Origin of the sequence: Janthinobacterium sp. PC23-8 (genome assembly GCF_002250505.1) — a bacterium.
Classification (GTDB): domain Bacteria; phylum Pseudomonadota; class Gammaproteobacteria; order Burkholderiales; family Burkholderiaceae_D; genus Janthinobacterium.
Map to the genome: position 1 here is coordinate 114,515 of NZ_NJGY01000002.1, position 56,731 is coordinate 171,245.

The 56,731-nt window shown below is 63.7% G+C and carries 51 protein-coding genes and 1 tRNA gene (1 of these 52 only partly in view); 29 read left to right on the forward strand and 23 right to left on the reverse strand.

The genetic code is table 11. From position 1 onward, the window contains the following. The 9 genes from mdcA to mdcH all read left to right on the forward strand — a co-directional run. Nucleotides 1-1,567, forward strand: the 3' portion of a protein-coding gene (mdcA, locus tag CD932_RS15660) for a malonate decarboxylase subunit alpha (RefSeq protein WP_094443748.1). It extends 104 nt beyond the left edge of the window; only the last 1,567 of its 1,671 coding nucleotides appear in the window; its start codon lies off the left edge, out of view; it ends in the stop codon at nt 1,565-1,567. Beyond that, nucleotides 1,567-2,427: a triphosphoribosyl-dephospho-CoA synthase gene (locus CD932_RS15665; protein WP_176461003.1), complete on the forward strand. Its 861-nt coding sequence runs from the start codon at nt 1,567-1,569 to the stop codon at nt 2,425-2,427. Before mdcA ends, CD932_RS15665 begins: the two co-directional genes overlap by 1 nt. Beyond that, nucleotides 2,414-2,722, forward strand: a complete 309-nt coding sequence (locus tag CD932_RS15670) for a malonate decarboxylase subunit delta (RefSeq protein WP_094443750.1) — start codon at nt 2,414-2,416, stop codon at nt 2,720-2,722. The genes CD932_RS15665 and CD932_RS15670 overlap by 14 nt, the downstream gene beginning before the upstream one ends. Continuing rightward, nucleotides 2,719-3,582, forward strand: coding sequence for a biotin-independent malonate decarboxylase subunit beta (locus tag CD932_RS15675; RefSeq protein ID WP_094443751.1), 864 nt, complete (start codon nt 2,719-2,721; stop codon nt 3,580-3,582). Before CD932_RS15670 ends, CD932_RS15675 begins: the two co-directional genes overlap by 4 nt. Further along, a complete protein-coding gene (gene mdcE / locus CD932_RS15680) occupies nt 3,579-4,391 on the forward strand; it encodes a biotin-independent malonate decarboxylase subunit gamma (protein WP_094443752.1) in 813 nt (270 codons plus the stop codon). Before CD932_RS15675 ends, mdcE begins: the two co-directional genes overlap by 4 nt. A gap of 61 nt (nt 4,392-4,452) precedes the next feature. Further along, nucleotides 4,453-4,860, forward strand: coding sequence for a malonate transporter subunit MadL (gene madL / locus CD932_RS15685; protein WP_094443753.1), 408 nt, complete (start codon nt 4,453-4,455; stop codon nt 4,858-4,860). Beyond that, a complete protein-coding gene (gene madM, locus CD932_RS15690; RefSeq protein ID WP_094443754.1) occupies nt 4,853-5,617 on the forward strand; it encodes a malonate transporter subunit MadM in 765 nt (254 codons plus the stop codon). Before madL ends, madM begins: the two co-directional genes overlap by 8 nt. After that, the gene (locus tag CD932_RS15695) at nt 5,617-6,216 is read left to right on the forward strand and encodes a malonate decarboxylase holo-ACP synthase (RefSeq protein WP_094443755.1); all 600 of its coding nucleotides are present in this window, start codon (nt 5,617-5,619) and stop codon (nt 6,214-6,216) included. The genes madM and CD932_RS15695 overlap by 1 nt, the downstream gene beginning before the upstream one ends. Before the next feature lie 10 nt (nt 6,217-6,226). Continuing rightward, complete coding sequence (gene mdcH, locus CD932_RS15700) at nt 6,227-7,162, forward strand: malonate decarboxylase subunit epsilon (RefSeq protein ID WP_094443756.1); 936 nt, start codon at nt 6,227-6,229, stop codon at nt 7,160-7,162. Between the two features lie 60 nt (nt 7,163-7,222). Here the strand turns inward: mdcH and CD932_RS15705 are convergent, their stop codons facing one another. Both CD932_RS15705 and CD932_RS15710 read right to left on the reverse strand, forming a co-directional pair. Then, the gene (locus tag CD932_RS15705; protein WP_176461004.1) at nt 7,223-8,890 is read right to left on the reverse strand and encodes a sensor domain-containing diguanylate cyclase; all 1,668 of its coding nucleotides are present in this window, start codon (nt 8,888-8,890) and stop codon (nt 7,223-7,225) included. A gap of 165 nt (nt 8,891-9,055) precedes the next feature. Beyond that, nucleotides 9,056-11,386 (reverse strand): TonB-dependent receptor, encoded by a 2,331-nt coding sequence (locus CD932_RS15710; protein ID WP_094443758.1) that lies wholly within the window; start codon nt 11,384-11,386, stop codon nt 9,056-9,058. Between the two features lie 260 nt (nt 11,387-11,646). Here CD932_RS15710 and CD932_RS15715 point away from each other — a divergent pair, with 260 nt between their 5' ends. From CD932_RS15715 to CD932_RS15725, 3 genes are read left to right on the forward strand one after another with little or no spacing between them, the layout of a single operon-like run. Beyond that, on the forward strand, nt 11,647-12,477 hold the full coding sequence (locus CD932_RS15715; protein ID WP_094443759.1) for an alpha/beta fold hydrolase: 831 nt from the start codon (nt 11,647-11,649) through the stop codon (nt 12,475-12,477). 14 nt (nt 12,478-12,491) lie between these two features. Further along, nucleotides 12,492-14,036, forward strand: a complete 1,545-nt coding sequence (locus CD932_RS15720; protein WP_094443760.1) for an ATP-binding protein — start codon at nt 12,492-12,494, stop codon at nt 14,034-14,036. A gap of 16 nt (nt 14,037-14,052) precedes the next feature. Continuing rightward, entirely contained in the window at nt 14,053-14,964 is a 912-nt protein-coding gene (locus CD932_RS15725; RefSeq protein ID WP_094443761.1) for a cupin-like domain-containing protein, read from the forward strand. Between the two features lie 186 nt (nt 14,965-15,150). On the opposite strand, the gene CD932_RS15730 is transcribed toward CD932_RS15725, so the two are convergent. Then, entirely contained in the window at nt 15,151-16,368 is a 1,218-nt protein-coding gene (locus CD932_RS15730) for an MFS transporter (RefSeq protein WP_094443762.1), read from the reverse strand. Between the two features lie 302 nt (nt 16,369-16,670). On the opposite strand from CD932_RS15730, the gene CD932_RS15735 reads away from it, so the two are divergent. Continuing rightward, nucleotides 16,671-17,018: a hypothetical protein gene (locus CD932_RS15735; protein WP_094443763.1), complete on the forward strand. Its 348-nt coding sequence runs from the start codon at nt 16,671-16,673 to the stop codon at nt 17,016-17,018. Nucleotides 17,019-17,022: 4 nt separating this feature from the next. Here CD932_RS15735 and CD932_RS15740 read toward each other — a convergent pair whose 3' ends face one another. Then, a complete protein-coding gene (locus tag CD932_RS15740; RefSeq protein ID WP_094443764.1) occupies nt 17,023-17,508 on the reverse strand; it encodes a DUF6328 family protein in 486 nt (161 codons plus the stop codon). A 73-nt stretch (nt 17,509-17,581) separates the two neighbouring features. After that, nucleotides 17,582-18,313, reverse strand: a complete 732-nt coding sequence (locus CD932_RS15745) for a hypothetical protein (RefSeq protein ID WP_094443765.1) — start codon at nt 18,311-18,313, stop codon at nt 17,582-17,584. A 226-nt stretch (nt 18,314-18,539) separates the two neighbouring features. Here CD932_RS15745 and CD932_RS15750 point away from each other — a divergent pair, with 226 nt between their 5' ends. Then, nucleotides 18,540-18,959 (forward strand): YidB family protein, encoded by a 420-nt coding sequence (locus CD932_RS15750; RefSeq protein ID WP_094443766.1) that lies wholly within the window; start codon nt 18,540-18,542, stop codon nt 18,957-18,959. Nucleotides 18,960-18,963: 4 nt separating this feature from the next. Here the strand turns inward: CD932_RS15750 and CD932_RS15755 are convergent, their stop codons facing one another. Further along, the gene (locus tag CD932_RS15755; protein WP_094443767.1) at nt 18,964-20,067 is read right to left on the reverse strand and encodes a LacI family DNA-binding transcriptional regulator; all 1,104 of its coding nucleotides are present in this window, start codon (nt 20,065-20,067) and stop codon (nt 18,964-18,966) included. Nucleotides 20,068-20,236: 169 nt separating this feature from the next. Next, nucleotides 20,237-22,261: an Ig-like domain-containing protein gene (locus tag CD932_RS15760; RefSeq protein WP_141213268.1), complete on the reverse strand. Its 2,025-nt coding sequence runs from the start codon at nt 22,259-22,261 to the stop codon at nt 20,237-20,239. Between the two features lie 178 nt (nt 22,262-22,439). On the opposite strand from CD932_RS15760, the gene CD932_RS15765 reads away from it, so the two are divergent. The 3 genes from CD932_RS15765 to CD932_RS29665 all read left to right on the forward strand — a co-directional run bounded on the left by CD932_RS15765 (nt 22,440) and on the right by CD932_RS29665 (nt 25,944). After that, the gene (locus CD932_RS15765) at nt 22,440-23,690 is read left to right on the forward strand and encodes an Hsp70 family protein (RefSeq protein WP_094443769.1); all 1,251 of its coding nucleotides are present in this window, start codon (nt 22,440-22,442) and stop codon (nt 23,688-23,690) included. A 35-nt stretch (nt 23,691-23,725) separates the two neighbouring features. After that, entirely contained in the window at nt 23,726-24,355 is a 630-nt protein-coding gene (locus CD932_RS15770; RefSeq protein ID WP_176461005.1) for a PolC-type DNA polymerase III, read from the forward strand. Nucleotides 24,356-24,564: 209 nt separating this feature from the next. Beyond that, nucleotides 24,565-25,944 carry a tetratricopeptide repeat protein gene (locus tag CD932_RS29665; protein ID WP_094444424.1) on the forward strand — a complete coding sequence of 460 codons (1,380 nt, stop codon included), beginning with the start codon at nt 24,565-24,567 and terminating at the stop codon, nt 25,942-25,944. A gap of 57 nt (nt 25,945-26,001) precedes the next feature. Here CD932_RS29665 and CD932_RS15780 read toward each other — a convergent pair whose 3' ends face one another. Next, nucleotides 26,002-27,789 (reverse strand): GGDEF domain-containing protein, encoded by a 1,788-nt coding sequence (locus CD932_RS15780; protein WP_094443770.1) that lies wholly within the window; start codon nt 27,787-27,789, stop codon nt 26,002-26,004. 338 nt (nt 27,790-28,127) lie between these two features. Between CD932_RS15780 and CD932_RS15785 the strand changes: the two genes are divergently transcribed. Next, the gene (locus CD932_RS15785) at nt 28,128-30,314 is read left to right on the forward strand and encodes a prolyl oligopeptidase family protein (protein WP_094443771.1); all 2,187 of its coding nucleotides are present in this window, start codon (nt 28,128-28,130) and stop codon (nt 30,312-30,314) included. A 49-nt stretch (nt 30,315-30,363) separates the two neighbouring features. On the opposite strand, the gene CD932_RS15790 is transcribed toward CD932_RS15785, so the two are convergent. From CD932_RS15790 to CD932_RS15815, 6 genes are all read right to left on the reverse strand, one after another. Then, nucleotides 30,364-31,212: an STM4011 family radical SAM protein gene (locus CD932_RS15790; protein ID WP_094443772.1), complete on the reverse strand. Its 849-nt coding sequence runs from the start codon at nt 31,210-31,212 to the stop codon at nt 30,364-30,366. Nucleotides 31,213-31,226: 14 nt separating this feature from the next. Beyond that, the gene (locus CD932_RS15795) at nt 31,227-32,603 is read right to left on the reverse strand and encodes an STM4012 family radical SAM protein (protein WP_217907301.1); all 1,377 of its coding nucleotides are present in this window, start codon (nt 32,601-32,603) and stop codon (nt 31,227-31,229) included. Beyond that, nucleotides 32,600-33,448, reverse strand: coding sequence for an STM4013/SEN3800 family hydrolase (locus CD932_RS15800; protein ID WP_094443773.1), 849 nt, complete (start codon nt 33,446-33,448; stop codon nt 32,600-32,602). The genes CD932_RS15795 and CD932_RS15800 overlap by 4 nt, the downstream gene beginning before the upstream one ends. After that, complete coding sequence (locus CD932_RS15805; protein WP_094443774.1) at nt 33,441-34,529, reverse strand: STM4014 family protein; 1,089 nt, start codon at nt 34,527-34,529, stop codon at nt 33,441-33,443. Before CD932_RS15805 ends, CD932_RS15800 begins: the two co-directional genes overlap by 8 nt. 6 nt (nt 34,530-34,535) lie before the next feature. Then, complete coding sequence (locus tag CD932_RS15810; protein ID WP_094443775.1) at nt 34,536-35,462, reverse strand: STM4015 family protein; 927 nt, start codon at nt 35,460-35,462, stop codon at nt 34,536-34,538. Nucleotides 35,463-35,553: 91 nt separating this feature from the next. After that, the gene (locus CD932_RS15815) at nt 35,554-36,129 is read right to left on the reverse strand and encodes a helix-turn-helix domain-containing protein (RefSeq protein WP_065309391.1); all 576 of its coding nucleotides are present in this window, start codon (nt 36,127-36,129) and stop codon (nt 35,554-35,556) included. 212 nt (nt 36,130-36,341) lie between these two features. On the opposite strand from CD932_RS15815, the gene kbl reads away from it, so the two are divergent. From kbl to CD932_RS15830, 3 genes are read left to right on the forward strand one after another with little or no spacing between them, the layout of a single operon-like run. Continuing rightward, entirely contained in the window at nt 36,342-37,568 is a 1,227-nt protein-coding gene (kbl, locus tag CD932_RS15820) for a glycine C-acetyltransferase (protein ID WP_094443776.1), read from the forward strand. 21 nt (nt 37,569-37,589) lie between these two features. After that, entirely contained in the window at nt 37,590-38,555 is a 966-nt protein-coding gene (locus tag CD932_RS15825; RefSeq protein ID WP_094443777.1) for an NAD-dependent epimerase/dehydratase family protein, read from the forward strand. Nucleotides 38,556-38,602: 47 nt separating this feature from the next. Next, a complete protein-coding gene (locus tag CD932_RS15830; RefSeq protein ID WP_094443778.1) occupies nt 38,603-40,003 on the forward strand; it encodes an L-serine ammonia-lyase in 1,401 nt (466 codons plus the stop codon). Nucleotides 40,004-40,009: 6 nt separating this feature from the next. Here CD932_RS15830 and CD932_RS15835 read toward each other — a convergent pair whose 3' ends face one another. Further along, nucleotides 40,010-40,750, reverse strand: coding sequence for an AAA family ATPase (locus CD932_RS15835; protein ID WP_094443779.1), 741 nt, complete (start codon nt 40,748-40,750; stop codon nt 40,010-40,012). A gap of 199 nt (nt 40,751-40,949) precedes the next feature. On the opposite strand from CD932_RS15835, the gene thrC reads away from it, so the two are divergent. From thrC to moaD, 3 genes are read left to right on the forward strand one after another with little or no spacing between them, the layout of a single operon-like run. Beyond that, a complete protein-coding gene (gene thrC, locus CD932_RS15840; RefSeq protein ID WP_094443780.1) occupies nt 40,950-42,440 on the forward strand; it encodes a threonine synthase in 1,491 nt (496 codons plus the stop codon). Next, on the forward strand, nt 42,440-43,663 hold the full coding sequence (gene glp / locus CD932_RS15845; RefSeq protein WP_094443781.1) for a gephyrin-like molybdotransferase Glp: 1,224 nt from the start codon (nt 42,440-42,442) through the stop codon (nt 43,661-43,663). The genes thrC and glp overlap by 1 nt, the downstream gene beginning before the upstream one ends. A 10-nt stretch (nt 43,664-43,673) precedes the next feature. Next, nucleotides 43,674-43,931, forward strand: a complete 258-nt coding sequence (gene moaD, locus CD932_RS15850; RefSeq protein WP_094443782.1) for a molybdopterin converting factor subunit 1 — start codon at nt 43,674-43,676, stop codon at nt 43,929-43,931. A 2-nt stretch (nt 43,932-43,933) separates the two neighbouring features. Here moaD and CD932_RS15855 read toward each other — a convergent pair whose 3' ends face one another. Continuing rightward, a complete protein-coding gene (locus tag CD932_RS15855) occupies nt 43,934-44,161 on the reverse strand; it encodes a hypothetical protein (protein ID WP_094443783.1) in 228 nt (75 codons plus the stop codon). Nucleotides 44,162-44,290: 129 nt separating this feature from the next. Here CD932_RS15855 and CD932_RS15860 point away from each other — a divergent pair, with 129 nt between their 5' ends. Together CD932_RS15860 and CD932_RS28880 are read left to right on the forward strand one after the other, a co-directional pair. Beyond that, entirely contained in the window at nt 44,291-45,538 is a 1,248-nt protein-coding gene (locus CD932_RS15860) for a TIGR03862 family flavoprotein (protein ID WP_094443784.1), read from the forward strand. Between the two features lie 88 nt (nt 45,539-45,626). Next, nucleotides 45,627-45,959, forward strand: a complete 333-nt coding sequence (locus CD932_RS28880; protein WP_176461006.1) for a hypothetical protein — start codon at nt 45,627-45,629, stop codon at nt 45,957-45,959. A gap of 41 nt (nt 45,960-46,000) precedes the next feature. On the opposite strand, the gene CD932_RS28290 is transcribed toward CD932_RS28880, so the two are convergent. The 7 genes from CD932_RS28290 to hpnC all read right to left on the reverse strand — a co-directional run bounded on the left by CD932_RS28290 (nt 46,001) and on the right by hpnC (nt 51,589). After that, the gene (locus CD932_RS28290) at nt 46,001-46,429 is read right to left on the reverse strand and encodes a hypothetical protein (RefSeq protein WP_141213269.1); all 429 of its coding nucleotides are present in this window, start codon (nt 46,427-46,429) and stop codon (nt 46,001-46,003) included. Between the two features lie 106 nt (nt 46,430-46,535). Continuing rightward, nucleotides 46,536-47,342 carry a head GIN domain-containing protein gene (locus CD932_RS15870; protein ID WP_094443785.1) on the reverse strand — a complete coding sequence of 269 codons (807 nt, stop codon included), beginning with the start codon at nt 47,340-47,342 and terminating at the stop codon, nt 46,536-46,538. An 11-nt stretch (nt 47,343-47,353) separates the two neighbouring features. After that, nucleotides 47,354-48,136: a DUF1700 domain-containing protein gene (locus CD932_RS15875; RefSeq protein ID WP_094443786.1), complete on the reverse strand. Its 783-nt coding sequence runs from the start codon at nt 48,134-48,136 to the stop codon at nt 47,354-47,356. Nucleotides 48,137-48,174: 38 nt separating this feature from the next. After that, on the reverse strand, nt 48,175-48,336 hold the full coding sequence (locus CD932_RS28885; RefSeq protein WP_176461007.1) for a hypothetical protein: 162 nt from the start codon (nt 48,334-48,336) through the stop codon (nt 48,175-48,177). Nucleotides 48,337-48,453: 117 nt separating this feature from the next. Further along, nucleotides 48,454-49,833, reverse strand: coding sequence for a hydroxysqualene dehydroxylase HpnE (gene hpnE, locus CD932_RS15880; RefSeq protein WP_254926622.1), 1,380 nt, complete (start codon nt 49,831-49,833; stop codon nt 48,454-48,456). Between the two features lie 4 nt (nt 49,834-49,837). Beyond that, complete coding sequence (gene hpnD / locus CD932_RS15885) at nt 49,838-50,671, reverse strand: presqualene diphosphate synthase HpnD (RefSeq protein ID WP_094443787.1); 834 nt, start codon at nt 50,669-50,671, stop codon at nt 49,838-49,840. Between the two features lie 45 nt (nt 50,672-50,716). Next, complete coding sequence (gene hpnC / locus CD932_RS15890; protein ID WP_094443788.1) at nt 50,717-51,589, reverse strand: squalene synthase HpnC; 873 nt, start codon at nt 51,587-51,589, stop codon at nt 50,717-50,719. A 294-nt stretch (nt 51,590-51,883) separates the two neighbouring features. On the opposite strand from hpnC, the gene CD932_RS15895 reads away from it, so the two are divergent. The 3 genes from CD932_RS15895 to CD932_RS15905 all read left to right on the forward strand — a co-directional run bounded on the left by CD932_RS15895 (nt 51,884) and on the right by CD932_RS15905 (nt 56,373). After that, nucleotides 51,884-53,044, forward strand: coding sequence for an efflux RND transporter periplasmic adaptor subunit (locus CD932_RS15895; protein WP_141213270.1), 1,161 nt, complete (start codon nt 51,884-51,886; stop codon nt 53,042-53,044). After that, complete coding sequence (locus CD932_RS15900) at nt 53,041-56,130, forward strand: efflux RND transporter permease subunit (RefSeq protein WP_094443789.1); 3,090 nt, start codon at nt 53,041-53,043, stop codon at nt 56,128-56,130. The genes CD932_RS15895 and CD932_RS15900 overlap by 4 nt, the downstream gene beginning before the upstream one ends. Before the next feature lie 160 nt (nt 56,131-56,290). Then, a tRNA-Leu gene (locus CD932_RS15905) sits at nt 56,291-56,373 on the forward strand. Nucleotides 56,374-56,731: the final 358 nt, after the last annotated feature.

A 56,731-nucleotide genomic window follows, 5' to 3' on the forward strand; every position in this document is an offset into this window, starting at 1 on the left:
GGTGCTGCAACAGGGCGATATGGTGGCCGTGCTGGAAGCCTTGCTGGCGCCCGGTGACCGGGTCGTCCTGGAAGGCAATAACCAGAAGCAGGCGGACTTCCTGGCCCGCATGCTGGCCAGGGTCGATCCGGACAAGATCAACCATCTGCACCTGATCATGCCCAGCGTCAGCCTGCCCGAGCACCTGGACCTGTTCGAACGCGGCATCGCCAGGAAACTCGATTTCTCGTTTGCCGGCACGCAAAGCCTGCGCATCGCCCAGTTCCTGCAGGATGGCCTGCTGGAAGTGGGCGCCATCCACACCTATATCGAATTGTATGCGCGCCTGTTCGTCGACCTGACGCCCAACGTCGTGATGGTGGCCGGCTATATGGCCGACCGCCAGGGCAATCTGTACACGGGCCCCAGCACCGAGGATACGCCGACCCTGGTCGAAGCGGCGGCCTTCCGCGACGGCATCGTGATCGCGCAAGTGAACCGGATCGTCGACGATGTCAGCGATTTGCCCAGGGTCGACGTGCCCGGCTCGTGGATCGACTTCGTGGTCGAAGCGGACAAGCCGTTTTTTATCGAACCCTTGTTTACCCGCGACCCGCGCGTGATCAAGCCGGTGCATGTGCTGATGGCGATGATGGCGATTCGCGGCGTGTATGAAAAACACCAGGTGCAGTCGCTCAATCACGGCATCGGCTTCAATACCGCCGCCATCGAACTGATACTGCCCACCTATGGCGAGAAGCTTGGCCTGAAGGGCAAGATCTGCCGCAACTGGGTGCTCAATCCGCATCCGACCCTGATTCCGGCCATCGAGACGGGCTGGGTCGAGAGCGTGCACTGCTTCGGCGCCGAACTGGGCATGGAAGGCTATGCGGCGGCGCGGCCCGACGTGTTCTTTACGGGCCGCGACGGTTCGATGCGCTCGAACCGCGCGCTATGCCAGCTGGCCGGCCAGTATGCGGTCGACCTGTTTATCGGCGCCACCCTGCAGATGGACGGCGTGGGCAACTCGTCCACCGTCACCAACGGCCGGCTGGCCGGCTTTGGCGGCGCGCCCAATATGGGCCACGACCCGCACGGCCGGCGCCATGCTACCCCGGCCTGGCTGGACCTGATCGAGACCGACGATCCGCTCGCGCGCGGCAGGAAGCTGGTGGTGCAGATGGTCGAAACGTTCCAGGACGGCGGCCAGCCGACCATTGTCGAATCGCTCGATGCGGTGGCCGTGGGCAAGGCCAGCGGCATGCCGCTGGCGCCCGTGATGATCTATGGCGACGACGTGACCCATGTGCTGACGGAAGAAGGCATCGCCTATCTGTACAAGGCACGCTCGCTCGACGAACGCAAGGCCATGCTGGCGGCCGTCGCCGGTGTGACGCCGATCGGCCTGCGCCACGACCCGAAAACCACGGCAAAACTGCGCAGCGACGGCCTGATCGCGCTGCCCGAGGATATCGGCGTGCAGCGCGGCGAGGCAAGCCGCTCGCTGCTGGCCGCAAAAAGCATCGCCGACCTGGTCGAATGGTCCGACGGCCTGTATCAACCGCCCGCCAAATTCAGGAGCTGGTAATGAACACAATAACGACGAAAACCACTTCATTGGCGCGCCAGGTGCTGCAGGCGCTGCTCGACGAAGTGACCCTGACGCCCAAACCCGGCCTGGTCGACCTGCGCAGCCGTGGTGCGCACCAGGACTTGAACTGGGCCTTGATGTGCCACTCGGCCTGCGCGCTGCAACCGGTATTCCAGGCCATGGCCGATGCTGGTGCGGCAATCGACGATGACGACGCCCTGCGCCAGCGCATCGGCGCCATCGGCCGCGACGGCGAGGCGGTGATGATGGCAGCCACTGGTGGCGTCAATACCCATCGCGGCGCGATCTGGGCGCTGGGCCTCCTGGCGACGGCGGCGGCGCAGCTCGACGCGCGTGGTGACTCGCTGGCACCGCAAGCCGTGGCGGCGCGGGCCGGCGCCCTGGCGCGCCTGACGGACCGTGGCGCACCTGGCGCGACCGGCAACAAGGGCGAACTGGCCTGCCGCCAGTACAGGGTAGGCGGCGCGCGCGGCCAGGCCCGGGCCGGTTTTCCGCTTGTTCTTGACGCTGGCTTGCCGGCCTTGCGTGCCGCGCGTGCGCGCGGCGACAACGAAACCACGGCGCGCCTGAACGCCTTGCTGGCGATTGTCGCCAGCCTGGACGACACCTGCGTGCTGTCGCGCGGCGGCGTGGATGCCTTGCTGGTGGTGCAAGCGGGCGCGGCAACGGTGCTGGCGGCCGGCGGCGCCGGCACCCGGGCCGGCACCCGGGCGCTGCTGGCGCTGGAAGCGGCGATGCTGGAACTGAATGTCTCGCCGGGCGGCGCGGCCGACTTGCTGGCGGCGACCCTGTTTCTCGATAGCCTGGAAGAAGGAGAGCAACATGGAAAAGCGTGACTATACCTTTCCCGCCGGGCAGCCGGCGGCAGGGCGGGCGCTGGCCGGCGTGGTCGGCTCGGGCGACCTCGAAGTGCTGCTGCAGCCGGGCAGCGCTGGCGTGACGCGCATCGTGGTCAACACCTCGGTCGACGGCAAGGGGGCAGTGTGGGATGCGCTGCTGGCGCGCGTGTTTACGGGCGAGCCGCTGCCGGCGGCCAGCATCGTCATCAACGACTGCGGCGCCACGCCGGGCGTGGTGCGCCTGCGCATCGAACAGGCTTATGAAGATATCCAGCCGGAGGGCCAGCCATGAGCAGCATCGAACAACTTTTGCAGCGCGACAGTTTTATCGAACGCGGCGCGCGCAGCCGGGCCAAAGCCCTGCTGGACGCGGGCAGCATGCGCGAACTGCTCGACCCGTTCTGCGGCCTCGCTTCGCCATGGCTGCCGCAGCAGGGCGTGACCGCCCAGGCTGACGACGGCGTGGTGGTGGCCAAGGGCCTGTTCGACGGCCAGCCGGCCGTGGTGCTGGCCATCGAAGGCGGCTACCAGGGCGGCAGCATGGGCGAAGTCGGTGGCGCAAAAATCGCCGGCGCGCTGGAACTGGCGGCGCGCGACAACCGCCATGGCGTGCCGACGCGCGCCGTGATCCTGTTCGAAACGGGCGGCGTGCGCCTGCAGGAAGCCAACCTGGGCCTGGCCGCGATTGCCGAGATCCAGGCCGCCATCGTCGACCTGCGCCGCTACCAGCCGGTGATCGGCATCACGGCCGGCACGGTCGGCTGCTACGGCGGCATGTCGATTGCGGCGGGCCTGTGCAGCTATCTGGTGGTCACGCGCGAAGCGCGGCTGGGCTTGAATGGCCCTGCCGTGATCGAGCAGGAGGCGGGCGTGGAGGAATTCGATTCGCGCAACAAACCGTTTATCTGGAGCCTGACGGGCGGCGAGCAGCGCTTTTGCACGGGCCTGGCCGACGCTTACGTCGAGGACGACACGGCGCAGATCCGCGCCACGGTGGCCGGGCTGTTCCTGCGCGGCGTACCGCGCCAGCACCGCAGCGAGCAAGCGGAGCAATTCCTGGCGCGCCTGCTTGAAATCGACGCCACCATGCAAGCCACGCCAGAGGCCGTGCGCGGCATCTATCGCAACGACAGCAAAGGAGATGCCTCATGAACCACGCGACAGACAATAGCCGCGGCGCCGTCTGGCTGGCGGCCCTGACGGGCGACGCCACGGCGCTGCCCGACTATCCGCCGTCGGTGCGGGTAGTCGACGCGCCGCTGGCAGGCGAGACGGCGCGCTATCTCGCCGTGCTGCCCGACCCCGGCAACCGTTTTACGCGCGCCCGCACGGGCGAAATCGGCCTGGTCGAAGGCTGGCAGCTGGCGCGCGCGGTGCAGCAGGCGGTGCTGGAAGACCGCGATCTGCCCGTAAAACGGCCGATTGTCGCCGTGATCGACGTCGCCAGCCAGGCCTATGGCCGGCGCGAGGAAGCCTATGGCATCCACCAGGCGCTGGCCGGCGCGGCGGGTGCGTATGCCCAAGCGCGGCTGGCCGGCCATCCCGTGATCGGCCTGATCGTCGGCAAGGCCATGTCGGGCGCTTTCCTGGCGCACGGCTACCAGGCCAACCGCCTGATCGCGCTCGACGATCCGCAGGTAATGGTGCATGCCATGGGCAAGGCCTCGGCCGCGCGCATCACCTTGCGCACGGTGGAAGCGCTCGAAGCGCTGGCAGCGACCATCGCGCCGATGGCCTATGACGTCAAGAACTACGCCACGCTGGGCCTGCTGTGGCGGACGTTGACGGTGGCGCAGCCCGATGCGCCGTCAAACGGGGACGTGGCGCAGGTGGCCGCCAGTTTGCAGGCGGCCCTCGGCGATATTCGTCTTGACCCCGAGCGGGGCCTGGCAAGCCGGCTCGGTGCGCCGCATCGCCAGGCCTCGGCGAAAGTACGGGAGGTGTTGCGGCAGCAGTGGTAAGCGTATTGGTAGCAAAAGAGAAGACAGCCTAGTCATTCCATTCCCATAAAGGAGACACACCATGATCATTTACGGAACCGCATTACTGGCCTTGTGCCATTTGCTCGGCATTTTCCTCGGCGACCTGCTCGGGCAACTGATGGGCGTGAAAACCAATGTCGGCGGGGTTGGCATCGCCATGCTGCTGCTGATCTGCGCGCGGCTGTATATGCAGCGGCGCGCATGGCTGCCGCAGATGACCGAACGCGGCGTCGAATACTGGGGCGCCATGTATATTCCGGTGGTGGTCGCCATGGCGGCCCAGCAGGATGTGGTGGCGGCGCTGCGCGGCGGGCCGGTGGCGGTGCTCGCTGCCATCGGCTCGGTGGTCATATGCGCCGGCGTCATTTCCCTGATCAACCGTGCTGAAAATCCCGCCTCGGTCGCTGCCGCCGAAGCATCCATGCCCAAGGAGCCGCGTCATGCTTGAGATCTTTGAAAAAGCCGCCATTCATAACGGCCTGGTGACCGCGTTCGCCTTTGTCGGCCTGATCATGCTGCTGTCGGTGGCGCTGTCCAGATACCTGACCATGGGCCGCGTGCACGGCTCGGCGATCGCCATTGTGATCGGCCTGGGGCTGGCCTATTGGGGCGGCGTGCATAGCGGCGGCCACAAGGGCCTGGCCGATCTGTCGCTGTTCGGCGGCATCGGCCTGATGGGCGGCGCCATGCTGCGCGACTTCGCCATCGTTGCCACGGCTTTCGAAGTGCAGGCCACCGAGGCGCGCAAGGCGGGCCTGATCGGCGTGGTGGCGCTGATGCTGGGCGTGGTGCTGCCGTTCCTGGTCGGCGCGAGCGTCGCGTATGCCTTTGGTTATTCCGACGCCGTCAGCATGACCACCATCGGCGCCGGCGCCGTCACCTATATCGTGGGCCCGGTCACGGGCGCGGCCATCGGCGCGACGTCCGACGTGATGGCGCTCAGCATCGCCGCAGGTCTTATCAAGGCCATCCTGGTGATGGTGGGCACGCCGGCTGCCGCGCGCTTCCTGCGCCTGAAAACACCGCGCTCGGCAATGGTGTTCGGCGGCCTGGCCGGCACTGTTTCCGGCGTGTCGGCCGGTCTTGCCGCCACTGACCGCCGGCTGGTGCCGTATGGCGCGCTGGTGGCGACGTTCCATACGGGCCTTGGCTGTTTGCTGGGGCCGTCGCTGCTGTTCTTTGCCGTCAAGGCGGTGGTGGCCTGATGCACGGCTACCGGGCGCATGATCTGCTTTGGGTCGATGCGGTGACGGCAGCACCGCCGTGGGCAAGCCAGGAATGGTTGCGACAAGCGCCGCTGGTCGTGCGCCGCGCCGCGACTGCTCCGTACCGTATCCCGGTAGGCATGCGGGGCCAGCTGCGCAGCGAGCGCCATGCTTGCGAGATCGAGGCGGCCAACATTTTGCGTTGCGTGACGCCGGAGATGCTGGCGGCCGTGCCGTTCGACGGTGGGGCTTGCGCTGCGCTGTCCGCCCTGCGCACGGTGGCGCCGCTGCTGGACGCCACCGGCTGGGCCTGGGGGCCGACCGGCGGCGTCGGCTTTGCGCTGGCCACAGGTTTACCCGTGCTGCGCGAAGATAGCGACCTGGACCTGGTGCTGCGTTTGCCGGCGCCACCCGATGCGGCGCAGACCGAGGCGCTGCGAACGATTGCCACCGCCGTCACCACTTGCCGGCTCGACCTGCAGATCGACACCGGCCATGGCGGTTTTGCCTGGGCCGAATGGGCCGCCGGACGCTCGAAGATCCTGTTGAAAACGAACCGGGGGCCACTGCTGACGGCCACGCCATGGGAGCCTCTATGAGCGTGATGTTATGAGCGTGTTGTATACCTTTCCCGGGCAGGGCGCCCAGCGCGCCGGCATGCTCCATGCGCTGCCGGACGACGCGGCGGTGGCTGCGACCGTGGCGCAAGCGGCCGAGACGCTGGGTAGCGATCCCCTGTTGCTCGATACAGAGTCCGCGCTCGCTTCGACGCGGGCCGCCCAACTGTGCCTGCTGATCGCCGGCGTGGCGATGGCGCGCTCGCTGGCGGCGCATGGCGCCGTGCCCGCGATGGTGGCCGGTTTTTCCATCGGCGAGTATGCGGCGGCGGTGGTGGCCGGCGCCCTCGATTTTGCCGACGCCGTGCATCTGGTGGCGCGGCGCGGCCAGCTGATGGAGCAAGCCTACCCCAGCGGCCATGGCATGGCGGCGATTATCGGTCTCGACAGCGCGCAACTCGAAGCATTGGTGGCCAAGGTCCACAGCGCTGCCACACCCGTCCATATCGCCAACCTGAACGCGCGGCGGCAGATCGCCATCGCCGGCAGCGACGCCGGGCTGCAGGCCGTGATGGCGCTGGCCTTGGCCAACGGCGCCAGCAGGGCCGAACGGCTGGCCGTCAGCGTGCCCTCGCATAGCCCGCTGTTCGATGCTGCCGCGCAGCAACTGCAGGCGGCCTTCGAGAACGTCACCGTGCGCCGGCCGCAACTGGTGTATTTGAGCAGCAGCGCGGCGCGCGCCCTGTTCGACCCGGAGCGCATCGGCGACAGCCTGGCTTTCAATATGGCGCGGCGCGTGCATTGGGTCGATACCGTGCGCCTGGCCTGGGAAAGGGGCGCGCGGCTGGCCGTGGAAATGCCACCCGGCAGCGTCCTGACGCGTTTGACGGCGCCCGAGTTTGGCGATGGCGTGGCGATGTCCTGCGATGGCAACCGCATCGAGAACATTTTGACGATGGTGAGCAAGGTGGGCGGCGGATCGCGATGATATTCGTATGCACGAGCTTGACGCCGAGCCAATGGCCCGCAGGCGGATCGTCGGCTGCCGCTACGGCATCGACGGACCAGCCGGATCGGGGAATCCGGCACTTCTGCCGAGCTGCTTGACGGTATAGCCGTTGCGCCCGGACCGTTTGGTGTCATATAACGCCGCATCCGCGTGCTGTAGCAGGACACCAAGCTGGGGCGGCGGCGGCCGCGTCACGACAAGCCCGATGCTGGTCGTGACCGCCAACTGAAGCCCGTTGTAGTCGAACGGGAATCGGATTGCCCGAAGAATGTTTTCAGCCACGCTGGCTATCGATTCTGCTGATTCGACACGCCCTATCAAAACCACGAACTCGTCGCCTGCCAGCCTGAACGCCTGGTCGGTTGATCTCAGGCTTTCTTTCAGGCGCCTGGCAAACTCCTGAAGTACCGCGTCGCCGGCAGCGTGACCATGCGTGTCGTTGATGGTCTTGAAGTGATCAATGTCCAGGAAACCGATCGCAAGCAGATGATTCGTGATATTGGCTTGCTCAGCTGCCACTTCGATTTCTTGCTCGAACTGCCGGCGATTTCCAAGGCCGGTTAACGAATCTGTCTGGCTCAGGGCTCTCAGCCGCTGCTCCGCGGCCTCTCGCTTCACCGACAAGGAATGAAATGCACGGCCCAGCGCGCCAACTTCATCTTGACGATCCAGGTCCAGCACATCGATGCTGGCTTTTTCGTGTTCAACCGCGTAAACGTGTTGGTGCAACGCTTTCAGTGGCCTGATGAGGCGTTCTATCGTTGCCCAGCCAACCGTGCCTGCCACAAAACCGATCGCGATCGTTGCGATCCAGGCGAACCGCCGTGCCCTGGCAATTCCTGCGAATGCTTCTGCTGCCGGATAGACCGAGCCCAGAACCCATTGAGGATGCTGCATCTGTTTGTAGGCCAGGATGCCAGGCACCCCTGTTTTACTTTCGGCCAAAGTCCATCCTTCCCAGCCGTCCATCGCTGACTTGGTGGCGTCAACAACCTTTCCAGCTTCCTTGTTCACGTTATGCGTCAGCCGGGATCGGTCCGGGTGATGCAAAATCATCCCTTTTCTGCTGATCGCAAACAGATATCCGGTGGAGCCTGCACCAAGACCTTTGATTTTCCCGAAAAACACAGGATCGGACAAGTCGATACTGCCGGCGAGCACCTGCTCCACGTCACCCTGACTGCCCAACAGCGGCTCGGTAATCAAGACAACTGGACGCTCGGAAAGGCGGCTCACAAACGGTTGCGAGATGACACCGCGTTTTGTCCTCAAGGTATCGATCAAATATTCCCTGTTATCGTAAGGCCCCCGTCCCACGTTAGCCGGCGTTATCAGATCAGCCTTGACCCATCCATGGGAGTCCAGGATCGCAACGTTCGAGAACGACGAGCGCAGATTCGGGTGGCGCTCCAACAGCGCCTGCAGAGACTCTTTCCTGTTACGAGCGGGTGCCTGAATTTCTTCAGCGATGATGCGGAGAACGACTTGTTTGTTGACAAGTTCGGCTTCAAGATGCGAGGCCGCACTTTTTAGCAGGCCATACTGTTGCCGGCCCGTTGTATCTATCGCATCACGGTAGGCGATCTCCAGGGCGACTGCGGCTACTAGCGTGCTCGACAGCGCGACGAGTACGACGACTGCAACAGTCAGGCGCCCCTTGAGAGACGAAGGAAGTATCGCAAAGTCAAATGAAAAGCGTTTGCCCATGTGCACGGCTGTCACTGTGTTCAGGTCAGTATCACCTATTGTATCGACAGTATGCCAAGCTTGGCCAAGCTCCGTCGCACGCTGGCAAAGCATCAGCTCGCCAAACGCGCATTTACAAAGTGCATGGCCAGGCGGGTGACCGCCATGGCACGTCGCCACAGTGCATTACAGTCGTCCCGTCAACCCCAGCTGGAACCCCCGGCCCGGCAAGGGCGCGATATATTTCAGTGGCGAATTGTGCGGCCGGGCTTCCTGGTCGAGCAGGTTGGCGGCGCTGACAAACACCTCGATCTGCTTCACGCCGGAATTGCTCAACTGGAAGGCGCGGCTCAGTTGCAAGTTCACCAGGGTGTAGCCGTCGAGCGGCACTTCCTCGCCCACGCTCCTGCCCAGGTACTTCTGCCGGTCGTAGCGGGTGCCTGACGCGCTCGCTTTCCAGCCCTGGTTTTCCCACTGCAGGTTGGCGCCGTAGCGGTTGGTCGGCATATTGGGCAGGTATTCGCCGTCGTTGTGGGCGCGCAGCGAGTCGGGCTTGTCGGCCTTATTCTTGACCAGGTCGGCGAAGGCAGAGAGGTTCAGCTTGCCGCAGGCACCCAGTTCCAGCGCCTGCGACACATCGAGCTCGAAGCCCCTGAGCGTGGTATCGGTCTGTTTCCAGTATTTCAAGGGCAGGCGGTTGGCCGTTTGCAGTCCCGAGGTGCCAAGGTAGAGGTAGTTGGCGTACTTCATCACATAAGCCGTCGCCGACGCCTTGAAGCCGTGATAGCCGAATAGCCCGGTCAGTTCGGTGTTCCTGGCACGTTCCGCCTTCAGGTTCTGGTTTCCTTCTTCCTGGGTCATGATGGAATAGTGGCGATTGCTGGCGTACAGCTCGTTGACCTCGGGCGCGCGCTGCGAGGACGAGTAGCGCAGCTTCGCGCCAAACAAGCGGCCCAGTTCGGTCGATGCGCCCACGTTATAGCTGTTCAGGCTGAAGTCGCGCTCTTCGAGCCTGGCGTTACTGGCGTTGCGCGAGGTCTTGAAAGCGCTGTTCCTGATAGCGTTGTCCACTTTTTCATGGCGCAAGCCGGCATCGAACGAGGCCCAGTCGAAGTCCAGGTTTTGCTTGACGAACAGGGCGCGGTTGGTGGTATCCACATCGGGCAGGTACCGCTGCGTGCCGCTGCCGGCGATCTGCCTGGCGCGGTAGGACAGGCCCCACAGGCCGCTCAAGGGGCCGGCGCGCCGCTGTGCCAGCAGCAGTTCGGCCTGGTTGGTGTCGAACTGGTAATCGTTCGCCGTGGCTGAGCCGAGGCGTTCTCCCGACGCATTGTTCAGCCGGGATACGCGCAGCTGCGCGCTTTCCAGCAACGCCACCGGCTCGAGCAGCTTGGCCTCCAGCGCATATTTGTCCTGCTTGATCACCACGCCGACCGGCTGCGGCTGCTCAGGATTCGCGCCGAAGGACTTGTTCTCCATCGAAAAGCCGGGTACGCCGTACTTGCTTTCCTTGGCGTCGACGCTGGCGGCGACATAGCCCTGGTCAAAAAAATAGGTCGAACCGATCGCAGCATGGTTATTGCTGGACTGGCTGTTGCCCAGCGTGCCGTGGTAGTCGGGCGTGACGTCGTTGCTGATCTTGTTCTGCACCGTTTTTGGCGTGCCTGGCACATAAGCGGGGTTGGCGGGATTGACCCAGGTCTTGCCCTGCCACACCGAGGTCGGCTTGTTGGTATAAAAGGAAAAATCGCCGTCGGCCCAGTCCGGGTTTTGCTTGATGAACTGTTCGATATACGGCTGCGAGCTTTTATTGTAGACCTGCTGTATCCGGGCCTCTTTCTGGCAACTGTCGGCGAGAAAGGTGTTCACGCCACCGTTGGCCGGGAACAGCCCGCTGTTGCAGACCGACGCCTTGCTGTTGCCGGGAATATCGTACTGGCCGATCTTCTGGAACGACAACTGCACATTGGTCGAGAAGCGCTGCTGGTCGTTGAAGTTCAGGCGCAGGCCCTGGGCGTTGGTGTCGTTGAATCCTTTGCGCAGGACCAGTTCGACTTCCTTTTCCCGCGCTTCCATCTTCCTGGAAATGAGCCCTGAATCGACGTCGACGCTGCCGCCGATGGCATTGCCGCCGAAACGCACGCTGTCGGATGATTTGTTGACGGTGGCGCTACGCACGAACAGCGGATCGAAAGGGATATTGATATCGCCGCTGAGCGCATTCATGCCGAGGATGGACTGGCCGTCTTCGAGGATCTGCACGCGGCTGCCGGACAGGCTGCGAATGACCGGCGCGCCGGCGTTCGGCCCGAAGGCGCTGTTTTGCACGCCCGAAACCTGTTCCAGCATGGCGCCCAGCGTTTTGTTCTGCGCTTGCCTGTTGTCGACAACGGCGACGCTGTCGATGGTCGTGGGCCGGTCTGCCTTGATATTGATGGTCTGCAGGGTGGTCTCGTCGGCTGCATAAGCGTGTGAAAAAGTGGACAGGATGGCGGCTGCAAGGGCGTGATGGCGCATTGATGACTCTGGATAGTGGAGGAGTGGAAACTGGATAAATGCAATTGTGTTGCACTTCGGGCGCAATGGTAGGTGATGTGCAATATTATTGCAAGATAATTGCATTTAATGATTTTCCACGCAACGGGCAACGAGCAGCAAGCCGCTGGCCGTGGCCTGCAGACCTTGCCCGCCATCACTTGCCCCATGTTAAGATGCCACCGAAGGCCTGGGCCAAGGGCCACGGCTATTTCTGACAGTCCATATAAAGCGAGACCGGCATGCGTATCGAGCAGCGCAACAATATCCGCATCAACGAAGCCGTGTCGCCTGCGGATGGCGCCAACACGGCGACCATCGTCTTCGCGCATGGTTTCGGCTGCGACCAGACCATGTGGCGCTATCTGGAGCCGATGTTCCGTGACCGCTACCGCACCGTGCTGTTCGACCTGGTCGGCTGCGGCAACTCGGATTTGTCGGCCTATGATTTCGACAGCTACACCAGTCTGCATGCGCACGCCGGCGATCTGCTGCAAGTGATCAAGGCGGTGGGCGATGGCCCGGTGATCTGCATCGGCCACTCGGTCAGTTCCATGACGGCCCTGCTGGCCTCGATCGCCGAACCGCAGCGCTTTGCCGCGCAGATCATGCTGGCGCCGTCGCCATGCTATATCGACGACCCTGACAGTAATTACCATGGCGGCTTTTCGCGCGCCGATATCGACGACCTGCTCGGCGCCATGGACAGCAATTACCTGGGCTGGGCCGGCACCATGGCGCCGGCCATCATGGGTGCGCCCGAGCAGCCGGCGCTGGGCCAGGAGCTGGCGCACAGCTTTTGCCGCACCGATCCGACTATCGCCCTGCATTTTGCACGCACCACCTTCTTGTCCGACCATAGAGCCGACCTGCCGCGCAACACCACGCCGGCGCTGATCGTGCAATGCGATGACGACTTCATCGCACCGATGCCGGTCGGCGACTACCTGCGCGCCCATCTGCCGCATAGCACCTTGCAGGTGATCGAGAACATGGGCCATTGCCCGCACATGAGCGCGCCGCAAGCCTGCCATGCGCCGATCCGCGCCTTTCTCGATGGCCTCCATCTCTGAAGCGACGCCGTACCGTGAGCTTCCTGCCTGATGTCGAAACCCTGTTCCAGCACGCCGCCTGCGGCTTGCTGCTGTGCGCCGCCGATGGCGTCATTCTCAAGGCCAATTGGACGTTTTGCGGCTGGCTGGGCTACGCCGAGCACGAACTGGTCGGCAAAAAAACGTTGTCGGACCTGCTGACCATCGGCGGGCGCGTGTTTCACCAGACTCACTGGCGCCCGCTGATGCAGCTGCAGGGCAGCGTGGCCGAGGTGCTGCTCGACGTGCGCCCGAGCCAGGGCGAAAAAATACCGATGCTGTTCAACGCCGTGCGGCGCAGGCATGGCGAGGCGCAGTACGACGAGATCGCCGTGTTTGTCGCCACCGACCGCCGCAAGTACGAACAGCATCTGCAACTGGCGCGCAGCGACGCCAGCGCCCTCAATGCGAAGCTGGCACAAGCCGACCGGCGCAAGGACGAATTCCTGGCGACCCTGGCCCATGAGCTGCGCAATCCGCTCGCGCCCATGCGCAATGTGCTTGAAGTACTGAACCTGGCGCAGCTCGACGATCCGCAACTGGACCGGGCGCGCGAGGTGCTGGGGCGCCAGCTCAGGCATATGACCCATCTGGTGGACGACCTGATGGAAGTGTCGCGCATCACCCAGGGCCGGCTGGAACTGCGCCGGCAAAGCGTGCAACTGGCGCCGGTGCTGGACATGGCGCTGCACAGCGTGGCGGCCCTGGCGGCCCAGGCCGGCCACACGGTGCGAGTAGAGCAGCCCCATGACCCCATCTGGCTCGATGCCGACGCCACGCGGCTGTCGCAGATGATTGCCAACCTGCTCACCAATGCCGTCAAGTACACGCCGGCCAACGGCCATATCTGGCTCACCGTCGCGCGCGGCGCTGAAGACGTGATCATCACCGTGCGCGATACCGGCATCGGCATCGCGCCCGAACATCTGGCGACGGTGTTCGACATGTTCTCGCAGCTCGAGCCGGCACTGTCGCGCGCGCAGGGCGGGTTGGGCATCGGCCTGGCGCTGGTGCGCGGCCTGGCGCAGCTGCATGGCGGCAGCGTCTGTGCCCGCAGCGCAGGCGTGGGGCAGGGCAGCGAATTCGAATTGCGCCTGCCGTTGCCGGCCACGCCGCCAGTGATCGCCGCGCCGCCGGCCCGGCGCCAGCCGCAGCCCGGCGAGCGCGCCGGCAAGGTGCTGGTGATCGACGACAATGCCGATGCCGCCGACACCCTGGCGATGGCGCTCGAGATGCTCGGCTATGGCGTCGGCACGGTCTACGATGGTCCGTCCGGCCTCACCCTGGCCGCCGCCTTCGAACCCGATGTGGTGCTGCTCGATATCGGCCTGCCGCACATGAATGGCTACGAGGTGGCGCGCCAGCTGCGCGAGCTGCCTTGCGGGCGCGATGCGATTCTGGTGGCGGTGACCGGCTGGGGCCAGGACAAGGATCGCCAGCTGGCATCGGAGGCGGGCTTTGACCTGCACCTGACCAAGCCGGTCGACTTCGCCGAGCTCGACACGGTATTGCAAAAGATGCTGGCCGCCAGGCCAGCCTGAATCACCTTACAACTATATGTCGCCAGATAAAACCGCATTGCAGCAACGCCTGCCGCCCCGTATTGCCATTCCAGTAACTCCAGAAGCAGCGCTCGCCAAAAAGCAGGCGCGCGAACAGAAAGACGCGCAGGTGCGCGGCGTGGCGTCCATCGCCACCATGCGCGAGGCGATCAGGCGCGCCGCGCGCACCTTGCCGGCAATCACCGAAGTGCCACGCGTAGGGCCACAGGATGCCGCCCGTTTTCGCGCGCTGGCCATGCAAGGCCTGCCTTTGCTGATGACTGGCGCGGCGAAACGCTGGCCCTTGTGCCAGCTCACGCCGCACACCCTGCGCGAGCGCTACAGCCATTTGCCGGTGCGCGCGCGCGTGGGCGACTATATCAATACCGCGTTCGCGCCCGACCGCGCCATGCAGGACATGTCGATGGTCGAATACCTGGATCTGGTGGCGCAGGGCGTGCATGATTTGCCACCCTATCTGGGCAACCTGGAACTGCGCGAACTGAACCGCCTGTGCCACTGGCCCGCGTATTTCGACAAGATCGGCCCGCCGCGCTACTGGCTGGGTCCGGCCGGCACCGTCACGCCGCTGCACTGCGACTACGACGACAATCTGTTCGCGCAAGTATGGGGCAGCAAGCGCATCATCTTGTCGCCGCCGCATCACGACGAATTTTTGTATCCGCGCGAAGCGAACGCCATTCTGTTCGGTTCGCCGTTCGACCCGGAAGCGCCCGACTACGAACGCTTTCCGCTGGCGCGCCAGGCCACCATGATCACATGCATGGTGGAACCGGGCGACATGCTGTACGTGCCGGCCGGCTGGTACCACCAGGTGCGCTCGCTGGCGTTTTCGCTGTCGTCGAACCGCTGGGCCAGGGCCGTGCCGTTTGCCTTGCGTGGCGACGCAGCCTGTACGGACTGCTGAGGATCCGGTGCACATGACGTTCCGCAGACTTGCCCATGCTCAAACCGTCCATCTGGCCAGCTGCGGCCATCCTGAGCGGGCATGCCTGGGATTTTGGCGGGGATAGGCCTGTCACGATGAACAGGACCTCAGAAGCCATCGTGGGCTGGATGACCGCCTGCAGCCTGATCCGATCCGCCTGAGCAATTACGCCGGCTGCACACCGGCCAGATTGCGGCTGCGGTTTTCCACCATTACCGAGATGCCCAGCACCACGATACCGCCGCAGGCCAGCAGGGCGCCGACCCAGCCGGTCGACTGCAGGCCCGCGCCCATGGCAATCGCCATGCCGCCGGCCCAGGCGCCGAGGGCGTTGGCGATATTGAAGGCCGAGTGGTTCAGGGCGGCTGCCACGGTCTGCGCGTCGCCGGCCACGTCCATCAGGCGGGTCTGCACGGCCGGGGCGACGGCGATGCCGGCGCCGATGGCGAACAGGTTGATCGCCGTCAGCCAGACATTGGTGGTGGTGTAGCTGAAGGCGATCAGGGCCACCACGTTCCATACCAGCACGCCGAAGATGGTCCACAGGCGCGAGCGGTCGGCCAGCCAGCCGCCGACCATATTGCCCACCGTCATGCCGATACCGATCACGGCCAGCAGGATCGAGATCACCAGCGGCGACACCTTGGTAATTTCCGTCAGGGTAGGCGTAATAAAGGTATAGACGGCAAACATGCCGCCGAAGCCGATCGCCACCATCAGCAGGGTCAGCCACACTTGCAGGCGGCGGAACACGCCCAGTTCACGGCGCGGGCTCGAGTCGCCTGCCGCCACTGTCGGCACGAATATGCGCATCATCAGCATCGTCAGCAGGCCCAGCGCGGCGACCAGCAAGAAGGCCGGGCGCCAGCCCATGGTCTGGCCGATGTAGGTGGCCAGCGGCACGCCGAAGATATTGGCCACCGTCAGGCCCATCAGCACGCGGGCGACGGCCTGGCCGCGCCGGTCCGGTTCGGCCATGGCGGCGGCGACCAGCGCCGCCACGCCAAAGAAGGCGCCGTGCGGGATGCCGGCGATAAAGCGGGCCACCACCAGCATGCCGTAGTTCGGTGCGATCGCGCTCAGGAGGTTGCCGCCGGCGAACATCAGCATCAGGCAGATCAACATCAGGCGGCGCGGCATGCGGGCGAGAAAAATCGTGATCAGCGGCGCGCCGACCACCACGCCCAGCGCATAGGCGCTGATCATATGGCTCATTTCCGGCAGGGTCGCGCCCAGGTCGTTGGCCACCACGGGCAAAATGCTCATGGAGGCGAATTCGCCGGTGCCGATCGCCAGGCCGCCGATGGCCAGGGCCAGGTCGGCATAGCCAGCGCCAAAAGGCGCATTAACGCGCGGAATGAATGAGTCTGCGGAAGCGTGCATGTTCTAAGGTTCGGTAAGGTGGAGACGGGAGGAGAGACGCGCGCCAGTGTTCAGGCTGCCCATAGCCGTTATTGTATTGGATACCGGCCGGCTCTGCAGGCGGCAGCGTAAAAATGCTGCGCTGCACACCACAGCTGGCAAGGGGGAATACGCCGTTTCGCATGCACAGCAGTATATTGCTGTCGCAATATTGAGCATTTTATGTCGCCTGGCGTGCTGCGGTGCAAGCCGGCATCAACGGTGCGACGGACCAGGCATGAAAAGGCGTATAAATATGCCAAGCTTGTTTGGGGAGGCTGGCCATGTTCGAACTCGATGTACCCTGGTGGGAGTTGGTGTCGCGCGCCGCGCTCGTGTATATCGCGCTGCTGCTGATGATGCGCATGACGGGCAAGCGGACGGTGGGGCAATTTACGCCGTTCGACCTGCTGGTGGTAATGCTGCTGAGCGAAGCGGTGTCCAATTCGCTGTCCGGTGGCGACGATTTGGTCCCGGGCGGGCTGCTGCTGGCCTTGACCTTGCTGAGCCTGAACATGCTCATTGCCGTGCTGACGTCGCGCAGTCGCAAGATCGCCGAGCTGATCCCGCTGGTCGACATGAAATGCGCGTTCCTGGAAGCGGATGGCAAGATTACCATCCTGCAAAAGTAGCTTGTCAGATCGTCGTGCGGTGCCGCAGATACAGCGGCATCCACCACCACATGGCTATGATCAGCACGGCAATGATGGCGCAGGCAACGATGCCGGCCACATGGCCGAACACTTCCGAGATCACCAGATTGGTGCCCAGCGTAAAGGCGAAGGCCAGCGCCATGGCGCCGGCCATCATGATGCGGTCGGCCACGCGCTTGAAACGCTCGCGGTCGTTCAGGGGCCGCATGACGCGGTGCTGGATGGCGGGCGCGCTCAGCAGCACCAGGCTGGTCATCGACAGAAAGAAAGTCGCCAGGAAAACGATCTTTTCTGCCTGCACGATTTTCGCAAAGCCGCCGTTGAACGGCAGGATGATCAGAAAGGCCGTCAGCATCTGCGCGCCCGGCAGCAGGATGCGCAGTTCGCTGAGCAGGTCGGACAGGTCGCCGCTGTCGCTGGCGTCCTGTTGCTCCTTCTGATCGCGCTCGGGATTGATATTATTTACCATATTGCAATCATTCAATGCTATAAAACGCCAGTCTGGCGCGGATCGGCGGGCGCGACTGTTTGCGCGCGCACGTTCAGAACCACTGCCGCCAGCGCTGCGGCGTGCGCAAGGCGTACTCGCGCAGGCGCTGCAAGGGATTCGAGACCATCGCCTGCCGGCTGTGCGTGCCGTCGTGGCCGCAGTTGCCGCAGTAGTGGCGCCGGTGTGGTTCGACGGCGAACTCGCCCAGGTCAAGGTGCGGATGGCCGCAGCGGCGGCAGTCGCTGCAGCCCAGGGGTACTGCTTCGCGCAGCGCCCGCACATAGGCCGCAACGGCCGGCGGCGTGATATTGATCTGCAAGATGGACGGGTGAAACAGGCCGGGCAGGGAAGCGCAGTCGATCGCCAGCGCCCTCGCGGTGCGCGCCAGCAGGGCGCCGCCAGCGTCGGCCCTGGCCTGCAAATGCAGCAGGCCGTCCTCGCCCAGGGTGAGGCTGCTTGCGTGATGGCTGGCAGGGTCGAATACTTCCGGATACAGCACATAGCCCATGGCTTCGCCCTGCAGCTTGCACTGCCGCCGGCCCGTTGCGGCCAGTTGCGCCAGGTCGGCCTTGACGCCCCAGTAGCATTGATGGGCGCGGCACCACTGGCGCGCCGCGCCGTTGCGAAACTTGCCGGCCTCGACCAGTTGGCATTCGACGGTGGCGTCCGTTCCCGCACCCGCCTGGAAGTGGCCGGTAATGGCTGGCGTGGTGACGGCGATATGGCCAACGGTGGCCGGCAAGGGCCAGCTGATGCCGGGCAAGGTCAGCGCGGGCATCGCCATCAGCGGCGCTCCCTGGGCGCAATCGAGCCGTCCCGGCGCTGCAAGACAAAGTCGGCGATGGTAGTAGCCATGGCGCATCCTCCGGGGAGCAGGGTAAAAAAACCATCATAGTAGGTTCTCAAGCGGCATGGCGCACGGGCAGGCAGAACGGCGCCGCCAGACACAGTACAATCATGCGTGGCAGGGGCGTTCCCTGCCTGCACACTGGACAGACAAAGGGGAAAACATGGGATTGTTCGATCAACTGGCAGGACAGGCCATCGATATGCTGGGCAGCCAGGGCGCCAGAGCGGGCGGCCAGTCTGACTTGCTGGCCAGCGTGATGGACCTGATTAACCAGCATGGCGGCTTGCAGGGGCTGCTGCAGAAATTCCAGGAAAGCGGCTTGCAGGAGCAGGTGGCCAGCTGGATCGGCACCGGCGTGAACGCTCAGGTTTCCGGCGAGCAGGTGCAGGGCGCGCTGGGCGCGGACACCATCGGCCAGATCGCGGCAAAACTGGGCATGGCACCCGAGGCGGCCTCGGGCGGCCTGGCCGCGCTGTTGCCGCAACTGATCGATCACCTGACGCCGAACGGGCAGGTGCCGGAAGGCAATGACCTGATGGCGCAGGGGTTGAATTTACTGAAGGGCAAGTTTTTCGGTTAAGCCATCAAGCCGCCGCGCGCATGGCCTGGCGCTGGCCCGGGTAGCCGGGCGCGCCCGTCAAGCGCGCCGTGCTGCCTTCGATCAGGCACGATACATAGCGCCGCCGTTCGGCCGCGCCGGGCCGGCCTTCCATCAGGGTAACGAGCATGGCGACGGCGTCGGCCGCCATTTTTTGCGTCGGCTGGCGCAAGGTGGTCACGTCGTAGCTGAGCCAGCCCGAGGCGTCGAGCGCGTCGAAGCCTGCCACCGACATGTTCAACGGCACTTGTATGCCCAGCAGGTGGCGCGCCGTGTCGAGGCAGCCGATGGCCATGATGTCGTTGCCGCAGATAACCGCGTCCGGCACCCGGCCCAGGCGGTCGATAATCTTGCGCAGGCCCTGGCCGCCGCTGGCGTAGTCATAATTACCGCTGACCACCACCGGCGCCGGCAAGCCCAGCTCCAGCAAACGCTCGACCATGCCCGACTTGCGTTCCTGCGCCGTCGTCGAGTCGCCGGGGCCGTCGATCATGGCGAACTGGCGGTGGCCGGCCTCGGCCAGGCGCGACACGAGCAGGCGGGCCGCTTCGGCCTGGTCGCACAGCACCGCGTGCACGTCATGGCCGCGCGGGCAGCGGTTGTACAGCACCAGCGGCACCTCGCGGCGGGCAAATTCGGCCAGTTGCTCGTCAGACAGCCAGGCCGCGACGATGGCGCCGTCGACCTGGTATTGCCAGACGTCGCACAGCACCTTGCCGACATCGGTCTCGCGTTCCAGTGTAAACAGCAGCAAACGTTTGCCCTGGCGCGCGATCTGCTCGCTGAGCTCGGACAGCTCCTGCGGATAATACCGGTTGGCCAGGTTGGACACGATCACCGCCACCAAGTTGGAGCGGCGCGTCGACAGGCTGCGCGCGGCCGCGTTGGGAATGTAGTCGAGCGCGGCGGCGGCCCGCATCACCTTGGCCTGGGTGGCGGGCGAAACGCTGGCGCCCGGCTGGAAGCTGCGCGACACGGCCGACTGCGACACGCCGGCCAGCAGCGCCACATCATAGGAGGTGACGCGGCGCGCGCCGCCATTCACTGTGCCACTGAAGGCGCGGCTGTCAATGATCGTCTTTTTTCGCATGGTATCCTGGCTCGCCACCTGTCTCGGGGTAGTCTTGCGGTCCTGGCCGCCACGTGACGGAGCGGCCAGGTCGGACGACGAGCATAGCGCAGAAGATTGTTTATTGGCAAGACTGATTCTTGTGAATGTGGCAAACATGTTGCGGGCAACGTGCCGGCGCCGCCGGCGTTTATTGCGCGCTGTCGCACGGACCTGTGCCATAGGGACTGGTTTGCCCCGGCGGCGGCACGCGGCGCACGCTGAAGTCCGTGGACAGGGTGGGCAGCGTCAGTTCCGTGGTCGATGTCGCTTCCGTGCCGGTGACGCTGCCGCGCACGCTCAATGCCACCTGCACCCAGGAACCATAGTTGCGCGGATAGCTGATGGTGAGCGTGGCCAGGCCCAGCGCATCGGTCTGGCCGCTGGCGCTGACGCTGAGGGGAATGCCGGGCTCGAACACACCGTTGCCGTTCAGGTCATAGGCCGTATTGAAGATGCCGTTGCGCAACACATCCTCGTTGGCGCAACTGTAGCGCGGCAGTGCCAGGCGCCAGACGCCCGTGTCGGGAAACTCCTGCTTGTCCGCTTCCCATACGAAATAGCCCTTGCCGTAGCGGCTGGGCCAGCCGGCCGCGGTGATGGCCACGCCGGGAACCGCATTGCCGGCGCTGTCGGAGACGAACACGGCGATATCCTTTTGCAGCACGCTGGGGGAATATTCGCGCACGTTGTTACCGGTGCCAAACTTGATCGACAGCGCTTTTTTTGCCACCGTCAGGCGCACCTGCGCGGTCGCGGTGGCCTCGGTGGCGCCGTCGATGCTGGCCTGGATCAGCACGCCGTCGCGTCCGCTGTCGAGCGGACCGGCCACATAGGCGGCGCGCGCCAGTCCGCTTGAGTCGGTCAGCACGCGCCCCGTTTGCCGCAAATAGCCGCCGCTGGGGTCGCTCAAAATGGTAAACAGCACCGGCGCATGCTTGACCGGATTGTTGGCGGCGCCATCGCGCACGACGGCGCTGAGGGTACTGGCGTTGTCGGTGGCGCCAAGGGTATTGGCTCCCAGCACGGCCGGATCGGCCTGCACGCCGAGCTTGCTGGCAGAGCTCAGCTGGGCGACGAATTCCAGCCGCGTTTGCGCCGTGGGGCCGCCGGCGACCGCCGCCGTAATGGTCGCCACGCCCGCGTTGGCCGAGCGCACATAGCTGGTCGGCAGCTTGCCATTGTCAAAGGCCAGGCTGGACGGCAAGGCCAGGCTGCAGGCGCTGTCCGCATACAAGGTGCCGCGCGACGTCGACAGGCTGGCGCTGCCGCTGCGCGCCACGCCGCCCGATTCATAGCGCACATCGATGGCCTGGCACGCCATCGCCGGCACTTCCTGCGGCAGTTCGGCGCCATTGGCGTCCAGGCCCACGGCGGGACTGACGCGCAGTTCGCCGCCAGCCACCGTGTAGGCGTGCGAGACCGCAGCGCCGAGGGCGCTGGCCGACACGGCGCTATTGCCCGGCGCGCCTGCGGCCAGGCGCAGCACCAGCTGGCCTTGCGCATTGCTGAGCGCCGCCGCGCCATCTTTCACCATCAGGGCCGTCGCGCCATTGCCGGCATAGCTGATGGCCGCGCCGCTGACGGGCTGGCGCGCCGAGTCGCGCACGGTCACAGTCAGGTCCGCCTGCTGGCCCGTGGTCAACAAGGACGGGCCGCTCAGTTCCACGGTGCTGCCGGTGACCGCCACCGTTGCGCTGGCGGCTTGGGCGCCGACGGTGGCCGTGACCTTGATGCTGCGATTGTGTTTGTCGCCACCGGTGCCGAGCACGGCGCGCGCCTGGCCGTTCTTGTCGGTGACGGTGTCGACGCCGCCCAGAATGCCGGAGTCGGCGGCAAAGGCGATCTTGGCGTTTGGCAACGCCAGGTTGGCCGCGTCCTTGACCAGCGCGGTGACGCTCACTTCGCTGCCGGCTGCGCCGTTTGACGCCAGTTCGGCGCTGGAAAAGACCAGCCGCACGGAACTGGCCAGGCTGGCCGGATCGGGCGTGACGGGGGTGACAGGCGTGGTGACGGGCGGAATCACCGGATCGGGCCGGGTGCCGCCGCAACCGACCGTGCTTTGCAAGGCGCAGCCACTGACGCTCTGGGGATCGGTGGAACCGCCCCCGCAGGCAGCAAGCAGTATCATCAGGAACAGGGGCAAAGCGTAGCGGCTCGGTCGGCTCGGGGTCACGGCGGTCTCCAGGAACGGTCTAGTTGCTTAACGTTAATTTCCTAAGAGTAGCTTTTGCTGACAGTAGGTCCTTGATGCAGAGCAAGCTTGCCCGCCAAGCCGGCAGCCCGCTTATTTTTCTGGTGCAAGAGGCTGCTATCTGGTAGCATAACGCCCCTTTATTCAGGGAAGGGTCGACATGGCCAACGCTTGCGGCGTCGATTTCGGTACGTCAAATTCCACGGTAGGCTGGGCGCGTCCCGGGCAGAGCACCATGCTCAGCCTGGAAGACGGCAAGACTACCCTGCCGTCGGTGGTGTTCTTCAATGCGGAAGATGAAGAAGTGAGCTTTGGCCGGGCCGCCCTGGCCGGCTACCTGGCCGGCTACGAAGGCAGGCTGATGCGCTCGCTCAAAAGCCTGCTGGGCACCAGCCTGATCGACGGCCAGACGGAAGTGGGCGGCCGCGCCATTCCGTTTCGCTTGTTGCTGTCGCAATTTATCGGTGAGGTGAAAAAGCGCGCCGAGCAGTCGGCCGGCCGCGAATTCAACTCGGCCGTGTTTGGCCGCCCCGTCTTCTTTATCGACGACAACGCCCAGGCCGACCAGCTGGCGCAGGACACCCTGGCCGAGGTGGCGCGTTCGGTCGGCTTCAAGGACGTGGCTTTCCAGTTCGAGCCGATCGCCGCCGCCTTCGATTACGAGTCGCAGATCGAGCGCGAAGAGCTGGTGCTGATCGCCGACATCGGCGGCGGCACTTCGGACTTCTCGCTGGTGCGTCTGTCGCCCGAACGCGCCAGGAAAACCGAGCGCCGCGACGATATCCTGGCCACCGGCGGCGTGCATATCGGCGGCACCGACTTCGATAAATACCTGAGTCTGTCGTCGGTGATGCCGCTGCTCGGCTATGGCAGCCGCCTGAACAACAATAGCGAAGTGCCGTCCAGCTACTATTTCAACCTGGCTACCTGGCATACCATCAACCTGGCTTATACCAAGAAGATCTGGGTGCAGCTGGCCGATGTATGCCGCGATGCGCGAGAGCAAGACAAGGTGAAACGCCTGCAAAAGCTGATCGACGAGCGCGCCGGGCACTGGCTGGCGATGAAGGTGGAAGAAGGCAAGATCGCGCTGTCCGACGCGCAGGAAGTGCAACTCGAGCTGGACCGCCTGTCGCCGGCACAAAGCCTGTTGCTCAAACGCAGCCAGTTTGACGAAGCCATCGGCCACCTGTGCGGCAGCGTGGAAGACACTGTGCTGCGCCTGCTGCGCGACGCCGGCGTGGCGCCGGAAGCGGTCGACACCGTGTTCTTCACGGGTGGCTCGAGCGGCGTCGGCCTGCTGCGTGAAAAAATCGCCGCCCTGGTGCCGTCGGCGCGCAAGGTGGAAGGTGATCTGTTCGGCAGTATTGGTGCCGGTCTGGCGCTCGACGCAGTGCGCAAGTTCGGTTAAGCTGTTCCACCGCCGCCACCGAGAAAGCCCGCCAGATGAATGTGTTTGAGCAACCGATTGTCATGATCGACTTTGAGACTACCGGTTTGTCGCCCGACATGGGCGACCGCATCACGGAAGTGGCGGCACTGCGCATCGAAGGCGGCCGGATCACCGACCGCTATGTCAGCCTGATCAATTGCAATGCGCGCATCCCGTCGTTCATCACGGGCCTGACGGGCATTACGCAAGCCATGCTTGACCGGGCGCCGCCAGTGGCCGAGGTGGTGCCGCAGTTGCTGGAATTTATCGGCAACGACGCCTTGTCGGCCCATAACGCCAGCTTCGATGAAAAATTCCTGCGCGCCGAGAGCGCCCGGCTGGACCTGGCGCCCGCGCACCGTTCGCTGGTGTGCTCCCTGAAACTGTCGCGCCGCGTGTTTCCAGGCCTGTCGAGCTACAAGCTCGGTTTGCTGTCCGGCCAGCTGGGCATCGCTTTCAAGAGCGCGGCGCACAGGGCCGAGTCCGATGCGGAAGTGGCGGCCCAGGTGCTGCTCCATATCGGCCGCCATTTGCGCAGCAATTACGGCATCGATGGCGTCGACGCCGACCTGCTGGTGGCGCTCAACAAGTTGGCCGCCGCCAAGGTGCCGCAGTTCCTGCTGAAACATCCGGCAAGGCGCTGATTCAGGCGCTAACTCAGGCGTCGACCCTGCCCCCCATCCGAAGCGGACTCATCAAAGCGATGTAATTTTATTATTGCCTTTGAGTTCGCTCAAGCCTGCCAGTTCCCCGGAATTTACAATGCAATCCATCAGCGATGTTGCCGTTGTGTGCTGCCGTGCCTGGCGGCCTGGCGGCCTGGCGTCATGGCAGGGCGAGCGAGGAGGCGCACATGGACAAACACCATACTGCCAGGGACAGCCACCAGGCCTATATCTGGTTCCGCACGGCGGCCGAGCAAGGTAACGCCTATGCGCAGTTCAACCTCGGCCTGATGTATAAAAAGGGCGAGGGCGTCAGGCAGGATGACGCGCGCGCCTTTATCTGGCTGCGCCTGGCCGCGCTGCAGGGGCTGGCGTTTGCGCAAAATCATCTGGGGGCCATGTATTACCACGGCCGCGGCGTGACGCAAAGCGATGAGGAAGCGGTACAGTGGTTTTTGCGCGCGGCGAACCAGGGCGACGCCTCGGCCCAGCAGAACCTGGGGCAGATGTACCGCAAGGGGCGCGGCGTGCTGCAAAGCGACGAGCTGGCGCTGGCCTGGTTTTACCGCGCCTCGGAGCAAGGCGTGGCCAGCGCCCAATCCTTGCTGGGCGAAGCCTATGCCCAGGGCCTGGGCGCAAAAAGGAACGATGCGCTGGCGCTGGCCTGGTTCCGCAAGGCCGCGCTGCAGGGCGACGCCCAGGCCCAGCTGAACCTGGGCCTTGCTTACCAGCGCGGCCACGGCGTGATGCAAAGCGACACCCAGGCCGTGGCCTGGTTTCGCCAGGCGGCCGCGCAAGGCCTGGCCGTGGCGCAGCGTCAGCTGGGCGTGGCCTATGGCAAAGGCGCAGGCGTGGCGCTCGATCAGCTGCGCGCCTACGCCTGGCTGCTGCGCGCGGCCGAGCAGGACGACGCCGACGCCCAGTTCAGCCTGGGCTTGATGCTGGCGCGCGGCCACGGTGTAGACCAGGACGAGGCGAGCGCCGTGGCCTGGTACCGCCGCGCCGCCCGCCAGGGCCATTGCTCGGCGCAATACAACCTGGGCGGCATGCTGGCCGGCGGGCGCGGCGTGGCGCGCAATGTGCGCGAGGCCGTCGAATGGTATGGCAAGGCGGCCGGGCAGGGCGCCGCGAACGCGCAGTTCAACCTGGGCGTGCTGTATGCCAACGGCCAGGGCGTGGCGTACGATCCGGCGCGCGCCGTGCGCTGGTACCGCAAGGCCGCCGACCAGGGCGACGCCAGTGCCCAGAACAACCTGGGCGTGATGTATGCAAACGGCCACGGCGTGCCGCAGGACGACGACATGGCCGTGCACTGGTATGCGCGCGCGGCCGAGCAGGGCCACGCCCTGGCCCAGTACAACCTGGGCAGCATGTACAACAGCGGGCGTGGCGTGCCGAAAGACCCGGTGCGCTCCTACATGTGGGTGGCGCTGGCAGCCGAGAGCGGCGACAGCACGGCCGGCGGCGCCGTCGCCGGCTACGCCCGCAAGCTGTCCACCGACGACCTGGGCAAGGCCCACGCGCTGACCCGGCAATGGAAGCGCGCGCGGGCGCCAGCGTCCGATTGAGTGGCTCCGGCAACTACCGGGTGCTGGCGGCAACAGATTTACCGATCTGGCAAGGATTCAAGCCGCATCGGGGCGCGGCAGCGCGGCCTGGCGCCGGTCCAGGAACAGGCTGTTGCCGTGGATTTTCTTGGCTTGCCGCTTCGCTTCGGCCGCCTGCGTGGCGATCTGGTGGTGGGTGTAATACTGGTGCGCCGACACCTTGATCACGCCTAACGACAAGCTGATCAATGAATAAAACACTTTTTTCCCCTGCCGGTCTTCGGTGATATAGCCGCCGCGTGCGCAGTCGTCCATGCTGTAGAACGCCAGGATGGCGGCCGCGAAGTCGTTCAGCATGGCCTCGCAGCGCGTCTCCCAGTCCTCGCTCTGGAACAGGATCATGAAATCGTCGCCGCCGATATGGCCGATGAAGTCGCGGTTCGGATCGCAATGGCTGCTGAGGATTTCCCCGGTCAGCTGGATCACGTCGTCGCCCTTGCGGTAGCCGTAGACGTCGTTGAACGGTTTGAAATGGTCGAGGTCGCAATAGCAGACCCAGAAGCGGGCAGCGCTGTGCAGCAGGCGGTCGATATGCTCGTTGATCGGCACATTGCCCGGCAATTGCGTGAGCGGATTGGCGTAGCGGGCCGCGTTGATCTGCATCTGCGTGATTTCGCGCATCAGGTCGTGCCCCGTGCCCATGCCCATATAGCGGCCGTTCTCGGTAATGATAAAGCCGTTGTACAGGTGGTGGGCGTCCGATTGCGCCATGGTGTAGCTCAGTTCCTGCAAGCTCGTTTCATGGTCGGCGATCAGGGGCTTGCTATCCATAAACACCCGGCATGATTTCTTGCCATACAGTTCGCGCTGGTAGGGGCGGGCAAAGTGGTCGATCATGTCGAAGCGGCTGATCAGGCCCAGCGGCACGCCGTCGTCCACCACGGGAATGATCATGAGCTTGGGTTCCTTCATGAAGATCTCGTAGACCTCGTTGTTGTTTTTTGCTGGCGAGATCGACGATACGCGGTGCAGCAGCTTGCGGATGCTGACGCCATTTTTTTCCAGGCTGCTGCGCTGCGGATACACGGCCACGCCGTGGCGCCCCAGCGCCTGCACCACCTCGGCCGGCAGCGTGCGCGCCGGCACGGCATGCGGCCGGCCCAGGTGGTAACCCTGGCCGAACGCCACGCCCAGATCGCGCAGCACCAGCAATTCCGCCTGCGCCTCGATGCCTTCGGCGATCACCAGCGTGCCCGATTTTTCGGCGATCTCCTGGATCGAGCGCACGAACTGCAGTTTGATGGGGTCGCTATTGATGCCCTGGATAAAATGCATGTCGATCTTCACGTACTCGGGCCGCAGTTCCGACCACAGGCGCAGGCTGGAAAATCCTTCGCCCAGGTCGTCGATGGCGATCTGGAAGCCCATGTTGCGGTAGTGTAGTACCGCTTCGCGCATCAGCTCGTAGTCATAGGTGGGCTGGTTTTCCGTCAGTTCGATGATCACGCGCTCCGGATTGATGCCGATCTGCGCGATGTATTCCAGGGTTTCGCCATGGCGCGCATTGCGCAGCAGCAAGCATTCCGGGCTAACGTTGAGAAACAGCTTGCCTGGCAGATTCAGTTCCGCAAAGCGTTCGAGCACCACCTGCCGGCACAGATGTTCCACTTCCAGCGTCAGGCCGCAGGCGCGCGCCACCTTGAACAGATTCATCGGCGCATGCAGCGGGCTGTCGGACGGACCCCGTATCAGTCCCTCGTAGCCGATGATGTCGCCGCTGGCCATCTGGATGATGGGCTGGAACAGGGCGGTCAGCTTGCGTCCGGCGAGAATGTCGTGCAATACATCGTCGGCTTCGACTGTCATGGGAAGCGGGAGGGGGGCAGGGGCTGGCGGTTTCAGATAGGCCACATTCGCAGGGAACGCTGGGTCCGGAATGGACATGGCGGAAGGCAGGGCGAATCTGTGCATGGCGGAAGGTGGTGCGTCGGTAGTGGCACGGCCACCGGACGGGCCATGATCATGTTGGCTATAGTAAATATGTTTTATGACAGCTTGATGAAATGCCCAAATAAAAGATGGAGAAAGGCCGGCATAACTGTGCATTAAAAGTTGCGATACGCGCTATGATTTAAGTTGGCGAAAGTCAACATGGCAGGCTGGCAGCCTCCCTTCTTAGACATCCAACAATGAGACATTCACCCATGCAATTACGTAGTGCAACCATCGTATTGAGTTTGCTGGCCGCCTTCGGTAGCAATGCCCTGGCGCAAACCGCTGCGCAGCAATCCTGCCCAGCGGGCAACAGCCCGGCCGTGACCTATCCGGTCACCAAGAAAGTCGATCAGCAAGACAGCTATTTCGGTACCACCATCGCCGACCCTTATCGCTGGCTGGAAGACGCCAACAGCGCCGAGACGCATGACTGGGTGGTGGAACAGAACAAGCTGACGCAATCTTTCCTGGCCACTATTCCCGAGCGCGAGGCGATCAAGCAGCGCCTGACCAAGCTGTGGAACTACGAGCGTTTCAGCACGCCGACCAGGCAGGGCGGCCGCTACTTCTACACCCGCAACGATGGCTTGCAAAACCAGGCCGTGCTGTACACGGTCAGGAAACTGACGGACGAGCCGCGCCTGCTGCTCGATCCGAACACCCTGTCGTCTGACGGTACGGTGGCGCTGGCCGGCACTTCGATCAGCCCGAACGGCAAATTCCTCGCCTACGCCACGGCCGCTTCCGGTTCCGACTGGAATGAATGGAAAGTGCGCGATATCGACACCGGCAAGGATTTGAGCGACGACATCAAATGGGCCAAGTTCTCGGGCGCCTCGTGGACCCGTGATAATACCGGTTTCTTCTACAGCCGCTACGATGCGCCGCAGGAAGCGACCAAGCTGGCCGATATCAATTACTTCCAGAAACTGTACTTCCACAAGCTGGGCACGCCGCAAAGCGCCGACGTGCTGGTATTCGACCGTCCCGACCAGAAAGAATGGGCGTTTGGCGGCAGCAAGGTCAGCGATGACGGCAACTATCTGATCATCACCGCCACCCAGGGCACGGAACGCAAGAACCGCATTTTCTACAAGGACTTGCGCCAGAAGAACGCCAAGGTCGTGGGCCTGCTGGAACAATTCGACGCCTCGTATTCGTTTATCGACAATGTCGGCCCCGTGTTCTACTTTGCCACCGACAACCAGGCACCGAAGTCGCGCGTGATCGCCATCGACATCCGCAAACCGCTGCCAGCCGACTGGAAGGAAGTCGTGCCGCAAAGCGAGCAGACCCTGGTGTCGGCCAATATCCTCAACGACCAGCTGGTGCTGGACTACCTGAAGGATGCGCAGACGCAGATCAAGATCACCGACCTGAACGGCAAGCTGGTGCGCGAAGTGGCGCTGCCGGGTATCGGTTCGGCCGGCGGCTTTGGCGGCAAGCGTCATGAAACGGAAACGTTTTACTCCTACACCAGCTTCACCACGCCGGCCACCATTTACCGCTACGACATGAAGACGGGCAAGAGCACGGTGTATCGCCAGCCGAAGGTCGATTTCGACCCGAACGCGTTCGATGTGCGCCAGCAATTCTTCACCAGCCGCGACGGCACCAAAGTACCGATGTTTATCGTGTCGAAAAAAGGCATGAAGCTCGATGGCTCGAACCCGACCTATCTGTACGGCTATGGCGGCTTCAATATTTCGCTGACCCCCGCATTCTCGGTGGCCAACCTGGCCTGGGTGGAAATGGGCGGCGTCTACGTGATGGCCAACCTGCGCGGCGGCGGCGAATACGGCGAAGCCTGGCACCAGGCCGGTACCAAGCTGAACAAGCAGAACGTGTTCGACGACTTTATCGGCGCGGCCGAATGGCTGGTGGCCAACAAGGTCACCTCGCCAGCGAAACTGGCGATCGGCGGCGGCAGCAATGGCGGCCTCCTGGTCGGTGCGGCCATGACGCAGCGTCCGGACCTGTTTGCCGCAGCGATCCCGCAAGTGGGCGTGCTCGATATGCTGCGCTTCCACAAGTTCACCGTGGGCTGGGGCTGGGTGCCGGATTACGGCTCGTCGGACGACGCCGAACAGTTCAAGGCGCTGGTCAAATATTCGCCGCTGCACAACCTGAAAGCGGGCGGCTGCTACCCGGCCACCATGATCACCACCGCCGACCATGACGACCGCGTGGTGCCGGCCCATAGCTTCAAGTTTGCCGCCGCCGCCCAGGCCGCGCAGGGCGCTGCCGCTCCCGTGCTGATCCGCATTGACAGCAAGGCCGGTCACGGCGCCGGCAAGCCGACGGCCAAGCAGATCGAGGAAGTGGCCGATCGCTGGGGTTTCCTGACCCGCGCGTTGAAGATGACGGCCGAGCCGGCCAAGGTGGCGGCGCAGTAGGGCCAGCAATGTGTCGGATTACGCGGGGCTTGCGCCCCGCTGATCCGACCTACGCTGGCGCTATCCTGGCCAGCACACCTTTCCCGAATGCCGCCTGATACGGCAAATCCTTGCGCTGCGCATAGCCGATATAGCAGTCGCACTTGAAGCGCGGGCAGCTGCGCTCCTGCAGGATATCGGCCAGCTCACTGTCGTACAGATTGCCCAGCCGCTCAGGCACAAAATGGCAGCGCGCCAGTTCGCCGTCGCCGTCGACCGACAGCGCCGTCTCGCCGGCGAAGCAGCCCTTGCCGCGCGACGGCGCCGGGCGCCGGCTTTGCGCGAACCATGGGTCGATGTCATCGAGCCAGGCCAGGTCTCCGGCAGCGTAGTAGCCTGGGCCGCGCCGGTCATAGGCGTTCAGCCACAGGTAGACGTGCTTCGGCAACGCTGCGCGCAGCGCTGCAATGGCGCCGTAGTGTTCATGCAGGGCCACCACGCCGACCGAATAACGCACGCCCATTGTGTCCAGGCGCGCGCAGCGTTCGAGAAAGCGCCTGATCGTGGTCTGGCCCGGGTGGAAGGTGCACCACAGGCCGATCTTTTCCAGGCCATCCATGCCATCGAGCCAGTTTAATGGGCCGGACAGATTGGTCTGCAGCGCCACCTGTTGCACATGGCGCAGGGCCGCCAGGTTCTGCATGGCGCTGCGGTAGTGGCGCCGCACCAGCGCTTCGCCCCACGGTGTAAACAGCACGCCGATGGGGCGCGCCTGTTGCGCCACCCAGGCCGTAAAACGCGCCACCTCGCGCGCGTCGCGGGCCAGCGCGGCGCGGCTGTCCTGCTTCTTGGCAAACGGGCAGTAGCCGCAGGCGTAGTTGCAGCTGGCCAGCGTGCCCCGGTAGAGCAGCGACAACATGGTTTGCCGCGCCGTCAGCACGCCTGGCCGCTGTCGGCCATCAGCGCGCGCACCGTGCTTGACGCCAGCCAGGGGCCGATGGTGTCGGCGTAGGAATATCCCCGGTCATTGAGGCGCAGCAGTGGGCCTTGCTGCGTGACCAGTTCCAGTGCAAACAGCTCGGCCAGTTGCGGCAGGTCCGCCAGGCAGTCGCTGCCAAAGCGGGCCGTGTAGGCGTCAAGGTCGAGACCCGGATCGGTCAGCAGCGACTGGATCACGTAGCGGCGGCGCTGGTCTTCCTCTCCCAGCAGATAGCCGTGTTCGGCCTGCGCGAAGCGCGCCTCGTCCAGCGCCAGGTAGTTGTCGATAATGCCGATGGTCTGCGTGCGCGCCACCGCGTACTGGCTCGAATAATGCAGGCGCGAGGTGTAGGAACGCGCGCCCGCGCCCAGGCCCACCATGCCGTCGTTCTGGCAGCAGTAGGACGGGCCGGCGTCGCCTGGTGCATGCGGTGCGCGGAACATGCGCATCGATACCTGCACATAGCCCCGGGCGCGCAGGTGCTCGCGCGCGGCCGCATACAGCATCAAACGGCTGTCGCCGTCGCGCGCCAGCATGATGGGGTTGAGGCTGCCGGCGCCCTTGCGGTGCGCGATCTTGCCCAGGCCCGTCTGCTCGCGCACGTAGAGCGGATACAGATAGATCTCTTCGGGCTGGAACGCCAGCGCGCTGTCGATCGAGGCCAGCAGGCTGGCCACCGTCTGGCCGGCGATGCCGTAGATCAGGTCCAGATTTAAGGTCGGAAAACCCGCTTCGCGTATCAGGGCAATCGCCTGGCGCACGGTGGCGTTCTGCTGCGGGCGCGCCAGCGCGCGCATCTCGCCGGCGGCAAAGCTCTGGATGCCCAGGCTGACCCGGTCGATGCCGTGCGCGCGGCATACCGCCAGGCGTTGCGCCGTAATGGTTTCGGGCGAAGCCTCGATGCCGGCGGGTGTGGCCTGCAGGTCGATGCCAAGGATGTCGCGCGCGCCGCACAGCAGGGTGTCCAGTTGCGCCGCCGACAGATAGGTCGGCGTGCCGCCGCCGAGCGCGAAGCGGGCAAAGCGGCGCTCGCCCAGCGCGCCGTCCATGGCGCGCATCTGCACCAGCACCTGCTGCACATAGCGCTCGACCATCTCGGCGCTGGGCCGCGCCATGGCGAACAGATTGCAAAAGCCGCAGCGCATTTCGCAGAACGGGATATGGATATAGGCAAACAGGGCCGAGCGGTCCTGCTGCGCCCAGATCGGCGCCAGCGGCGTCGCTGGCAAGCTGCGGTAGGCCGCCTTGTGCGGATAGGAATAGGAATACGCCTGGTAGGGCGTATGGCGCATGCGCTGCGCCAGCGTGCCCGGCTGTTCGGATGGATTCACGGTGCGGCTCCCTGGGAATGCGGTGGTGGGGATGGAATGAAAAAATGCGCGTAGGGTACGTTCCAGACGCGGTCGTGCGCCACGCGGTGGCCCCGGTAACCGTCTTCGCCATAGGCGCTGCCGTGGTCGGAGCAGACGATGGCAAAGGTGGGCGCGCGCGCGGCGCAGGCGGCAAACAGCGGCGCCAGGGCGCCGTCCACATAGCGCAGCGCGGCTGCATGGCTGTCGAGATTATCAAAACGGCAGCCCGGCAGGTACGCGCGGTTCGGCGCATGCAGGGCCGCCACATTGATGAACAAAAAGGTGCGCCGGGCGTTTTCGGCCAGCAGCCGGGTCGCCAGCGCTACCTGTTTTTCGGTCGAATGGCGGCCGGCCACGCCCATGGCCGCGCTCCAGTGGCTTTCCTGGAACAGCGCCGGCAGCACACGGCCCAAGGCAGTCTGTTGATTGAAAAAACCCACGCCGCCGATGCAGATGGTGCGGTAGCCGCGCGCGGCAAGCGCTTCGGGAATGCTCGCTTCTGCAAAGGCAAAGGCGCGCGGTGAGGTCGTCTCGCTGCCGGCAAAGGCGCTGGCGAACAGGCGCGGGTGGCGCCCGGGCGCCGCCGGGGTGGGCAAGAAGCCGGCAAAGAAGGCCTGGTGCGCGGCATAGGTAAAGGTGGCCGGCGAGTGGCGCTGGTCCCAGCCCGTGGCCGGCAAAAAGCGCCCCAGCACCGGCAGCTCACCCGCCTCGAACAGCGCCTGCGCCACGTCATAGCGCAAGGTGTCGAGCGTGACGAAGACGATATCGTGGCTGCCCACGATGGCGTTCATGTCGGGGATGGCGAATTTACTGGACTCAGGCATGGCGGTTCAAGCTGTGCAGCTGCGCCGCATAGGTATCGCGCTCCTGCCACAACAGGCCAGGCAGCAGGTCGCCAAAGGCGTTCGCTTCGAGCACATGGGCCTGGCCGCGCCGCACAACCAGGTCGTAGCCGGCCACGCCGCTGGCAGGAAAGGCGCGCGCCGCCTGCAGCGCGGTGGCCTCCAGCACCGCCAGGTCGGCCTGGTTCAGCAAGGTGGCGACGTCACCGCGCTGGTTATCCAGGTGCAGATTGGTCATCATTTGCCTGCCCAGGCGCGCTACCCGGTGCGCCGGCTGGCCGTCAATGGCCACCACGCGCAGGTCGTAATGGCTGTCGCCGCAGCGCGGCTTGGCCAGCCAGGCCTCGGCGTACAGTTCCTGCGCGGCCAGCGCGTCGACCAGGGCGGCGATATCGGCGTCGCTTTCATGGCGCGCGATGCGCTTGACGTTGAACAGACGGGTTTCTCCGTGAATGTGCACGATGCTGGCCGAAGTCGTTGCCTGCTGGCGCCCGGTTTTATTCCTGCGGTAGGCCACCACACCCGAGCCCGACGAGCCATAGCGCGGTTTCAGATAGACCCGGTCCAGGCCATGCTGGCGCAGCAGCGACTGCAGATGGTCGTAGCCATGCACCGTCCCGAGCAGGGCGGGCGTGGGTACGCCATGTTCGGCCAGGTGGCGCTGGCAAGCCAGTTTGTCGGTCATCAGGGTAATTTCGGCCGGGGCATTGACGACATGGGCGCGGGGCCGGGCGGCGAGCTGGATGGACAGACGTTCCATTGCCTTTGCAAAACCGGCAAACCAGGCATCCATCGCCAGCAGTTCGCCATGTTCGGGGGCACGCACGGGCGCGCGGTCCAGCAACTGGCAGCCAAGGCGCAGCAGTTGCAGATGCGCCAGCGGGTCGTCGCCCGGCGGCTCGATCTTGAACCGGCAGGGCTGCCCGAACGCGGCGTCAAGCAAGGCCGGATCGGCCAGCCAGTCGCGCCATTCGAGCAGGCGCGCTGGCGGCAGGTCAAGCTGCGCGCGCGCCGCCTGCAGCAGGCGCACACGCTTGCTGCCTTTGGTGGCCAGCAACAGCATCAGGAGCTATTCGCCGACCGCGACATAGCGATAGACTTCGCCATCGTCCTCGTCGTCTTCCTGGGGATCGTCCAGCACCACTTCGAACGGCAATGCCTTGAGTTTTTCCTGGTTCGCTGCCGAGACATAGTGATGCGACAGGTCCAGGCGCGTCAAGTTGCCCAGCTGCGTGCCCTGCAGCAGCGCTTCGGCGCCGACGTCGCCCAGGGTGCCCAGCGACAGGTCCAGCGTGGTGATGGTGGCCAGCAGCGCTTCGTTGGCCAGCCAGGCGGCCAGCTCGTCGGCGATCTGCGCGTCGCGCAGACCCAGGTAGCGCAAGCTCGGCGTGGCCAGCTGCGCCAGCACCTTCCGGTATAGCGCGACGTCGCCGGAAAAACCGTAGTCGTCGGTGCCCAGCCACAGTTCCAGGTGTTCCAGCTTCGGCATGCTCGACTCGCAGAGGGCCTGGGCGATTTTCTGGTCCAGACCACCGGACTCGATGGTGAACTTGCGCAGGTTCTGGTGCGCGAACGCCTCGAGGGTCAATTCATTGCCGCCACGGATGCGCAGCTCTTCCAGTTGCGGGAAGGCGTCCAGCAGCGGCTTGTAGCTGCCTTGCACGATCCACGAGATTTCGCATTCCTCGTACGTCATGTCGCCGATAAACAGGGCGCGCAGCTTCGGCAACTGCGGCGCATGGCTGACCAGCGCGGCGATCACCGCGTCGGCGCCCGCTTCGTACGGCTCGCCCCACATGCCGATGATCAGCGCCTCCAGGGTGGACTTGTCGGCCTTTTCCAGGAAGCCGGCGATCAGCTCCGGCATCTTGCGCTCGTCATCGTATTCCAGCGACAAACGATACACCACGTCCGGTGCAGGATCGAAGGCGGTCTCCGGGTCGTACTGCACGACTTTTTTATGGTGGAAGGTGGTGGTGCTGTCGGAAATGGTCATTGCTGAGGCTCCATGAAAGGCATTGGAAATCTTGTCTGTTCCAAAATCTTAGCATGGGTGTAACAGCGTCAGTCGCACTGCTGAAAAGCAATTATCTGTGGATGACGACCAGCAAAGCCTTGCCTTCGGTCTTGCCCAGATTGCGTATCGTATGCGGCAAGTCGGCCGGATAGCGCGCCGTGCCGCCATTCTTGACTTTTTTCTTCGCCGTCCCCACTTCCAGTTCCAGGTTGCCGTGCAGCACGGTCAGATGCTCGGTGGTGCCGGGGTCGTGCGGCTGGGAGGCCAGCTCGCCGCCCGGCGCCAGGGTCACCTCATACCATTCGTATTTGCCGGCCAGTTCCATCGGCCCCAGGATGCGCAGCACATAGCCGGCATGGTCGCCGGGCAGGGTGGGGGTCTCGTGGGCGTCGGTGACGCGGATGGTCTCCACGGCTTTTTCCGCGCTCGACAGCAATTCGCCGATCTGCACGCCCAGGGCGTTGGCCAGGCGCCAGGTAATGGCGATGGTCGGGTTGGCTTTTTCGCGTTCGATCTGCGACAGCATGGACTTCGACACGCCCGCGATGCGCGACAAATCCTCCAGTGTCAGGCCGCGCGCCAGGCGCAAGCGTTGCAAGGTGGCGCCGACTTCGGGCGGGGAGTTGGTCGAAACACTGGTTTTCATCGGCAGTTGGCTTGCATAGTTCAACAGGTTTGGGTAATATCCACTATATTGAATTTTAGTTCGACATAGTGGATTTCAGGGCTGATTCAGGAAATGCGTATCAGCTGTACACTGAACCCTGAACAGCGCCCCACGGTACAGCATGCGGCGCACAGCGGTCAAGCGGCGGCTTTTCCCTATGGCGGCAACCCAACACGGACACAAGGATCATCATGAGCGAGCAAGCGAAGAACACCTTTTTCAGCGGTCTGCAACAGAACCTCGATCAACTGCGCCAGCAGGGCTTGTACAAGAGCGAGCGCGTGATCGCCTCGCGCCAGGGCGCTGAAGTGGTGTGCGACGATGGCCGCACCCTGATCAATATGTGCGCCAATAACTACCTGGGCCTGTCGGGCGACCTGCAGACCCAGCAGGCGTCGATTGCCGCCACCGAACAATACGGCTATGGCCTGTCGTCGGTGCGTTTCATTTGTGGCACGCAAACCGTGCACAAGGAACTGGAGCAGGCCATTTCCAGCTTCCTCGGCACCGAAGACACAATACTGTACGCGGCCGCCTTTGACGCCAACGGCGGCGTGTTCGAGCCGCTGTTCGATGAAAACGACGCCATTATCTCCGACGCGCTGAATCACGCTTCGATCATCGACGGCATCCGCCTGTGCAAGGCCGGCCGCTACCGCTACCTGCATAACGACATGGCCGACCTCGAAGTGCAGCTGCAGGCCGCCGTTGCCGCCGGCAAGCGCCACAAGGTGATCGTTACCGACGGCGTGTTCTCGATGGACGGCACCATCGCGCAGCTCGACAAGATCTGCGACCTGGCCGACCAATACGGCGCGCTGGTGATGATCGACGAATGCCATGCCTCCGGCTTCATGGGCGCGACGGGCCGCGGCACGCATGAACACCACCATGTGATGGGCCGCATCGACATCATCACGGGTACGTTGGGCAAGGCCCTGGGCGGCGCCATGGGCGGCTTTACGTCGGCCCGAAAGGAAGTGATCGACACCCTGCGCCAGAAGTCGCGTCCGTATCTGTTCTCGAACACCCTGGCGCCCTCGATCGCCGGCGCCTCGCTCTCAGTGCTGCAGCGCCTGGCCAAATCGACCGAACTGCGCGACCGCCTGCACGAAAATACGGCGTTTTTCCGCAGCGAGATCGAGCGCATCGGCTTTACCATCAAGCCGGGCACGCATCCGGTGGTTCCCGTGATGCTGTTCGACGCGCCGGTGGCGCAACGATTTGCCGCCCGCCTGTATGAACTGGGCGTGCTGGTGACGGGCTTTTTCTATCCGGTGGTGCCGATGGGCCAGGCGCGCGTGCGCGTGCAGCTGTCGGCCGCCCATACCCGCGAACAGCTGGTCGCCGTGCTGGCCGCTTTCGAGCAGGCCGGCAAGGAACTGGGCCTGATCCAGGCCACCACGAGCAATCAATAACAACAATACCGGGAAAACAGCATGGAACGCATTTTAGTCATCGGCGCAAACGGCCAGATCGGCAGTGAACTGGTCGGCGCCCTGGCGCGGCAGCACGGCGCGGACAACGTCATCGCCAGCGATATCGGCGCCAGCAACGTCTACGACGCCAAGCGCTATGCGCAGCTGAACGTGCTCGACAAGGACGGCCTGGCAAGCATCATCGCCAGTGAAAACATCACCCAGGTGTACCAGCTGGCGGCGATGCTGTCGGCCACCGGCGAAGCGGCGCCATTGAAGGCCTGGAGCCTGAACATGGATGGCCTGCTCAATATCCTGGAACTGGCGCGCGAGCGCGGCGCGGCGGGCAAGCCATTGCGCATCTTCTGGCCGTCGTCGATCGCCGCCTTCGGCCCGAACACGCCGCAGGTCAATACGCCGCAGATGACGGTGATGGACCCGACTTCGATGTACGGCATCAGCAAGCTGGCCGGCGAGCGCCTGTGCGAGTACTACCATGCCAAATATGGCGTCGACGTGCGCAGCATCCGCTACCCCGGCATCATCAGCTACAAGTCGCCTCCGGGCGGCGGCACCACCGATTACGCGATCGCCATCTTCCATGCGGCCCTGCGCGGCGAGCGCTATGACTGCTTCCTGAATGCGGCCACCACCTTGCCGATGATTTACATGCCCGACGCCATCCGCGCCACCATCGAACTGATGGACGCGCCGGCGGCAAGCATCAAGATCCGCTCTTCGTACAACGTGGCCGGCGTGTCGTTCAACCCCGGGCAGCTGGCCGCCGCCATCAGCGCCAAAGTGCCAGGTTTTGCCATCAGCTACGCGCCCGACAGCCGCCAGGCGATTGCCGACAGCTGGCCGCAAAGCCTGGACGACAGCACGGCGCATGCCGACTGGGGCTGGAAGGCGAAGATCGGCGTCGATGAGATGGTGGCCGACATGCTGGCCCATGTCGATGTCGGCCAGCCGGCCAAGGCGGCCTGAGTTTTAACCGTACTACCACCATAAAAATACCAGCAAAGAGACATGCCATGGATATGAGCGTATTTGACCTGTTCAAGATCGGCATCGGGCCGTCGAGTTCCCACACGGTGGGGCCGATGGTGGCGGCGCGGCGTTTTCTGCTCGATTTTCAGGTCCAATACGGTTGCCTCGATCATGTCGTCGGCGTGGAGGTGGCCCTGTATGGCTCGCTGGCGCTGACCGGCGTGGGCCATGCCACCGACAAGGCCGTGATTTTAGGGCTGATGGGCGAAACGCCGCAGGACGTCGCGCCCGACGCCGTCGACGCCAGGCTGGCGGCCGTCGAGGCGGCAGGCACGCTGCATTTGCTGGGCGCCCACGCCGTGCCGTTTGCTGCGGCGACAAGCCTGTTGTGGCACAAGAGCGAGTCCCTGCCCGAGCATCCGAACGGCATGCGCTTTACCCTGAAGCTGGTTGACGGCACGCGCGTCGACAAGGTGTATTACTCGATCGGCGGCGGCTTTATCCGCGAAGCGGGCGAAGTGCCGGCACCGGCGGCGGCCGGTGCCCAGGCGGTATTCCCGTTCGATACCATGGAGCAACTGCTGGCCCATGGCGTGGCGAGCAGCCTGTCGATTCCCGAGATGCTGCGCGCGAACGAGTGCGTGCGGCGCAGCGACGATGAATTGAACCAGGGCCTGGACCGTATCTGGCACGTGATGCGCGATTGCATTGCGCATGGCCTGCAGGCCACCGGCAAGCTGCCCGGCGGCCTGGATGTGAAACGCCGCGCGGCCAAGCTGTGGCGCCAGGCGCAGGATGCCAAGGCGTCCGACAACCGCGCCAATGACCTGCCGCACGACGCCGTGCACCTGGTCAGCCTGTATGCGATGGCCGTCAACGAAGAAAACGCGGCTGGTGGCAGGGTGGTGACGGCGCCCACCAATGGCGCGGCCGGCATCATTCCCGCCGTGCTGCGCTACTACGCCGAGGATTGCCGTCCCAGCGATCCGGTCGGCGGCGTGCGCCGTTTCATGCTGACGGCCGCGGCGATCGGCATGCTGTGCAAGCGCAATGCCTCGATCTCGGGCGCCGAAGTGGGTTGCCAGGGCGAAGTGGGGGTGGCCTGCGCGATGGCGGCGGCAGGCCTGGTGGCGGCCCTGGGCGGCACCAACGAACAGATCGAGAACGCGGCCGAAATCGGCATCGAACATCATCTGGGCATGACCTGCGACCCGATCGGCGGCCTGGTGCAGATTCCCTGCATCGAGCGCAACGGCATGGGCGCCGTGAAAGCCATCACCGCCGCCTCGCTGGCCCTGAACGGCGACGGCACGCATTTCGTCAGCCTCGACGAAGTGATCGAAACCATGCGCCAGACGGGGGCGGACATGCAGGACAAGTACAAGGAAACGTCGCTCGGCGGCCTGGCGATCCACGTCATCACCGTCAATCACGCAGCTTGCTGAACACCCTCACTCTTCCTCGAACAACTGCTCCAGCCGCCGCGGATAATTGTTCAGAAAATCGCGCGTCACCGCATAGTGTTCGGTGTCCTCATACGCCACCTCGTGAATGCCGCCGCCTGTAAACATGTAGATCTTCGCATGCGGGTAGGCCAGCAGAATCGGCGAGTGGGTGGCGATGATCAGCTGCGAATCGTCCTGCACCAGCTGGTGGATCACCGACAGCGCCGCCAGCTGGCGGCTCGGCGACAGCGCCGCCTCGGGTTCGTCGAGCAGATACAGTCCTTGTCCGCGCAGCTTGTTGAGCATGGTGGCCATGAAGGCTTCGCCGTGCGACTGCGCGTGCAGCGACTTGCCGCCGTAGCTGCCCAGGTATTCCGGCATCTCGTCCATATAGCTGGCGACGTTGAAAAAGCTCTCGGCGCGCAGGAAATAGCTGTCGTTCGGCTTCTTGTAGCTTTTGCCGAGGCGCAGGTGCTCGTGCAAGCCCGAGACCTGGTCCGATACGCCCGTGATGCGCACGCTGCGCGTGCCGCCATCCTTGCCGAAGCCCAGGCCCACGGCCAGCGCTTCGAGCATGGTTGACTTGCCGCTGCCGTTCTCGCCGACGAAAAACGTCACGTCGCGGTGAAAGTCCATTTGCACGAAGTCGCGGATGGCCGGAATGGTGAACGGATAGCGTTCGAGGTCGGCCACCGTGTCAGGCCGCAGCGCCGCGCTTTGCAGGTAGGGTTTCTTGTTGATGGTCATGGTGTCTCCCGGGGCAAGCCTATATTGGGCGGATGCAAGCGAGTGTGGCGCAAATTGCACCTCGGCGCCACTGTGGGCAAGCGGTTTCTTGACCTGAGGCCGCGTGCGATGGCGCGAGTCAGGCCGCTGGCACTATAATATCGGCTCGTATGCCATTCATTTCACCGCTCTCAGCTCAGCTCAACTGGACTCTACTCTCATGCACTATGTGTCTACCCGCGCTGACCAAGCGCCATCGCAATCGCAGCAGCCGCAGCAATTTTCCGACATTCTCCTGGGTGGCCTGGCCCCCGATGGCGGACTGTATCTTCCTGAACACTACCCGCAAGTCAGCGGTGCCGAGCTCGACGCCTGGCGCACATTGTCGTATGCCGACCTGGCATTCGAAATCCTGAAAAAGTTCGCCACCGATATCCCGCAAGCGGACTTGAAGGCGCTGACCGCGAAAACCTATACCAAGGCGGTTTACCGCAATGCCCGCGCCGGCGAAAACGCCGCCGACATCACGCCGCTGCGCGTGCTCGAAGAAAACCTCGTCAAGGGCGGTTCGACCACCCTGATCCTGCAGGCGCTGTCGAACGGCCCGACCCTGGCCTTCAAGGACATGGCGATGCAGTTGCTGGGCAATCTGTTCGAATACACGCTGGCCAAGACCGGCGCCGAACTCAATATCTTTGGCGCCACCTCCGGCGACACCGGCAGCGCCGCCGAATACGCGATGCGCGGCAAGCGGGGCATCCGCGTCTTCATGCTGTCGCCGCACAAGAAGATGAGCGCCTTCCAGACCGCGCAGATGTTCAGCCTGCAAGACCCGAACATCCACAATATCGCCGTCAAAGGCGTGTTCGACGACTGCCAGGATATGGTGAAGGCGGTCTCGAACGACCTGCCGTACAAGGCCAGGCAAAAGATCGGCACCGTCAATTCGATCAACTGGGCGCGCGTGGTGGCCCAGGTCGTGTATTACTTCCGCGGCTACCTGGCGGCGACCACCAGCAACGACCAGAAGGTGTCGTTTACGGTGCCGTCGGGTAACTTCGGCAATATCTGCGCCGGTCATATCGCCCGCATGATGGGCTTGCCGATCTCGAAACTGGTGGCCGCCACCAACGAGAATGACGTGCTCGACGAATTCTTCCGCACCGGCGTGTACCGCGTGCGCAAGTCGTCCGAAACCTACCACACCAGCAGCCCGTCGATGGATATCTCCAAGGCCTCGAACTTCGAGCGCTTTGTGTACGACCTGGTGGGCCGCGACGGCGCGCGCGTCAAAGCCCTGTTCGCCAAGGTCGACACGCATGGCGGCTTTGACCTGTCGGGCAAACCGGGCAGCGACGGCGACGAATTCAGGCAAGTTGCCAGGTACGGCTTCGAGTCGGGCAAATCGACCCACAAGGACCGCCTCGATACCATCCGCGACGTCGCCGATGACTACGGCATTACCATCGACACCCACACGGCCGACGGCATCAAGGTGGCGCGCGAACACCTGGAGGTCAACGTGCCGATGATCGTGCTCGAGACCGCCCTGGCGGCCAAGTTCAACGAAACCATCCTCGACGCGCTGGGCGTGGACGCCGAACGCCCGGCCGGCTTCGAGAACATCGAAGACCTGCCGCAAAAGTTCGCGGTGATGGATACCGATGTAGCAAAAATGCAGGCGTATATCGCCGCCCATACGGGACTGTGATGGCGGACGGTACGCAACGCAAAACCATGCTGGCGGTGGCCGAGGCGCAAGCCTTCATGGCCGCCGCCGCCAGGCCGGTGCTTGAGGTGCAACTGGTCGACACCCTGCACGCCAACGGCCGCGTGCTGGCCGTGGCGCAAACGTCCACGCTGAACGTGCCCGAGCGCGACAACACGCAGATGGATGGCTATGCCGTGCGTGCGTTTGACTGCGCCGGCGGCGCGGCCAGCTTGCCCGTGTCGCAACGCATTGCGGCCGGCCATGTGGGCCAACCCCTGCTGCCGGGGACGGCGGCGCGCATCTTTACGGGCGCCCTGATGCCGACTGGTGCCGACTGTGTGGTGATGCAGGAGCAGTGTGTCCTGAACGACGGCGTGGTCACCGTCAACCATGCGCCGCAGGCGGGCGAATGGGTGCGCCGCCAGGGCGAGGATATCCGCGCCGGCAGCGTGATCCTGGAAGCGGGCCGGCGCTTGCGCAGCCAGGAGATGGGCCTGGCTGCCTCGGTCGGGCTGGCGCGGCTGCCGGTGCTGCGCAAGTTGCGCGTGGCGCTGTTTTCCACCGGCGACGAGCTGGCCATGCCGGGCCAGCCCTTGCCACCGGGTGCGGTCTACAACTCGAACCGTTTCATGCTGCGTGGCCTGCTGGAAAACCTGGGCTGCGAGATCGACGACCTGGGCATTGTGCCCGATACGCTGGCCGCAACGCGCGCCGTGCTGCGCCAGGCGGCGCAGGGCAGCGATCTGATCGTCACCTCGGGCGGCGTGTCGGTCGGCGAGGAAGACCATATCAAGCCGGCGGTGGAAGCGGAAGGGCGGCTCAACATGTGGCAGATCGCCGTCAAGCCCGGTAAACCGCTGGCGTTTGGCGAAGTCGGGCAGGCTTTTTTTGTCGGCCTGCCCGGCAATCCGGTGTCGAGCTTTGTCACCTTCTTGCTGTTCGTGCGCCCGTTCATCCTGCGCCTGCAGGGTGTCACTGGCAATGTGGCGCCGCGCGGCTACCCGCTGCCGGCCGCTTTCGAGCGCATCAAGGCCGACCGGCGCAACGAGTTCCTGCGCGCGAAAATCAACGACGACGGCGCGCTGGAACTGTTTGCCAACCAGAGTTCGGGCGTGCTTACTTCCACCGTGTGGGGCGACGGCCTGATCGACTGCCCGCCGGGCCTGTCGATCGCGCGCGGCGACCTGCTGAGGTTTATTCCGTTTAACGAATTGTTGTACTAAGGAGCAGGGTTTGAAGATACAGTTGCGTTTTTTCGCCAGCGTGCGCGAGCTGGTCGGTGCCGGTCAGGAAGTGCTGGAGCTGCCGCAGGCCGCCATCACCGTCGGCGAGCTGCGCGCCGTGCTGGTGGCGCGCGGCGGCAACTGGGCCGAGGCGCTGGGCGAAGGCCGGCTGCTGCGCATGGCGCACCAGCAGCTGATGTGCAAGGCCGATACCCTGGTGGCCGATGGCGATGAAGTGGCGTTTTTCCCGCCCGTGACGGGCGGATAATTTTACTGGCGCGGCTTGACCGCGTCGCTGCAGCTGGCGCAGGCAATGGCCTTGCGAAAACGCCAGTATTTGGAACCGATAAAGATGGCCGAGGCGATCAGCGACCAGGCCAGCGCGCTGAGGATGTCTGCGCTGCTGGTGGTGCCCTTGCTGTATTCGACCACGGTCAGGATGATGAACAAGATGCCGCTGGCCAGCAAATAGCGGGAAATCCAGAAACCTGCGCCCATGTCACTCTCCTTTTGTATCGTCATAAAAGCGGTTGGTCACGGCAGTATGCACTAATTTGCCGCTTTGTCGCCATGCAGTGGCCAGATCTCGACTAAAATGCCGGGGTTTTCACCGCCGTCTTGCTGCCCATGCCTTCTGTTCCTCCTACTGTTTTTCGTGTCGCCGTGATCGGCGGCGGCCCCGCCGGGCTGATGGCCGCGCAGGCCGCAGCGAGCAGCGGCGCCCAGGTCGCGCTGTTCGATGCAATGCCCTCGGTCGGCCGCAAATTCCTGCTGGCCGGGCGCGGCGGCATGAATATCACGCATGCGGAATGCTACCAGAGCTTTGTCACGCGCTACGGCCGCCAGTCGCACCGACTGCGCCCCGCGCTCGACCAGTTCGGTCCGCAGCAGGTGCGCGACTGGGTGCATGGCCTGGGCATCGAGACGTTCGTGGGGTCGTCAAACCGCGTCTTTCCCACCGACATGAAGGCCGCGCCCTTGCTGCGCGCCTGGCTGCACCGGCTCAAGGAAAGCGGCGTGCAATTTCATATGCGCCACCGCTGGACGGGATGGCGGGATGGCCAGCTGGCTTTCGACACGCCCGACGGATTACGCCTGCTGGCGTTCGACGCCGTGATCCTGGCGCTCGGCGGCGGCAGCTGGGCCAGGCTCGGTTCGGACGGCGCCTGGGTGCCGCTGTTGCAGGCGCAGGGCGTGGCGGTGCAACCGTTGGTGCCGGCCAATTGCGGCTTCGATGTGGACTGGAGCGAACATTTCAGCCGCCGCCACGCGGGCGAGCCCTTGACGACTGTTGCCATCACCGCCATGGATATCGACGGCTTGAAGGTCAGGCGGCAAGGCCAGTTCGTGATCACGGCGGGCGGCGTCGAGGGCAGCCTGATCTACGCCTTGTCGGGCGCGCTGCGCGAGCAGATTGCGCGTGACGGCAGCACCACCATCTGGCTCGACCTGGCGCCCGACCACAGCGGCGAGCGGGTGTTCGACGAAGTGACGCGCCCGCGCGGCGCGCGCTCGATGTCCAGCCATCTGCAAAGCCGGCTCGGCATCAAGGGCGTGAAGTCAGGCCTGCTTCGCGAATGCATCAGCGCCGTCGATTTTGCCGACCCTGAAAAACTGGCGCGCGCCATCAAGCTGCTGCCGGTGACCCTGATTCGCCCGCGCCCCATCGACGAAGCCATCAGCAGCGCCGGTGGCGTCGCCTTTGACGGCATTGACGGCAGCATGCTGCGCGCCATGCCCGGCGTGTTCGTGGCCGGTGAAATGCTGGACTGGGAAGCACCGACGGGCGGCTATCTGCTGACGGCTTGCCTGGCAGGGGGCAAGGCGGCGGGGGAGCAGGCCGTGGCGTGGCTGAAAGCATCCCTTTCCCCCTAATATTATTGACAGTAAAAAATTTCATGAGCTCATATCGTGTCTCGCTATATCGATATCCGATATAGCGAGACACGATACAGGAGGCTGCATGGAAAATATCGATTTTTCACTTTACCTGCCATTGTCCGAGGCGACTTTCTACGTACTGGTTTGCTTGCGGGAACCGTTGCATGGTTACGCCATCATGCAGAAAGTTGACGCGCTCAGCGAAGGCAGCGTAGTGGACGTTGCTGGCGCAAGCCGGTCATCAATGGCAAGACGCCGGAAATTTTCACGGATGCGGCTTCGAAAGTGCGCAAGTCTATTATCGAGCAAAAATAGCGCTCAACAGAACCATGGAAAAACCGATGGCACCGATGGACAGACTGACCACGCAGATCACTGTCATGGCATGTTTCGGCTCAATAAATTGATTTTTTAGCCAAGTTGTCATGGTTGGTTCCTCCTGGAAATTCCTGCTTCTCATGACTTTAACAGGCCATAGTGTAGCACGCTGTAGGCAGCACCAGACAACAATGTCAGTACGAGAGAGGTGGCGAGTGCCTGATAGTGTTTGTGCCAGCTATTCCACCTCACCGCTTTGATTTTTGTCGGAAATACTGCACCACCGGCTGCAATAACTGCCGAGGCTGCCAGCAAAAAAACAAAGCCACCATTGAGCCAATGGACCGTGTTTCCTGACACCAGCGGACCTTCCGTACCTGGCACAGCGATTTCATACATGGCCAGTGCACAGAAGGCGAGGGAGCCCCAGCACAGTTGGCCATCTTTCACTGGTGCCAGCAGGTGTTTTTCGCTTTCGCTGACGGGTAATGGCAAGCGCTGCAAGACCAGCATGCCCAGAACGGGAGCAATTAACGGTATCAGTATGCTGGCGACAAACCAGCCCACAGCAGTCTCCTTCTGCGATGTCGCCAGTATAGGACTTGATACCCGTGATTTAGCCGCCTGCAAACGCGTCACTACGCGCATTATTGTGCAGGAACAGGACTTGCCATCAATGCCAGGTAATTTCCCCCGACCCCGTGCGCTGGGCGTCGCGCTGGCGCGGGTTGCCGTGCACGTGGATGTCGCCGCTGCCGCGCAGGGTCAGTCTGGCGGTGTCGCGCACAAAGACGGTGCTCTGGCCCGAGCCTTGCAGGCTGACGGTGGCCGTGTCGGACGCCAGGTGCTCGGCGTCGATATCGCCTGAGCCGCTCAGCTCGGCGTTGAGCATTCTGGTATTGCCGCTGGCGCTGATGCGGCCCGAGCCGATCATGTCCAGTGTCACCTGTTCGCTGTTGCCGCCGTTGATGTCGAGGTTGCCGCTGCCGTTGACGCTCGCTTCGACCGCTTTGTAGCGTCCCGTAAAACTGATATCGCCCGAGCCGGCCAGTTCCAGGGTGAACTTGTCGCCACTGAAACCGGTGATGCGGCTGTTGCCCGTGCCGTGCACTTCGACGCCGGTCAGCGCCGGCAGCACCAGCTCGACCTGCAGCGGCTGGCGGTGGTGGAACAGCATGCCTTTCGGGCCGATATGCAGGGTGGTGCCATCGATGGTGGTGTCGACGTTGGCCAGCAGGCGCTGCTCGCCGCTCACTTTCAGGGACGCCGTGGCGCCGCGGCGCAGGGTCAGGTCGATCGGGCCGTTCAGGTCCACATGCGTGACGGCAGCGGAAATGGGGCGGGTGTCGGCACGCACGGCGCGCCCGGCTGAACTGCTGGGGTTGCTGATGCCCTTGGCGCGCAGGGCGGTATAGGACAGGGCGATCAGCACCAGCGCCAGCAGGAACATGGACAGGCCGACTTTGAACAGGCGTTTCATGGCGCGTCTCCTTAATGACCTTTGAGCAGGGAAATATTCATCGCGATATAGCGCCGGATGCCGATCAGGGTGTAGCGGGTAACGACCAGGCTGAGCAGGAACAGCGCGATGCCACCGAGCACCATGCCCATGCCGAACAGGGTTTGCGTGGTGCGCGCGTCCTGGTCGAGGCCAGTATAGATATGGATGCCGCTGCCGGCGAGCGCTTCGGCACGTTCGATCACGCGTGACGACGGCGACGGCAATTTATCCTGTATCGCCTCGACCGGGCCGGGCAGGTGATCGATTTCGATGCCGGTGTCGCCGATGGTAATGCGGGTTTGTCGTTGGTCATCGCCTGGGCCGCCATCGTCGTCATGGATCAGCATGTAGCGCAAGGGGCCATCGAGCAGCAATTCATTGGCGCCCGACAGGCCGCTGGCGGTGATCGCGATGCCGGCCAGGTAGAAGCACAGGCCCACGGCATACAAGGTGGCCAGCAGCGCCGCATAGACGGCAGCCGGGATCACCATGAACAGATTGAAGATGGCCAGGCCCGCCAGCGAAACGAGCAGGCGCAGCAGGTTGACGGGAGTTTTCTTCTGCTCGAACGCGCGGCGCTGGGTGTTGGCGCGCAGGGTGAGGGCGATTTTTTTCGGCTCGCCCAGGTCGTGTGCGATTTCATCAAAGCTGCGCCCGGCCGCCCGGCCTTGGTTGAAGCGCTGTTCGTAATACGCGATGGTCCTGGCGACCAGCTCTGGCGGCAAGCCGGCCAGCGCGCGCCGCAGCGCATCGAGATAGTCTTGTTGAGGCATGATGTTTCCTGTGCGTTCCGTTTCCACTGTCTGGCGGCCTAGCCCAGCGCCGGCAGCAGCATGCTGGCCTGGCTCAGCATCAAGGGCGCGTGTTGCGCCGCAGGGCCTTGCGGGGTGCCGGCCACGATCGCCAACGCCAGCGCCACGAAGCCCAGCAGCAGCACGGTTTTGCAAGCGGTTTTGAATGGCGTGGTGTTCATGGTAGTTCCTGTCGTCATATCGTTGGTGGCTGCAAGTGCTGCTGGCCGATGATATGACTGTATCCAAACGGCTCGCTACGCACCAGTAAAGTGCGACAGGCTGCACAATTGCAGGGGTCAGCGACACATGGGGACGATATGCGGTGACGCTTTCGACGCATGCGCCTTGATCTGGCTCACGAGACTGGCCGCCTGCACGCCGCTGCGCACGGCCGCCTCGATGGTGGCCGGATAGTCGCCGGCCGTGTAGTCGCCGGCCAGCACCAGGCCAGCCAGGCCGGTGGCGTTAGCTGGGCGCAGCAAATCGGGCGTGCAGGCAAAGGTGGCGCGTTTTTCGGTAATCACTTGCGTCCAGACCGGCTGGGCCAGTTGCGGCATGCCCAACACCTGCGCCAGCTGTGCGGCCACGGCGTGCGCCAGGGCGGCATGGCCTTGCGCGGCGGCATCAGCTGATGCGCTGATCACTACCGCCAGCAAGCCCGCTTGCCGCGCGTCGAGCTGGCCGCGGTCGAACACGAACTGGCCCCAGTGCGCCCGTGCCGGTGCGTCGACCAGCGCGTAAAAGGGCAACTCCAGGCGCAAGGCGGCATCGTAGCGCAGGTAGCAGGTGCTGATCGCCTCATAGGTAAAAGCCTGCAGTTGGGCAACTATTTCATTGACGGACGGGGCGCCTGTGCTGGACAGCAGGATGGCGGCCTGGCTGCTGGATGTGGCCAGCACCACGCGGTCGTATTGTTCCGCGCTGCCCAGCTGCCAGCGGCCATCGGGCAGCGCATGCAGGGATTCCACCTTGGCGCCCGGCTTGACCAGCCCGCCATGGTTTGTCACGTAACGGGCGGCCGCTTCGGGAAACAGCGCGCTCAGATTGGCTTTGGGGATCAGCATGTCCGAGGCGCTGCGGCGGCGCGCGCCCAGGCTGTCGCGCAACACGTTGACGAAGACCCTGGCCGAGGCCCGTTCCGGCGGCGTATTCAGGGCCGCCAGACACAGCGGGCGCCACATCAGCGCAATCAGGCGGTCGGTCTGGTCGAAGCGTTCGAGCAATTCGCTGACCGTGCAATCGTTGTAGAGCTGCCAGCCCATCCAGCGCATGGCGCTGGAAAAACGCATCAGCGCCACCTTGTCGGCGCGCGCCAGCCCTTTGGCGCGCAGCAGTGCCCAGGCCAGGTGCAGCGGCGCCGGCCAGCGTGGCGCGACAAAATCCATGCCGCCGCTGCCGTCCGGGTAACGCATCTGCAAGGGCAGCTCGAGGATCAGCGCCTGCGGGTCCTGGCCGGCCAGTTTGAGCAGGCGCAAGGTTTCCTGGTAGGCGCCGAGCAGGATATGCTGGCCATTGTCCAATACCGTACCGTCGCGTTCGACCTTGCGCGCGCGGCCCCCCAGCGTGCGCGCCGCCTCGTGGACGGTGACGAGATGGCCGGCGCGCGCCAGTTCCATGGCGGCGGCGCAACCGGCCCAGCCGCCGCCGATGACGGCAACGGACAGCGATGTTGACACTGCCTTAGCCACGTATCCAGGTCTTCCAGGCCAGCCACAGCTTGCGGATCGGCGTCAAGGAAATGCGCTGCTTGAGCACATGGTAGCCGTCGCGCTCGACTTCGTTGAGCACGGTGCGGTAGATGGCGGCCATGATGAGACCCGGGCGCTGGGCGCGGCGGTCGCCCGCCGGCAACAGGGCGAACGCCTCGTCATAGGTTTTTTGCGCGCGCGCCACCTGGAAACGCATCAGGTTTTCAAAATTCTCGGTATGGCGCGCGTTGAGCAGGTCGGCCGCCGTGACATTAAATTGCTGCAACTCGCTGATCGGCAGGTAGATGCGCCCCTTGCGCGCATCTTCGCCGACATCGCGGATGATATTGGTCAGCTGGAAAGCGTGGCCCAGTTTCTCCGCGTACAGCAAGGTTTCCGGGCGGGTCGCGCCAAAAATACTGGCCGACAAAATACCCACCACGCTGGCGACATGCCAGCAATAGCGGCTCATGGCCTGGTAATCAAGGTAGCGGGTCTGGTTCAGGTCCATTTCCATGCCGTCGATAATTGCCTGCAAGTGCTTCTCTTCCAGCTTGTAGACGGCCAGGTGTGGCTCCAGCGCGCGCATCACGGGATGGGTAGGGTTGCCCTCGTACATGGCCTTGACTTCCTTGCGCCACCAGACCAGCTTGGTGCGTGCCACGTTTTCGTCCGTGCACTCGTCCACCGTGTCGTCAACCTCGCGGCAGAACGCATACAGGGCCGTGATCGCCTTGCGGCGCTCGACGGGCAGGAACAGGAAACTGTAGTAAAAGCTGGAGCCGCTCTGGGCGGCTTTTTGTTGGCAATATTCGTCGGGAGACATAGTAAAAGTGCAAGGGTTGCAGGTTGAAGCCGCTATTCTATCGTCTTAGTGCGTGGCCGACGGTGGAAATAGCGGCTTTTCTTGAGCCGCCAGCGCCACGCTTTTGCGCGACATGCGCACGGCGCGCCACAAAATGATCAGCCAGTCGCGTTTGGACAGTTTCGGGCGCCGCCGGAACACATCGTAATTCACGGCCTCGATCATCTCCAGGATGCGCAAGCCGCCTTGCACCACCAGCCGAAGCTCCCAGCCGATGCGCCCGCGCAGGCGCAGGGCCAGCGGCGCACCGGACAGCATCAGCGCGCGCGTGCGCGCTACTTCGAAACGCATCAGGGCGCTCCATTTGCCATGTGCTTCGGGCAGCTCGAAGGCGGCGGGCGAGACGGCAAACCGGCTCAGGTCTTCCATCGGCAGGTAGATGCGCTCCTTTTGCCGGTCAATCGCCACATCTTGCAAAAAATTAATTAGTTGCAAAGCAGAACATATGGCGTTGGAATCGCGTACATTCTCATCATCGGCCGCCTTGTACAAGCTCAGCATCAGCAGGCCGACCGGATTCGCGGAGCGGGCGCAATAGTCGAGCACGTCGGCATGGCTGGCGTAGCGCGTGGTTCGCACGTCCTGCCTGAAGGCGGACAGCAAGTCGTGGAAGGGCTGCATCGGCAGCTCGAACCTGGCGATGGTGGCGGCCAGGCGCACGAACATGGGGTCGCTTTCCGGCTCATTGCGCTCGATGCGTCCCAGGGCCAGCTCGTAAGCGTGCAGGGCGGCCAGTCGTTCGGCGGGGGTGGCGTCGCCCTCGTCGGCCAGGTCGTCCGCGCTGCGCGCAAAGGCATAGATGGCTTCGACGGCGGGCACCAGGCGGCGCGGCAGTAAAACGGATGCTACGGGAAAATTTTCGTAATGGTCTACAGGCATGAAACACTTCTCTCGTCATGCACGGCCTTCAATGGCCGATGCAAAGGTGACACAGTAAATAGTTATCGATGCGATAAAGAGGGGTTAATGACGCAAAAGTCACTAAAAAATTATCGCTGCGATTATAATTACTAACCAGAAAGTCAGTAAGGAATAATGCTTCCTGAAAGACTTGGCTGCAATTGTCACAAATTTAAGGATATTGCGTGAGAAAAATTTTGGCGCTACCGAGTCGGCAGGCAAAAAGTTTCCTCATCTAAAAATCTAACAGCCCGCATAGTAAAGGAAAATACCTTGTTTGCCCTGAAAACCCTGCGCCGCCAGACCGGCGCCCCAGCTCTTCCCGCCCTGCGCCTGATGGCGGCGGCGGCCCTTGCGATGATGCTTGCCGCCTGTTCCAGGCCGGTGCCCAAGGTCGACGACGTGCGCCCGGTGCGCGCCATCGTGCTGGCCAGCAGCAATGTCGATGTCAATGCCGAGTTCTCGGGCGAAGTCGTGGCGCGCGTCACCTCGCAGCTGGGCTTTCGCGTGGGCGGCAAGATCGTTGAACGCAAGGTCGACGTGGGCGCTTCTGTGAAGCGCGGCCAGGTGCTGATGCGGCTCGATCCGCAAGACCTGCAACTGTCGCAGGCACAGGGCAAGGCCAGCCTGAACAGTGCGCAAACCAATCGCGACCTGGCGCGCGCCGAACTGAAGCGCTACCAGGATCTGCGCGAAAAGAATTTTGTCAGCCAGGCCGTACTCGATAGCAAGGATGCCGCGTACAAGGCGGCGCAGTCGCAGGTGGAAGCGGCCGAGGCCGTCTACCGCGGCCAAAGTAACCAGTCCGGCTATGCCAGCCTGCTGGCCGACGGCGACGGTGTGATCACGCGCCTCGACGCCGAAGTGGGCCAGGTGGTCTCGCCCGGCACGCCGGTGGCCGTGCTGGCCAGGAATGGCGACCGCGAAGTGGTGATCGGCATTCCCGAGGACAAGGTCGAGACCATGCGCGGTGTCAAGAACGTGGTGGTGCGGCTGTGGGCCGACCCGAAACAGGCGCTGCCGGGCAAGATCCGTGAAGTCTCGCCGGTGGCAGATCCTGCCACGCGTACTTATCTGGCCAAGGTGACCATCCCCAACGCGCCGGAAGCGCGCCTGGGCATGACGGCCGTGGTGCAGTTCGCCTCCACCACGGTCACGCCGCAGATCAGGGTGCCGCTGACGGCGCTGTTCAACGAGAAATCGCAAAGCTCGGTGTGGGTAGTGGAAAACGGCGCCGTGAAACTGGTGAATGTCACCGTGGGCGGCGTGGCCGGCAATGACCTGCTGCTCAGTTCTGGCGTGAAAGAGGGCCAGACGGTGGTCACGGCCGGCGTCAATCTGCTCAAACCTGGCCAGAAAGTGACGATACTCGGCGCCGAACTGGCTGCACCCGCCAAGAGTGCGCAGGCTGCTGTGACAGGGGCCGCCAAATGAAGGGCGGCTTCAATCTGTCACGCTGGGCGCTCGAACACATACCGCTGACGCGTTACCTGATGGCGGTGCTGCTGATCGGCGGCATGCTCGGCTATGCCAATCTGGGCCAGGACGAAGATCCGCCGTTTACCTTCCGTGCCATGGTGCTGCAAGCGTACTGGCCGGGCGCCACCGCGCTGCAGATGGCCGAGCAGGTCACTGACAAGCTTGAGCGCAAGCTGCAGGAAACGCCGTATATCGACGAGATCACCAGCTATTCCAAGCCGGGCGAGACCTTGATTTTGCTGGAATTGCGCGAATCGACGCCGCCGAAGGAAACGGCGGCCGCCTGGTACCAGGTGCGCAAAAAGATCGGCGATATCAAGAACACCCTGCCGCCAGGCGTGGTCGGACCGTTCTTCAACGACGAGTTCGGCGACACCTATGGCTCCATCTTTGCCCTGTCCGGCGATGGTTTTAGCTATGCCGAAATGAAAGACTATGCCGATGAGGTGCGACAGCAGCTGCTGGGTGTGTCGCAGGTGGCCAAGGTGGAACTGTTCGGCGTGCAGGATGAAAAGATCAATATCGTCTTCTCGCACAAGAAATTTGCACAGCTGGGCATCCCCTTCGAAGCCATCGTCAACCAGTTAACAGCGCAGAACAGCATCAACGCCACCGGCGTGCTGGTCACGCCGACCGACAATCTGCAGATGCGGGTGACGGGCGCCATGATCAAGGTCAAGGACCTGGAAAACCTGGAGCTGCGCGCCAATGGCACCACCTTCCGCCTCGGTGACTTTGCTAGCGTGAAACGCGAATTCGTCGATCCGCCGAAGGACAAGATGCGTTTCAACGGCAAGGAAGTGATCGGCCTGGGCGTCTCGATGGAAAAGGGCGGCAATATCATCGAGATGGGCAAGGCCTTGCAGGCGACCGTGTCGCGCATGGAAAAAGCGCTGCCGGTGGGCATACAGCTGCAACGCGTGTCGAACCAGCCGGCGTCGGTGTCGGCCTCGGTCGGTGAATTCGTCCATACCCTGATCGAAGCGATCCTGATCGTGCTGGCCGTCAGCTTTGTCGCGCTGGGCCTGCACACCAAACCGCTGCGCATCGATGTGCGCCCGGGCCTGGTGGTGGCGCTGACCATTCCGCTGGTGCTGGCCGTCACCTTCCTGTTCATGCGCATGCTCGATATCGACCTGCACAAGATCTCGCTGGGCGCCCTGATCATCGCCCTGGGTCTGCTGGTCGATGACGCCATCATTGCCGTCGAAATGATGGTGCGCAAGATGGAGGAGGGCATGTCGCGCTTTGATGCCGCCACCTTCGCCTACACGTCGACCGCCATGCCGATGCTGACGGGAACGTTGATTACGGTGGCGGGCTTTTTGCCGATCGGTCTTGCCAAGTCGACCGCCGGCGAATATACGTTTTCCCTGTTTTCCGTCAATGCGCTGGCGCTGATCATTTCCTGGGTGGTGGCCGTGGTGTTCACGCCGTATATCGGCTACCTGCTGCTGAAGGTCAAGCCGCATGCCAACAACGACCATGAACTGTTTGATACGCCGAACTTTCGCCGTTTCCGCCGCGCCGTTACCTGGTGCGTGGAGTGGCGCAAGACGACGATCGCCGCCACCCTGGCGATCTTTGCGCTTGGCATCTATGGTTTCAATTTTATTGAAAAACAATTCTTCCCCGATTCCAGCCGTCCGGAACTGATGGTGGAAATGTGGTCGCCCGAAGGCACGACGTTTGCGGCCAATGAGCAGCAGGTGAAAAAATTCGAGGCTTTTGTCAGCAAGCTCGACGGCGTGGACAGCGTGACCAGCTATGTCGGCACGGGTAGCCCGCGCTTCTACCTGCCGCTGGACCAGATTTTCCCGCAGAGCAACGTCTCGCAGATCGTCGTCCTGCCGAAGAGCCTGGCCGACCGTGAATTGCTGCGCAAAAAGATCATCGATGTCTTCAAGCAGGATTTCCCGGAAGTGCGCGGCCGTGTGAAGCTGCTGCCGAATGGCCCGCCGGTACCGTATCCGGTACAGTTCCGGGTTACGGGCACGGAAGTGGCCAAGGTGCGCAATATCGCCGACCAGGTCAAGGACATCTTGCGCGCCAATCCGAATACGGTAGGCGTCAATGACAACTGGAACGAGTCGGTCAAGGTGATGCGCCTGGAGCTGGATCAGGACAAGATGCGCGCGCTGGGCATTACGTCGAAGACGGTGATGCAGGCGGCCAATACCATCTTGTCGGGCACGGTGATCGGCCAGTTCCGCGAGGATAACAAGCTGATCGATATCCAGGTACGCCAGCCACTGGAAGAGCGCAACACGATTTCGGTGTTGAACGACACGAATATCCCGACCGCCAATGGCAAGTCGGTGACGATTTCGCAGATCGCCCGCGTCCATTTCGTGTGGGAGCCGGGGGTGGTGTGGCGTGACAAGCGTGAATGGGCCATTACCGTGCAGTCCGACGTGGGCGACAATATCCAAGGCGCCACCGTGTCGACCCAGCTGGCACCGCAACTGGACGCCTTGCGTGCAAAATTGCCGCCTGGCTACCAGATCAGGCTCAAGGGCGTGGCCGCCAACAGCGGCAAGGCGGAAGCGTCGATCGCGGCCAATCTGCCGCTGGCGATCTTTTTGATCTTTACCTTGCTGATGCTGCAGCTGCACAGCTTCTCGCGCGCGCTGCTGGTCTTCCTGACGGGGCCGCTGGGCGTGGCGGGCGCCGCCTTTGCCCTGCTGGCCTTGCACCGGCCGCTCGGTTTCGTCGCCAACCTGGGGGTGATCGCGCTGTTCGGCATGATCATCCGCAACTCGGTGATCCTGGTCGACCAGATTGAACAGGACATCAAGGATGGCTCCACGCCGTGGGACGCCATTATCGATTCGGCCGTGCGCCGCTGCCGGCCCATCGTGCTGACGGCCGCCGCTGCCGCGCTGGCCATGATCCCCTTGTCGCGTTCGGTGTTCTGGGGGCCGATGGCGGTCGCCATCATGGGTGGCCTGATCCTGGCCACTGCCCTGACCCTGTTGTTCCTGCCGGCCCTGTACGCGGCCTGGTTCCGCGTCAGCAAGCCGGTGGCGCCCGACAAGTAAGCGGGTGCGGCAGACGGCGGTAAAAAAGACGGCATTCCTCTGGGAAATCCAGTAGAATGCCGCCTTTGCTCTTTCAGCCTTCGCGGCCGACAAGAGCGAGGTAGCCAGAATGCTCCCGAGTTGTTAGAATCAGGAGTGCCTGGCCTGGCGGTGCAAGTATGCGGATGTGGTGGAATTGGTAGACACGCTGGTCTTAGAAGCCAGTGCTTCGGCTTGGGAGTTCGAGTCTCCCCATCCGCACCATTCCAGGTTGTTCAACCTGGAAGTGCAAACAAGATTTTCTCAGGCCCGCAGGTTTCCTTCCGGCGAACACGCCACTCGCTCCAATTGATCATTGTCGCTCGTCTTTGCATTGCCATTTTGGCCGTTTTTCTTCAATTCGGCGTAAAACAGGCGATTTTTGCGTGAAAACTTGCCGCTTTTGGCATTTCTTTGTTTGGGACGTGGCGGCAGATGACATATACTAATGGACGAAGCGCGGTGGGAAACCGCGTTTCAGGCGACAACAAGGTGCCGGAAATAGTAGTGAAGGGCAGCCAGGACAGGGAACATGCAGCTTGTGGCGAGTGATCGCTACTGCCGTCCATCCTCTGTGGCCGCG

What these genes read in the sequence shown, in the direction of transcription:
- CD932_RS15665 (WP_176461003.1), top strand. Translation starts at nt 1,567, where the DNA reads ATGAACACAATAACGACGAAAACCACTTCATTGGCGCGCCAGGTGCTG.
- CD932_RS15670 (WP_094443750.1), top strand. Translation starts at nt 2,414, where the DNA reads ATGGAAAAGCGTGACTATACCTTTCCCGCCGGGCAGCCGGCGGCAGGG.
- CD932_RS15675 (WP_094443751.1), top strand. Translation starts at nt 2,719, where the DNA reads ATGAGCAGCATCGAACAACTTTTGCAGCGCGACAGTTTTATCGAACGC.
- mdcE (WP_094443752.1), top strand. Translation starts at nt 3,579, where the DNA reads ATGAACCACGCGACAGACAATAGCCGCGGCGCCGTCTGGCTGGCGGCC.
- madL (WP_094443753.1), top strand. Translation starts at nt 4,453, where the DNA reads ATGATCATTTACGGAACCGCATTACTGGCCTTGTGCCATTTGCTCGGC.
- madM (WP_094443754.1), top strand. Translation starts at nt 4,853, where the DNA reads ATGCTTGAGATCTTTGAAAAAGCCGCCATTCATAACGGCCTGGTGACC.
- CD932_RS15695 (WP_094443755.1), top strand. Translation starts at nt 5,617, where the DNA reads ATGCACGGCTACCGGGCGCATGATCTGCTTTGGGTCGATGCGGTGACG.
- mdcH (WP_094443756.1), top strand. Translation starts at nt 6,227, where the DNA reads ATGAGCGTGTTGTATACCTTTCCCGGGCAGGGCGCCCAGCGCGCCGGC.
- CD932_RS15705 (WP_176461004.1), bottom strand. Translation starts at nt 8,890, where the DNA reads ATGGGCAAACGCTTTTCATTTGACTTTGCGATACTTCCTTCGTCTCTC.
- CD932_RS15710 (WP_094443758.1), bottom strand. Translation starts at nt 11,386, where the DNA reads ATGCGCCATCACGCCCTTGCAGCCGCCATCCTGTCCACTTTTTCACAC.
- CD932_RS15715 (WP_094443759.1), top strand. Translation starts at nt 11,647, where the DNA reads ATGCGTATCGAGCAGCGCAACAATATCCGCATCAACGAAGCCGTGTCG.
- CD932_RS15725 (WP_094443761.1), top strand. Translation starts at nt 14,053, where the DNA reads ATGTCGCCAGATAAAACCGCATTGCAGCAACGCCTGCCGCCCCGTATT.
- CD932_RS15730 (WP_094443762.1), bottom strand. Translation starts at nt 16,368, where the DNA reads ATGCACGCTTCCGCAGACTCATTCATTCCGCGCGTTAATGCGCCTTTT.
- CD932_RS15735 (WP_094443763.1), top strand. Translation starts at nt 16,671, where the DNA reads ATGTTCGAACTCGATGTACCCTGGTGGGAGTTGGTGTCGCGCGCCGCG.
- CD932_RS15740 (WP_094443764.1), bottom strand. Translation starts at nt 17,508, where the DNA reads ATGGTAAATAATATCAATCCCGAGCGCGATCAGAAGGAGCAACAGGAC.
- CD932_RS15745 (WP_094443765.1), bottom strand. Translation starts at nt 18,313, where the DNA reads ATGGCGATGCCCGCGCTGACCTTGCCCGGCATCAGCTGGCCCTTGCCG.
- CD932_RS15750 (WP_094443766.1), top strand. Translation starts at nt 18,540, where the DNA reads ATGGGATTGTTCGATCAACTGGCAGGACAGGCCATCGATATGCTGGGC.
- CD932_RS15755 (WP_094443767.1), bottom strand. Translation starts at nt 20,067, where the DNA reads ATGCGAAAAAAGACGATCATTGACAGCCGCGCCTTCAGTGGCACAGTG.
- CD932_RS15765 (WP_094443769.1), top strand. Translation starts at nt 22,440, where the DNA reads ATGGCCAACGCTTGCGGCGTCGATTTCGGTACGTCAAATTCCACGGTA.
- CD932_RS15770 (WP_176461005.1), top strand. Translation starts at nt 23,726, where the DNA reads ATGAATGTGTTTGAGCAACCGATTGTCATGATCGACTTTGAGACTACC.
- CD932_RS29665 (WP_094444424.1), top strand. Translation starts at nt 24,565, where the DNA reads ATGGACAAACACCATACTGCCAGGGACAGCCACCAGGCCTATATCTGG.
- CD932_RS15780 (WP_094443770.1), bottom strand. Translation starts at nt 27,789, where the DNA reads ATGACAGTCGAAGCCGACGATGTATTGCACGACATTCTCGCCGGACGC.
- CD932_RS15785 (WP_094443771.1), top strand. Translation starts at nt 28,128, where the DNA reads ATGCAATTACGTAGTGCAACCATCGTATTGAGTTTGCTGGCCGCCTTC.
- CD932_RS15790 (WP_094443772.1), bottom strand. Translation starts at nt 31,212, where the DNA reads ATGTTGTCGCTGCTCTACCGGGGCACGCTGGCCAGCTGCAACTACGCC.
- CD932_RS15800 (WP_094443773.1), bottom strand. Translation starts at nt 33,448, where the DNA reads ATGCCTGAGTCCAGTAAATTCGCCATCCCCGACATGAACGCCATCGTG.
- CD932_RS15805 (WP_094443774.1), bottom strand. Translation starts at nt 34,529, where the DNA reads ATGCTGTTGCTGGCCACCAAAGGCAGCAAGCGTGTGCGCCTGCTGCAG.
- CD932_RS15810 (WP_094443775.1), bottom strand. Translation starts at nt 35,462, where the DNA reads ATGACCATTTCCGACAGCACCACCACCTTCCACCATAAAAAAGTCGTG.
- CD932_RS15815 (WP_065309391.1), bottom strand. Translation starts at nt 36,129, where the DNA reads ATGAAAACCAGTGTTTCGACCAACTCCCCGCCCGAAGTCGGCGCCACC.
- kbl (WP_094443776.1), top strand. Translation starts at nt 36,342, where the DNA reads ATGAGCGAGCAAGCGAAGAACACCTTTTTCAGCGGTCTGCAACAGAAC.
- CD932_RS15825 (WP_094443777.1), top strand. Translation starts at nt 37,590, where the DNA reads ATGGAACGCATTTTAGTCATCGGCGCAAACGGCCAGATCGGCAGTGAA.
- CD932_RS15830 (WP_094443778.1), top strand. Translation starts at nt 38,603, where the DNA reads ATGGATATGAGCGTATTTGACCTGTTCAAGATCGGCATCGGGCCGTCG.
- CD932_RS15835 (WP_094443779.1), bottom strand. Translation starts at nt 40,750, where the DNA reads ATGACCATCAACAAGAAACCCTACCTGCAAAGCGCGGCGCTGCGGCCT.
- thrC (WP_094443780.1), top strand. Translation starts at nt 40,950, where the DNA reads ATGCACTATGTGTCTACCCGCGCTGACCAAGCGCCATCGCAATCGCAG.
- glp (WP_094443781.1), top strand. Translation starts at nt 42,440, where the DNA reads ATGGCGGACGGTACGCAACGCAAAACCATGCTGGCGGTGGCCGAGGCG.
- CD932_RS15855 (WP_094443783.1), bottom strand. Translation starts at nt 44,161, where the DNA reads ATGGGCGCAGGTTTCTGGATTTCCCGCTATTTGCTGGCCAGCGGCATC.
- CD932_RS15860 (WP_094443784.1), top strand. Translation starts at nt 44,291, where the DNA reads ATGCCTTCTGTTCCTCCTACTGTTTTTCGTGTCGCCGTGATCGGCGGC.
- CD932_RS28880 (WP_176461006.1), top strand. Translation starts at nt 45,627, where the DNA reads ATGGAAAATATCGATTTTTCACTTTACCTGCCATTGTCCGAGGCGACT.
- CD932_RS15870 (WP_094443785.1), bottom strand. Translation starts at nt 47,342, where the DNA reads ATGAAACGCCTGTTCAAAGTCGGCCTGTCCATGTTCCTGCTGGCGCTG.
- CD932_RS15875 (WP_094443786.1), bottom strand. Translation starts at nt 48,136, where the DNA reads ATGCCTCAACAAGACTATCTCGATGCGCTGCGGCGCGCGCTGGCCGGC.
- CD932_RS28885 (WP_176461007.1), bottom strand. Translation starts at nt 48,336, where the DNA reads ATGAACACCACGCCATTCAAAACCGCTTGCAAAACCGTGCTGCTGCTG.
- hpnD (WP_094443787.1), bottom strand. Translation starts at nt 50,671, where the DNA reads ATGTCTCCCGACGAATATTGCCAACAAAAAGCCGCCCAGAGCGGCTCC.
- hpnC (WP_094443788.1), bottom strand. Translation starts at nt 51,589, where the DNA reads ATGCCTGTAGACCATTACGAAAATTTTCCCGTAGCATCCGTTTTACTG.
- CD932_RS15900 (WP_094443789.1), top strand. Translation starts at nt 53,041, where the DNA reads ATGAAGGGCGGCTTCAATCTGTCACGCTGGGCGCTCGAACACATACCG.